Source organism: Bradyrhizobium sp. UFLA05-108, assembly GCF_059803455.1.
Map to the genome: position 1 here is coordinate 1 of NZ_JBANAZ010000050.1, position 57,671 is coordinate 57,671.

Annotated in this window: 50 protein-coding genes; 12 read left to right on the forward strand and 38 right to left on the reverse strand. The window is 63.8% G+C overall.

Annotation, left to right across the window (positions count from 1 at the left end; all coding sequences use genetic code 11):
- Positions 1 to 228: 228 nt before the first annotated feature.
- The 6 genes from SO140_RS30405 to SO140_RS30430 form a co-directional block, all read right to left on the reverse strand.
- Positions 229 to 657: a hypothetical protein gene (locus tag SO140_RS30405; protein ID WP_449384141.1), complete on the reverse strand. Its 429-nt coding sequence runs from the start codon at positions 655 to 657 to the stop codon at positions 229 to 231.
- A 119-nt stretch (positions 658 to 776) separates the two neighbouring features.
- Entirely contained in the window at positions 777 to 1,016 is a 240-nt protein-coding gene (locus SO140_RS30410) for a hypothetical protein (RefSeq protein WP_449384142.1), read from the reverse strand.
- A gap of 280 nt (positions 1,017 to 1,296) precedes the next feature.
- Positions 1,297 to 2,784 carry an apiosidase-like domain-containing protein gene (locus SO140_RS30415; protein ID WP_474800761.1) on the reverse strand — a complete coding sequence of 496 codons (1,488 nt, stop codon included), beginning with the start codon at positions 2,782 to 2,784 and terminating at the stop codon, positions 1,297 to 1,299.
- A 269-nt stretch (positions 2,785 to 3,053) separates the two neighbouring features.
- Positions 3,054 to 3,851, reverse strand: a complete 798-nt coding sequence (locus tag SO140_RS30420; protein ID WP_474800759.1) for an adenylate/guanylate cyclase domain-containing protein — start codon at positions 3,849 to 3,851, stop codon at positions 3,054 to 3,056.
- Between the two features lie 211 nt (positions 3,852 to 4,062).
- A complete protein-coding gene (locus SO140_RS30425) occupies positions 4,063 to 7,002 on the reverse strand; it encodes an AAA family ATPase (RefSeq protein WP_474800757.1) in 2,940 nt (979 codons plus the stop codon).
- Entirely contained in the window at positions 6,999 to 8,606 is a 1,608-nt protein-coding gene (locus SO140_RS30430) for a hypothetical protein (protein ID WP_474800755.1), read from the reverse strand. Before SO140_RS30430 ends, SO140_RS30425 begins: the two co-directional genes overlap by 4 nt.
- A gap of 737 nt (positions 8,607 to 9,343) precedes the next feature.
- Here SO140_RS30430 and SO140_RS30435 point away from each other — a divergent pair.
- The 3 genes from SO140_RS30435 (at position 9,344) to SO140_RS30445 (ending at position 13,163) form a co-directional block, all read left to right on the forward strand.
- Positions 9,344 to 10,066, forward strand: coding sequence for a winged helix-turn-helix domain-containing protein (locus SO140_RS30435; protein ID WP_449384147.1), 723 nt, complete (start codon positions 9,344 to 9,346; stop codon positions 10,064 to 10,066).
- Between the two features lie 342 nt (positions 10,067 to 10,408).
- Positions 10,409 to 11,755 (forward strand): FAD-dependent monooxygenase family protein, encoded by a 1,347-nt coding sequence (locus tag SO140_RS30440; RefSeq protein ID WP_474800753.1) that lies wholly within the window; start codon positions 10,409 to 10,411, stop codon positions 11,753 to 11,755.
- Between the two features lie 31 nt (positions 11,756 to 11,786).
- Complete coding sequence (locus tag SO140_RS30445) at positions 11,787 to 13,163, forward strand: FAD-binding oxidoreductase (RefSeq protein WP_498543526.1); 1,377 nt, start codon at positions 11,787 to 11,789, stop codon at positions 13,161 to 13,163.
- Between the two features lie 117 nt (positions 13,164 to 13,280).
- Here SO140_RS30445 and SO140_RS30450 read toward each other — a convergent pair whose 3' ends face one another.
- The 6 genes from SO140_RS30450 to SO140_RS30475 all read right to left on the reverse strand — a co-directional run bounded on the left by SO140_RS30450 (position 13,281) and on the right by SO140_RS30475 (position 19,764).
- Complete coding sequence (locus tag SO140_RS30450) at positions 13,281 to 13,520, reverse strand: DUF3551 domain-containing protein (RefSeq protein WP_449384150.1); 240 nt, start codon at positions 13,518 to 13,520, stop codon at positions 13,281 to 13,283.
- A 206-nt stretch (positions 13,521 to 13,726) separates the two neighbouring features.
- Positions 13,727 to 14,434 carry a fumarylacetoacetate hydrolase family protein gene (locus tag SO140_RS30455; protein WP_449384151.1) on the reverse strand — a complete coding sequence of 236 codons (708 nt, stop codon included), beginning with the start codon at positions 14,432 to 14,434 and terminating at the stop codon, positions 13,727 to 13,729.
- The gene (gene gtdA / locus SO140_RS30460) at positions 14,427 to 15,485 is read right to left on the reverse strand and encodes a gentisate 1,2-dioxygenase (protein WP_449384153.1); all 1,059 of its coding nucleotides are present in this window, start codon (positions 15,483 to 15,485) and stop codon (positions 14,427 to 14,429) included. Before gtdA ends, SO140_RS30455 begins: the two co-directional genes overlap by 8 nt.
- Before the next feature lie 33 nt (positions 15,486 to 15,518).
- The gene (locus tag SO140_RS30465; RefSeq protein WP_474800748.1) at positions 15,519 to 16,874 is read right to left on the reverse strand and encodes an MFS transporter; all 1,356 of its coding nucleotides are present in this window, start codon (positions 16,872 to 16,874) and stop codon (positions 15,519 to 15,521) included.
- Between the two features lie 79 nt (positions 16,875 to 16,953).
- Complete coding sequence (locus SO140_RS30470) at positions 16,954 to 18,594, reverse strand: benzoate-CoA ligase family protein (protein ID WP_449383137.1); 1,641 nt, start codon at positions 18,592 to 18,594, stop codon at positions 16,954 to 16,956.
- Between the two features lie 21 nt (positions 18,595 to 18,615).
- On the reverse strand, positions 18,616 to 19,764 hold the full coding sequence (locus SO140_RS30475) for an FAD-dependent monooxygenase (protein ID WP_474800746.1): 1,149 nt from the start codon (positions 19,762 to 19,764) through the stop codon (positions 18,616 to 18,618).
- 157 nt (positions 19,765 to 19,921) lie between these two features.
- On the opposite strand from SO140_RS30475, the gene SO140_RS30480 reads away from it, so the two are divergent.
- Both SO140_RS30480 and SO140_RS30485 read left to right on the forward strand, forming a co-directional pair.
- On the forward strand, positions 19,922 to 20,320 hold the full coding sequence (locus SO140_RS30480) for an acyl-CoA thioesterase (RefSeq protein WP_449383139.1): 399 nt from the start codon (positions 19,922 to 19,924) through the stop codon (positions 20,318 to 20,320).
- Positions 20,317 to 21,147, forward strand: a complete 831-nt coding sequence (locus SO140_RS30485) for an IclR family transcriptional regulator (protein ID WP_449383140.1) — start codon at positions 20,317 to 20,319, stop codon at positions 21,145 to 21,147. Before SO140_RS30480 ends, SO140_RS30485 begins: the two co-directional genes overlap by 4 nt.
- Here SO140_RS30485 and SO140_RS30490 read toward each other — a convergent pair.
- From SO140_RS30490 to SO140_RS30550, 13 genes are all read right to left on the reverse strand, one after another.
- Positions 21,139 to 22,041 (reverse strand): N-acetylmuramic acid 6-phosphate etherase, encoded by a 903-nt coding sequence (locus tag SO140_RS30490; protein ID WP_449383141.1) that lies wholly within the window; start codon positions 22,039 to 22,041, stop codon positions 21,139 to 21,141. The genes SO140_RS30485 and SO140_RS30490 overlap by 9 nt on opposite strands.
- 356 nt (positions 22,042 to 22,397) lie before the next feature.
- Entirely contained in the window at positions 22,398 to 23,381 is a 984-nt protein-coding gene (gene dhaK / locus SO140_RS30495) for a dihydroxyacetone kinase subunit DhaK (protein WP_449383142.1), read from the reverse strand.
- 37 nt (positions 23,382 to 23,418) lie between these two features.
- The gene (locus SO140_RS30500) at positions 23,419 to 23,844 is read right to left on the reverse strand and encodes a hypothetical protein (protein WP_254097481.1); all 426 of its coding nucleotides are present in this window, start codon (positions 23,842 to 23,844) and stop codon (positions 23,419 to 23,421) included.
- Complete coding sequence (gene ptsP / locus SO140_RS30505) at positions 23,841 to 25,454, reverse strand: phosphoenolpyruvate--protein phosphotransferase (RefSeq protein ID WP_498543527.1); 1,614 nt, start codon at positions 25,452 to 25,454, stop codon at positions 23,841 to 23,843. Before ptsP ends, SO140_RS30500 begins: the two co-directional genes overlap by 4 nt.
- 1 nt (position 25,455) lies before the next feature.
- The gene (locus SO140_RS30510; protein WP_449383144.1) at positions 25,456 to 25,764 is read right to left on the reverse strand and encodes an HPr family phosphocarrier protein; all 309 of its coding nucleotides are present in this window, start codon (positions 25,762 to 25,764) and stop codon (positions 25,456 to 25,458) included.
- Positions 25,765 to 25,795: 31 nt separating this feature from the next.
- Positions 25,796 to 26,188, reverse strand: coding sequence for a dihydroxyacetone kinase phosphoryl donor subunit DhaM (gene dhaM / locus SO140_RS30515; RefSeq protein WP_474800740.1), 393 nt, complete (start codon positions 26,186 to 26,188; stop codon positions 25,796 to 25,798).
- The gene (gene dhaL / locus SO140_RS30520) at positions 26,185 to 26,808 is read right to left on the reverse strand and encodes a dihydroxyacetone kinase subunit DhaL (RefSeq protein ID WP_449383146.1); all 624 of its coding nucleotides are present in this window, start codon (positions 26,806 to 26,808) and stop codon (positions 26,185 to 26,187) included. The genes dhaM and dhaL overlap by 4 nt, the downstream gene beginning before the upstream one ends.
- Positions 26,809 to 26,818: 10 nt before the next feature.
- Positions 26,819 to 27,844 carry an ABC transporter ATP-binding protein gene (locus SO140_RS30525; RefSeq protein WP_449383147.1) on the reverse strand — a complete coding sequence of 342 codons (1,026 nt, stop codon included), beginning with the start codon at positions 27,842 to 27,844 and terminating at the stop codon, positions 26,819 to 26,821.
- Positions 27,837 to 28,934, reverse strand: coding sequence for an ABC transporter ATP-binding protein (locus tag SO140_RS30530; protein ID WP_449383148.1), 1,098 nt, complete (start codon positions 28,932 to 28,934; stop codon positions 27,837 to 27,839). Before SO140_RS30530 ends, SO140_RS30525 begins: the two co-directional genes overlap by 8 nt.
- Positions 28,935 to 28,944: 10 nt before the next feature.
- Positions 28,945 to 29,145, reverse strand: coding sequence for a hypothetical protein (locus tag SO140_RS30535; protein ID WP_449383149.1), 201 nt, complete (start codon positions 29,143 to 29,145; stop codon positions 28,945 to 28,947).
- Positions 29,142 to 30,104, reverse strand: a complete 963-nt coding sequence (locus SO140_RS30540; protein ID WP_474800737.1) for a carbohydrate ABC transporter permease — start codon at positions 30,102 to 30,104, stop codon at positions 29,142 to 29,144. Before SO140_RS30540 ends, SO140_RS30535 begins: the two co-directional genes overlap by 4 nt.
- Positions 30,101 to 31,075 (reverse strand): carbohydrate ABC transporter permease, encoded by a 975-nt coding sequence (locus tag SO140_RS30545; RefSeq protein ID WP_254108216.1) that lies wholly within the window; start codon positions 31,073 to 31,075, stop codon positions 30,101 to 30,103. The genes SO140_RS30540 and SO140_RS30545 overlap by 4 nt, the downstream gene beginning before the upstream one ends.
- Before the next feature lie 71 nt (positions 31,076 to 31,146).
- On the reverse strand, positions 31,147 to 32,505 hold the full coding sequence (locus tag SO140_RS30550) for an ABC transporter substrate-binding protein (RefSeq protein WP_449383151.1): 1,359 nt from the start codon (positions 32,503 to 32,505) through the stop codon (positions 31,147 to 31,149).
- A gap of 531 nt (positions 32,506 to 33,036) precedes the next feature.
- On the opposite strand from SO140_RS30550, the gene SO140_RS30555 reads away from it, so the two are divergent.
- A complete protein-coding gene (locus tag SO140_RS30555) occupies positions 33,037 to 34,710 on the forward strand; it encodes a Na/Pi cotransporter family protein (protein ID WP_474800734.1) in 1,674 nt (557 codons plus the stop codon).
- A 148-nt stretch (positions 34,711 to 34,858) separates the two neighbouring features.
- On the opposite strand, the gene SO140_RS30560 is transcribed toward SO140_RS30555, so the two are convergent.
- Positions 34,859 to 36,295 (reverse strand): lipopolysaccharide biosynthesis protein, encoded by a 1,437-nt coding sequence (locus SO140_RS30560; RefSeq protein WP_474800732.1) that lies wholly within the window; start codon positions 36,293 to 36,295, stop codon positions 34,859 to 34,861.
- A gap of 334 nt (positions 36,296 to 36,629) precedes the next feature.
- Here SO140_RS30560 and SO140_RS30565 point away from each other — a divergent pair, with 334 nt between their 5' ends.
- Both SO140_RS30565 and SO140_RS30570 read left to right on the forward strand, forming a co-directional pair.
- A complete protein-coding gene (locus SO140_RS30565; protein WP_449383164.1) occupies positions 36,630 to 37,667 on the forward strand; it encodes a glycosyltransferase family protein in 1,038 nt (345 codons plus the stop codon).
- 12 nt (positions 37,668 to 37,679) lie between these two features.
- On the forward strand, positions 37,680 to 38,744 hold the full coding sequence (locus SO140_RS30570; RefSeq protein ID WP_474800730.1) for an endo-1,4-beta-xylanase: 1,065 nt from the start codon (positions 37,680 to 37,682) through the stop codon (positions 38,742 to 38,744).
- A gap of 13 nt (positions 38,745 to 38,757) precedes the next feature.
- Here SO140_RS30570 and SO140_RS30575 read toward each other — a convergent pair whose 3' ends face one another.
- The 8 genes from SO140_RS30575 to SO140_RS30610 form a co-directional block, all read right to left on the reverse strand.
- On the reverse strand, positions 38,758 to 39,702 hold the full coding sequence (locus tag SO140_RS30575) for a DUF6492 family protein (protein ID WP_449383155.1): 945 nt from the start codon (positions 39,700 to 39,702) through the stop codon (positions 38,758 to 38,760).
- A gap of 312 nt (positions 39,703 to 40,014) precedes the next feature.
- Positions 40,015 to 41,169 (reverse strand): ABC transporter substrate-binding protein, encoded by a 1,155-nt coding sequence (locus SO140_RS30580; protein WP_449383156.1) that lies wholly within the window; start codon positions 41,167 to 41,169, stop codon positions 40,015 to 40,017.
- A 12-nt stretch (positions 41,170 to 41,181) separates the two neighbouring features.
- Positions 41,182 to 42,033 (reverse strand): amidohydrolase family protein, encoded by an 852-nt coding sequence (locus SO140_RS30585; RefSeq protein WP_474800727.1) that lies wholly within the window; start codon positions 42,031 to 42,033, stop codon positions 41,182 to 41,184.
- Between the two features lie 12 nt (positions 42,034 to 42,045).
- Positions 42,046 to 42,885, reverse strand: coding sequence for a shikimate dehydrogenase (locus tag SO140_RS30590; protein ID WP_474800725.1), 840 nt, complete (start codon positions 42,883 to 42,885; stop codon positions 42,046 to 42,048).
- Between the two features lie 251 nt (positions 42,886 to 43,136).
- Positions 43,137 to 46,604, reverse strand: coding sequence for an ATP-binding protein (locus tag SO140_RS30595; RefSeq protein ID WP_449383159.1), 3,468 nt, complete (start codon positions 46,602 to 46,604; stop codon positions 43,137 to 43,139).
- 170 nt (positions 46,605 to 46,774) lie between these two features.
- Positions 46,775 to 47,608: an ABC transporter ATP-binding protein gene (locus SO140_RS30600; RefSeq protein WP_474800722.1), complete on the reverse strand. Its 834-nt coding sequence runs from the start codon at positions 47,606 to 47,608 to the stop codon at positions 46,775 to 46,777.
- Entirely contained in the window at positions 47,605 to 48,408 is an 804-nt protein-coding gene (locus SO140_RS30605) for an ABC transporter permease (RefSeq protein WP_449383161.1), read from the reverse strand. The genes SO140_RS30600 and SO140_RS30605 overlap by 4 nt, the downstream gene beginning before the upstream one ends.
- A gap of 3 nt (positions 48,409 to 48,411) precedes the next feature.
- Positions 48,412 to 49,782 carry an ABC transporter substrate-binding protein gene (locus SO140_RS30610; RefSeq protein WP_474800770.1) on the reverse strand — a complete coding sequence of 457 codons (1,371 nt, stop codon included), beginning with the start codon at positions 49,780 to 49,782 and terminating at the stop codon, positions 48,412 to 48,414.
- 511 nt (positions 49,783 to 50,293) lie between these two features.
- Between SO140_RS30610 and SO140_RS30615 the strand changes: the two genes are divergently transcribed.
- A complete protein-coding gene (locus SO140_RS30615; protein WP_449383166.1) occupies positions 50,294 to 50,986 on the forward strand; it encodes a Crp/Fnr family transcriptional regulator in 693 nt (230 codons plus the stop codon).
- Positions 50,987 to 51,023: 37 nt separating this feature from the next.
- On the opposite strand, the gene SO140_RS30620 is transcribed toward SO140_RS30615, so the two are convergent.
- The 3 genes from SO140_RS30620 to SO140_RS30630 form a co-directional block, all read right to left on the reverse strand.
- Entirely contained in the window at positions 51,024 to 52,049 is a 1,026-nt protein-coding gene (locus SO140_RS30620) for a histone deacetylase family protein (protein WP_474800720.1), read from the reverse strand.
- A 117-nt stretch (positions 52,050 to 52,166) separates the two neighbouring features.
- Positions 52,167 to 53,108, reverse strand: a complete 942-nt coding sequence (locus SO140_RS30625; protein WP_449383163.1) for an SMP-30/gluconolactonase/LRE family protein — start codon at positions 53,106 to 53,108, stop codon at positions 52,167 to 52,169.
- Positions 53,065 to 55,083 carry a PQQ-dependent sugar dehydrogenase gene (locus tag SO140_RS30630; RefSeq protein ID WP_474800767.1) on the reverse strand — a complete coding sequence of 673 codons (2,019 nt, stop codon included), beginning with the start codon at positions 55,081 to 55,083 and terminating at the stop codon, positions 53,065 to 53,067. The genes SO140_RS30625 and SO140_RS30630 overlap by 44 nt, the downstream gene beginning before the upstream one ends.
- A 259-nt stretch (positions 55,084 to 55,342) precedes the next feature.
- Between SO140_RS30630 and SO140_RS30635 the strand changes: the two genes are divergently transcribed.
- From SO140_RS30635 to SO140_RS30645, 3 genes are all read left to right on the forward strand, one after another.
- Positions 55,343 to 55,576: a DUF6894 family protein gene (locus tag SO140_RS30635; protein ID WP_449384122.1), complete on the forward strand. Its 234-nt coding sequence runs from the start codon at positions 55,343 to 55,345 to the stop codon at positions 55,574 to 55,576.
- A 10-nt stretch (positions 55,577 to 55,586) separates the two neighbouring features.
- Positions 55,587 to 55,763 carry a hypothetical protein gene (locus SO140_RS30640; protein WP_449384123.1) on the forward strand — a complete coding sequence of 59 codons (177 nt, stop codon included), beginning with the start codon at positions 55,587 to 55,589 and terminating at the stop codon, positions 55,761 to 55,763.
- Between the two features lie 120 nt (positions 55,764 to 55,883).
- Positions 55,884 to 56,699 (forward strand): arylamine N-acetyltransferase family protein, encoded by an 816-nt coding sequence (locus tag SO140_RS30645; protein WP_449384124.1) that lies wholly within the window; start codon positions 55,884 to 55,886, stop codon positions 56,697 to 56,699.
- A 219-nt stretch (positions 56,700 to 56,918) separates the two neighbouring features.
- Here SO140_RS30645 and SO140_RS30650 read toward each other — a convergent pair whose 3' ends face one another.
- Positions 56,919 to 57,194: a hypothetical protein gene (locus SO140_RS30650; RefSeq protein ID WP_449384125.1), complete on the reverse strand. Its 276-nt coding sequence runs from the start codon at positions 57,192 to 57,194 to the stop codon at positions 56,919 to 56,921.
- Positions 57,195 to 57,671 lie beyond the last annotated feature (477 nt).

A 57,671-nucleotide genomic window follows, 5' to 3' on the forward strand; every position in this document is an offset into this window, starting at 1 on the left:
GAACTCGCTTTCCACGGCATCCACACCTCCCGCAGAACAAAAGCGGAAAGTGTAACCCATGTGTCCGGTACGTACCGTCACCTATGTCTCAGGCTGCTCACAAGGATTTGGGGCGGCTTCTCGCGCTTCGCCTTTTCCTCCACCAACGAAACAACCAACCCTAGGTTCTTGCCCGGTGCCGAATGCGTTCCGCCGCTTCGAACGCGCGGCATTGGCGGGCCGCCCCTTTCAAAACAGTCTCTGCGCTGGTTTGCACTCGCCATTGAATTTCTTGAGACCATCGCGTTCAATGAACTGAGCAATCAACGCACCGGTTACGCGGTTGAGCGTGACGCCGCCTTTGTCCGGATCCGTTGAAGCGACCGTTACCCCCGACAAATCTCCGGACATCGTCCATTTCACGTCATTTATCATCAAAGTCTGTTTGCCAATATCAACAGCGACCGCAATGGAAGACCTCTCGCCTACTCGGTTGACCTGTTTGCCTTGATGGATCACTTCAACTGTTCCCCAGCATGACAACAGCTGTTCGTCAGCCTTTGCGTTGGCGGAAGCGATGAGTGCAAAAACGGATACCAAGACCAATAGCGCCGCGCGCTTGGTAGGTGAGGCGTCAATATCCAGGGACGCGACAGATGCGGCAGTCAGATCGTCCATGAGAACCTCCCGAAAAGCACCGACCTAGGTCAGTGAGCGCCTTGGTCATGGTCAGGCAGGCAATTGCTCGCGCACTCGACGACCATCTCGCGTTCAAGGGAGAACCGAGATGGCCCTACTCATTGCTCACCGCGGGGGCCCTTATCCTCAGTCTCCTCGATCAGCATGTCGAGTTGACTCGCTAGATCGCTCAAGCTCTCAAAGTCACCTTGGCGCAAGGCGGCATCCTTGGCCAACTTCAGCCATTCGCTGGCGAGTTGCAGCCAAGCTTCCTTATCGATCGGATCGTCTGCCTGCCTCGCAGATTTGCAGCATTCCTCGGCCTTCCAGCGGAACCGATTTGCGGTACTCTCGGACATGACGGGCACCCCCGCGTGTCCCCACCCGAGCGGTGCACGCTAGGCCGACACCGACGAGGGTTATTGAGCCAAATCAAGGAGCATCGGGATATCGCCTATCGGCCCGCTTCGCACGCTTTGGCCCCCTGTCGGCTGATTGACGTAAACCGGACTCGTTGCGCTCAAAGCGAGTTATTCCGAGTCTGCCCCCAAAGGCGACGTTGCCCTTGAGCGGCCAGTAGTAAGCCCAAAGGCCGCAAGTCGTGGCCGCGGCAGAAGAAGAAGACTTGGCAATTGCCCCTCAGGGCGGAGGCGACGCTTCGAGCACCAAGACCCAGTCGCCTTCACCAGATTTGTTGACTCCCGAAGGAGTGAACCGCCTGCTCCCCTCATTGGCGAAAGGAGATCCCGTCACGTCCGTGTACTCTCCACTCGTGGGATCGTACCAGCGAGCCGTCGCCGTGCCCGCGAGCCTGGACATGTCGACCGTGATGGTCCGAATTGATGGCATGTAAACGATCACCAGCGAGCCATTGGGTGTTCGGGCAGCCGTCGCGCAAGTGTTGCTTGTGATGTATCCAATGCCCCAATACTTTCGGAAACGACCGAGCGCCCTTGACATCAGCGAGTCTTGGTCATGGCCAGCGTACGCCATGAATTTTCCGACAGCACACGAAAAGTAGTCATAGCCAGCAGTCACGACTGCGTGGGTTTGATCGGGCACCAGATCATACCATCTTCGCGAGGCGAAAAGCTTTTCCATGTGGCTTAGCTGGATTACGCCCGACGTATCCAGCTTGGCTTCCCATCCCTTCCGAAGCTGCCAGGAGTGGGCGCTGCCATAAAGCTGTCCCGCGGCGCCGCTGAGCATCGACCAATACTCTTGTTGTCGCAAGTTTCGCGTAGAACTGTCACCAGTGAGTTGCCCCTCGAACTCGTAGTTGGCTTCCACCATGAAGACGGGCTTGAAGTTCGCGCGATTGTATTCAGTTAGAACCTGCGCATAGGTGGGAAAGTAGGTGTATGCCGCATCGAGCTCGATGAGGGGCGCCCATGAATCGTCGTCCAGAGAACCGCTGGTCGTATAGTTGAGCTCGACCGTATGGATGTGGTTTTTATCGATGCTTCTGATCCCGCGTGCGACGGCCTTCACTAAATCGTCGTCGGCAGCATTTTGCCATGACTGCAGGTCGTTACCATGCATCCAGACAAGGTTGGGAAAATCCTTGTAGCGACTTCCCAAATATTGCCCGTACGCGAATGCTTTGGACTTGCCGTTCTTTCGGAGGAAATCCAGCCAGCTGATCGTCTCGATGGGGTCCAGGAGTACGACCATGCCGTGATCCGCCGCAATGCGGAGCATATCGTCGACCCGCTGAAAGTACGCCGGATTTGGTGTTGCAAGGTCGCCCGGAACCAGAAAAGGTGCAATTCCATCAAACGTCTTTGCCTCTATGTTGCAACTCGCTTCAGTGAAAATGCAAAGCAGGTTGATCCAAAGCGTGTTGATGCCATAGCTCCGACGATTGACCATAAAAGCCGCCGCCTCGCTCTGCGACAAACTGGTGATCAATTGTTGTGGGGAGTCTCCGACCATCAGGAACGGAGTGTTTTTCTGGTCGACGAGATAGCGGTTGTTGCGGCTTGCTTTGAGTGGATAAACAGGACCGCCAGGAGATCCAGATCCGGAGATTGGAGGGTACATCGGAGCTTCTTGCGCAAGAAGGCAAGGCATCGGCCCGATAAATAGGGCTCCTCCCAACAGCGCTCTGGCTACAGAACGAAGCATTTGTCACTGATCCAATCATGCATCGCAGCATCAACGATCAAACTATGTTCTTCGGATGATCATATCACGCTGGAAGCGCGTGGGCGGCGACTGTCCGCTTATCGCTCGCGCATGCGGTCTGGACATCCATCATCGACACGCTCCTCAACTTTTGAAGAGTTCGGTAAGGAGCACGGTGACAATGCACTCAATAACCCCGCCGCTTTCGCAGGTTCGAAGGCGCACGAATTAAGTGCACCGTAATTCCCAGCGCCCCTCCCGAAGGCCCCTTAATCTTCGACCCGGAACAGCCGCCATCGCTCGGGCACGCCTTTGAGCTGGTGAACGCCGTGATCCCTGAAGCGGATTTGCGCGTGCGACGCGAGCAGGTCCTTGACCGCGCTCGAGACCAGGACTTCACCGGCGCGCGCTTTCGCGGCGATGCGCGTGCCGATGTGAAAGGCAAGACCGACCATTTCGCCCCCGCTCACCGTGTACTCGCCCGCATGCAGCCCTACCCTGATCTCGAGCCCGAGCGTGCGCACGGCCTTTTGGATCGCTGTCGCGCAATTGACCCCGGCAGCCGGCGCCTTGAACGTCGCCAGCACTCCGTCCCCCGTCGTCACGACCTCCTTTCCGCGCGACGTCTTCAGCTCTTTGCGCACGGCCGCGTAATAGTGGCCCATCACCTTTGTCCAACGCGCATCGCCGAGCTTTGCAGCCTTTTCGGTGGAGCGGACGATATCGACGATCAGGATCGTGGCGAGCGCCTGTTTGAGCTCGGTGCCGCGCTCGACGGATCTGCGCCGGAGCGCAATCGGCCCGGCCAGCGGTTCGTAACGATGGTTGCGGCGCCGCGCGATCGCGGCTTTTGCATAGTCCTGGGCACGCTGCGCCGTGCCGCAACGAACTGTTTTCTCTCTCGGCGCAAGCGTCCAGTAAACCTTCCGCCCGTCTCCGGCGCCATGGACTTCCACGGCGCCCCACTTCAGGAAAACCGCCGAGCCAACGCGCCGAACACACCACGCCTTCGACGTGTATCCGGAAACGTTCGACTGATGGACTCCGATGCGAAGGAATTTTGGCATGAACGTACGGCCATTCGCAGGAACGTTTGGGAAAGCCTGCTTCAAAACGTAATCGTACACCCCTGCGTTGGCAACCGCGCCGCCTGACCGACGATCTCCGACAAAGGCGACGAAAGGGCGTTGCGCGCCGCTGTGGCGATCATGCCTCAAGCGCGCTTGGCGCCGTCTGCCGGGCCGGGCGACGGAGGCATTGGCAATACGCCCCAGCCATTCACGCCGACGACGGCACGGCCTCCGCCAAATACTGCGCAAACAGGCGCTCGCCGTTTTGCGCGGCGCGACGCTCCTGTTCGGCGACCTCAGCGCGGGCTTCGTCGTGGCGACCGAGCTCGATCAGCGCCTGCGCGCGGAGCGCACCGAACCAGGTCTGCCAGGTCTCGAAGCCAGTGGCCTTCCAGGCGGCGATGCCCTCGTCGAGGCGCGCAAGGCCGCTCTCCACCGCGCCGTCCTGAATGTCGGCCCAGCCGAGCGCGACGTCGGCGAAGGCGACGAATTCCGGAAAGCCCATCTCGACGCAGAACGGGCGGCAGCGCGTCGCCCAGTCGCGGGCGGTCGCGACGTCGTCGCGCAGCATCGCGACGATGAAATTGGCGAGCATGGAAAAGCCGCGTGAATGCGGTTGGCCGAGCGCCTCTGCAAGCGGCACCGCGTCCCGCGCATGAGCCGCGCCGGCCTCGCCCGCGCCCGTCATCGCGCAGGCGATGCCGAGATAGAAGCGGCCGAATACGCCGAAATCCATCATGTAGTGCGGATAGAGCGGCGCGTGGCGCTCCGGCCGGTAAAGCCCGACCGTCTCGCTCAGGCGTTTGCGCGCTTCCATCGCGTCGCCGAGATGCAGGCGGATCATGCCGTTCATGTTGCCGGCCGCGAGCGTGTGCTCTTCGCTGGGGTCTCGGGCCTTCATCGCATCGAGCGCTTCGGCGAGCGGCAGCGCGGTTGCAAATTCGGCCTTGCCCCAGTGATACAGCGCAAGGCCATAGGTGATGCGAAACAAGGACGGCGTGTCGGGCAGCGCGCGGCAGGTGTCATAGGCGCGCCGCTGCACGGCGCCGAAATCGGGACTGCCGGGGCCCTTCATCACCATCTGGGCCGGGCCGAGCACGGCGAGCAGGCCGAGCTCCTCGCGCCTGCGCGCCTCGTCATCGGGCTGGTCGGCGAGCGCATCGAGACCGGCCTGCAACAACGCCGCCGCCTCCTGCGCGCTGCCGCGCCCGATCGCGGCGCCCCCCGCGCGCAGCCACCATCCGGCGGCCGCATGCGGCTTGCCGCCGAGGGTGAAATGACGGGCGACAATCTCCGGCTCGCGCTCGGCGATCTCAGTGAAGTCCGAGATCAGTCGCTGCGCGACACGTTCGTGCAGCTCGCGCCGCGGCCGCGCGAGCAGCGAGGCGTAGGCGGCATCCTGGATCAGCGCATGCTTGAAACTGAGGTTCTCGCCCGGCCCCTGGCCGACCAGGCCGGAGGCGAGGATTGCCTGCAGGGGCCCGTCGAGTTCGTCAAGGGACTGCTCCGTCACCGCGGCGAGCAACGCGGGCGCGAACTCGCGCCCGATCACGGCGCAGACCTGGATCACGCGCCGGGCCGGGCCGAGTCGATCAAGCCGCTCGGTCAACAGGTCGGAAAGGGTTTCGGGCAGATCGCCGCGGCGGATACGATCCGGCGACTCCAGCATCATGCGCGTCATCTCTTCGACGAACAGCGGCACGCCGTCGGTCTTCGCGACGATGCGCGACACGTCGGTGGGCGACAGCCCGATGTCGCGCCCGATCGCTTCGGCAAAACGGGAAGAATCGTCCGCCGTCAACCGGTCGACCGCGAGGGTGGTCACGCTCTCGCGCGCGGCCCATTCGAGCCGTGATCCGGGTCGCGTGGTCGCGATCATCATCAGGGGTGCGGCGGGGTTTGCCTCGACGAAGCCGGAGAGGAAATCGAGCGAGGTGGGATCGGCCCAGTGCAGATCCTCATAGACGACGACCAGCGGCTTCTCACGCGCTTGCGCGACCATGAGCTCCTGCAGGATCGCGAGCGTGCGCGCGCGCTGCTCGGGCGGGCTCATGCGGACGGGGGGCACGTCCTCGCCGGCGATGCCGAGCAGGCTCGCGAGCAGCGCCGGCGCTTCGGGATCGGCCACCGGCCGGCCGTCGAGAAACACGCGCAGCTTGTGGAGCCGCACGCCGTCTTCGTCATGGGCCGCGATGCCGCACTGACGCTGCAGCAGATCGATGTGGGGATGCAGCACGGTGTTGGCGAGCGCGGCATTGCATTGCAAATTGACGGTCTGGAACGCGGCGTCCGGCGCGGTCTCGTCCAGCACGTGCGCAAGGCGCGACTTGCCGATGCCGGCTTCGCCGACGAGATTGATGAACTGCGCCGATCCCCCGCAGGCCGCGTCGAACAGGCGCCGAAGCGCATCGCGCTCGACATGGCGATTGATGAGCGGAGCGCGGGCGATATCGAGCCGCCGCTCGAAGCGGCTGCGGCCGGCGCGAATCCCGGTGGGCACGAACGCCGCGATCGGCTCGGCGAACCCCTTCAGCGTTTGCGGCCCGAGCGCGCGAGCCTCGAACACACCCTCGACCAGGCGCGCGGTCGACTGCGCCATGATGACCTCGCCCGGCGCAGCCAGCGACTGCAACCGTCCGGCAATGTTGAGCGCCGCGCCGGTGAAATTGTCCTCGATGCGTGCGGTGGCCGCATTGCCCTGCCCGACGATCACACCGGTGGCGATGCCGACGCGGACCTGAAGCGGCGTGCCGGCGACCGCAGGCGCAAGCCGCGCGACCTTGTCGACGATGGCAAGACCGGCGCGAACCGCACGCTCGGCGGCGTCCTCATTGGCGATCGGGTAGCCGAAGCAGACCACCACGCCGTCGCCGAGATGATGCAGGATGAAACCGCCGAAGCCGTCGACGGTCTCGCGGATGGCCATGCGATAGGCGGCGAGGCCGTCGAGCAGCTCTTCGGGATCGCGCCCGTCGATCATCTGGGTCGAGCCGACGAGATCGGCGAACAGCACGGTCATGCTGCGGCGTTCGCCAAGCGCAAGCCGGACCGTCACCGGCTTCGCCTCGGCAATCCGCGCGCCGCAGGCGCCGCAGAACTTGACGCCCTCGCCGAGCGGCGTGCCGCACTGGGTGCAGAAGGCGGTCAATGGACCGGTGTCCGCTTCGGCAGCAGGGTAAAACCCTGGCTGCTCGCCTGCGCGGTGCCGATGGCGAACATCAGGAGCATGTCATAGTCGAGCCCCCGTGGCATCTGCGTGAGGGCGCGGTGAACCGCCTGCGGATCGACCGGCTTTGCGGGATTGGGCGCGAAACGCACGAACGGCAGCGCCGTCATGCTCGCAGTAGAGACGGCCGCGGGAAGCAGCAGCGCGGGCAACAGATTCTGCGGCTGGTTGCCCGGACGGTTCTGATACCACTGCGCCCATTGCGGGCCGCCCGGTGTGTAGAGGCAGAACGGCTTTCCGTCCGGCGGCAGCGACGCAATGATCGGCGAGGGATACATCCGCGCCGGGACCAGGCTTTGGGCGGTGCCATGGCAGCTCAGGCAGGCGGACGCATGGAAGCCGCCGGAGACATCGGTATGCTTGACGTCCGGCGAGTCGCAATCGGCGTCGGTCTTGAGCTGGCCGCGCTGCACGCCCTCCACCAGGATCACGCCGTGGCGCTGGGCGATGTCGATCGGGCCCGACATGCGCCCGCCCCATCCGAGGGTGGCCTCGGTGTAGGCAGGCGCCTTCGGATTGCGCCAGAACTGCGTGAGCGCCGTGCCGGGCGGATGACCTTCCGGATAATGATCGAATTGCGGATCATTGCCCCAGGTGGCGCCGAGCGGCACCAGCTGGTCCCAGGCGCCCGTGCCCTTGGGCACATCCTTGTCGTAAACGAAGGTCGCAAACACCCAGCCCGTCTCCGGCGCCGCGTCGGTGTCCTTGACGATGATGTCGAACTGCATCACGCGCAGGTCCGTCACTTGCAACGTGTAGGGCGCGTTCGAGCCGTGCAGGCGATGGTCGAGGATCTCCTTGAGCGGCGGCCGATACACGCGCCAGATCGCGGCGCCATCGACCACCGGCCAGTCGGCCGGCGTCGCCGCCACGCCGCCCGCCTTCACTACGAGCCCGCCCTCGGGGAAGCTCGCGGCAGTGATATCGGGGACGCCCACGTCCTTCCAGATCTTACTCAGCATCGTCGCCGCCATGCGGTCGTAGTAGACGATGGTGTGGTTTTCGGTGTCGCTCTTGAGCCCGCTGTTGGTCTCGCTCGCGCCAAGGATGATCTGCCCGGTGAATGCACCAAGGATCGGATCGCGTCCGCTGTCATAGTCGCCGGGCGCGTCCGCCGGCCCCATCCAGGGCATGTCGTACCAGCCGCTCGAAGCCGGATCCCATTGCGCGGGCGCCTCGATCATCTTGCGCAGCGACGGCGCGACATAGTCCTTCAGCCGCGCCATGTAGTCGGCGGCGTTGGCAACGGTGATGGGGCCCTTCGGCTTGACGTCGCGCCACGACCGCTCGGGCGGCTGCGCGGGATAGTCGTGGCTCAGCTTGCGGAACTTGTAGGGTCCCTCGAACGGCGGCGGGTTGGAGTCCGCCGGCGGGTAGACGCCGAAATTGGACGCGAACGGATCAGGCGCGTCGGCCGCGAATGCCGCCGCGGGCATGAGCGCAGGTATCAGTGCAAGTTTCAGCGTCAGCGTCGTGGCGGCCTTGGCGACGACCGCCCAGCTCGACCGGGATTCAGACCGCGGCATGTGCACCCCCTCGTGCCCATGGGACTGCTGCTCAAGCGCGCATGCCTGCAGGACACGGCTTCCGGCGTTCAATCTGAACCCGAGACCCCGTTTGCGCAAGCGCGCCGGCGAACGCCCCCATTAAATTTGCAGAGCTTTGGAATTTGCAGAAATTTGAAGCCTTGCCGAAACGACCCTGCCGGGACGATTGACACGTTCAGAAACAAATACGCCGCCCCCAGCGGACGAGGCCTAGCATGGGATTACCCGAAGACTTGTGACATCCTTCACAATTCGGCGAGGGTTTGGCGGCTGACGTCGGAGACGCCTGGCATCGACCTCCGGCGCGGCGCCATGATCCTCGACGACCGCGTGACCCCAAAGTTGATGGTCGGTGGGCTGCTCGCGATCTCCGGCGTCGCCATCACACCAGTGAGATCGAGCGCTCGACCAATTTGAAAACCCGGAAGTCGCGCCGTGCCCAGCGTCGGCGTGGTGACGCGAGAAAATGCCGACGCTGCGAAATGTCAGGCCAGGCGCTTCAACATCCGTATCAAACCGGAACTTGAAGCCGGAACTTGAAAGCCGGAACTTGGCGCCAAGCGGGAACCCGCCATCGACTGCGATCAACGCTTTCGTGAAATATGAAGCAGCTCACAGTCCTAAATCGACGTCCGGGTTACCCGGGCGAAGAATTCCGGCCGTCGATTTGGGGGCGATGAGATCGGAAGTGCGCCTGATGACTGACGGGAAAAGACATGAACCAGGAGATCGGAGCGACAGGCTATGTCCTGATCGTCAACAATGATCCATTGATGCGGCAGGCGGTGAGCAGCTACTTTTCCGACCACAATTTCCGCACCAGCTGCTCGTCCGACTGGAGCGAGCTGAACTGCACCCGAACGCTTCCCAGCTTGATCATCATGGACCAGCCAAACGGCCTGCATGACGGGCTGGATCGACTGCGATCCATCCGGTCGAAATCAGATGTTCCAGTCATCGTCACCGGCAACCGCGCCGACGAGGTTGATTCTGTCGTCAGCCTCGAACTTGGCGCCGACGACTACATCGTAAGGCCCAGTCCCGGAGAATTGCTCGCACGTGCCCGCGCGATACTGCGACGCCGGGAAATGTCGCGTTCAGCGCAAAGTCGTGTACGGGAAGGCGGCGGCTACAGGTTCAATGGCTGGCGGCTTGAGCGCTATGGCCGACGTCTCGTAGACCCCCTCGAAACACCGGTCTCGCTAACCAAAGGCGAGTATGCCCTGTTGCTGGCGTTCCTCGAAGCACCTGAACGCCCCCTTTCGCGTGAGCATCTCCTGAATGCGACGCGGGTTCGTGAAGATATCTTCGATCGGAGTGTCGATGTTCAGGTCCTGCGGCTACGGCGCAAGTTGGAGATTGATCCGAATGCACCGCCCATGATCCGGACCGAACGTGGCGTCGGCTATGTTTTTGCCCTGCCGGTCGAGCGCTTTTGACCAATTCTTCCCGCCGGCCATGTGAGGCCCCGCCTCGATGGCGACGCCGGCAGAAAGACGCGTGCTGCGTTGGGAGCAATGGCGTTGCTCAAATCTCCTTTCGCAAACGGACCCGATGTGATTTTGCCGGGCGCACGTTGTTGCGCCTTGTAGCCGAGCCTGTGAGTCATCTTGCAGACGGTGCGTTCGTTGCCATGAACCACCTCGCTACGGCTGTAACGCAATGCGCAGTCCCTGAAATTCTTCCGTAGCGCGTCTCGCTCATCCTGCGGGCGGCTCGCTCAGCTTCGCCTCGGCCGAAGCTTGTGGCGACCGACATCGTAACCATCGGGAGCCCTACGCATGTCAAATCCGATACTCAAGCAAGCTGTCGTCATCGGTGCGGGGATGGGAGGTCTTGCTGCGGCAAAGGCTGTCGCGCCGTACTTCGAAAAGGTCACGGTGTTCGATCGTGACGCGCTGCCGGACGTGCCAGCGCCTCGCTTCGGCACGCCGCAGGCATGGCACACGCATGGGCTGCTCGCGGGCGGACACCGGGCACTCGAATTTCTGTTTCCTGGCATCGAGCACGATCTCATCGAGGCTGGCGCCATTCGGATACGCGTTCGGCGCGACATGCGCCTTGAAGCGCCGGGCTTCGATCCTTTCCCGCAGCGCGACCTCGGCTTCGATCAATTCGGCATGTCGCGTGCCGCGCTCGAGCACGTCTGTCGTCGGCGGGTCGAACGTATCGGGCATATCGAGTTCAGGCCGCGCACGCGTGTAACAGAAGTCATTGCCTCGCACGACAATCGTGCGGTGACGGGAGTGCGCTTTGACGACATGCGCGGGAGGGAGGGAGGCCTCGCTGCGGATCTGGTCGTCGACGCCTCGGGGCGGGCTTCGCCAACGCTTCGCTTGCTCGAAGCGATCGGCTCGGCGAAACCGGCAGCGATCGAGATCGGCATCGATCAGGCCTACGCGACGGCCATCTTCGAAAAGCCCGACGACGCTCCGACGGATTGGCTCGGCATGGTGCACGTGCCGATGCCGCCGGCCAGCAGCCGCCTCGCGATCATCATGCCCATAGAGGGGCAACGATGGAGCGTCTCGCTTTGCGTAAATCACGGCGAGGCGGCGCCCGGCGACATTGACGGGTTCATGGCTTTCGCCAAGTCGCTCCGCCGTCCCACCGTCTACGATGCGATCCGCGGCGCGAAGCAGATCGGCAACATCGAGCGGTTCGGAATGCCGTGCAGCGTGCGGCGCGCTTTCGACAAGCTCGACCGTTTCCCTCGCGGGTTGATCCCGCTCGGGGATTCGATCTGCCGCTTCCCTCCGGTCCAGGGCCAGGGGATGTCCGTCGCCGCGCAGGAGGGCTGCGTTCTGGCGACCCTGCTCGAGTCGCGCTGCCGACTCACCGATCCGCTCGATGGCCTCGCGGAAGCCTACGTCCGCGACATCCAGCCGCTTCTCGAAACCCCATGGACCGTCGCGATGGACGATCTCGTTTATCCGCAGACGCGCGGTGTGCGGCCGCCGGACCTCGAAGCGAGGATGCAATACGCGCGCGCGCTCATGCGGCTCGCAGCCGAGGATTACGAGACGGACAGGATCGTCTGCGAAGTACGGGGGCTCCGCAGGCCGCAAAGCGCGCTGCGCGCACCCGAGCTGGCAAGCCGCGTCAAGTCCATGATGGCGGTTGCGTAGGCCTTTTTCGAAATCGCAAGTGGAGGAATTAATGAACGTCATGAACAAATCGACCGCTTCCGACCCAGCCGCGGAACTGGGTGCGAAGATGCAGGGACGAATCGTGGCACGGGGCGACGGCGACTATGCCCGCACGCGGCGGGTATGGAACGGCGCCGTCGAGAACCAGCCAGCGTTATTTGCAGTGTGTGAGACGTCCGCGGACGTGCAAGCGGCGGTGCGGAGTGCGCGTCGGCACGGAGTTCCTCTGTCGGTACGCGGCGGAGGTCATGACTGGGCGGGCCGCGCCTTATGCCCGAACGGACTCGTCGTCGACCTCGGCAAGATGAGGCAAGTCATCGTGGATCCGCACGCTCGAACAGCGACCGTCTCCGGCGGCGCAAGGATCAAAGACGTGGCTGCCGCCGCGGGTTTCTACGGTCTGGTTGCGGCATTGGGCAACTGCGGTGAGGTCGGCGTCACCGGCCTCACCCTGGGCGGCGGCTACGGCCCTCTGAACGGTCGGTACGGCCTGGCGGCGGATAATTTGCTGGGTGCCGAGGTGGTGCTCGCGGACGGGCGGCGCATAACGACCGGACCGGATGCGGAGCCCGAGCTGTACTGGGCGCTACGCGGCGGCGGCGGCAACTTCGGCGTTGTCACCTCCATGCGGATCCGGTTGCATGAAGCGCGCCGCATGCTCGCGGGATCGATCGTTTATCCCTGGACCGAAGCCGAGTCAGTGCTGCGCCGCTACGCGGCGTTCGCGGAAACCATGCCTGACGAACTCGGTGTGTCAGCGATCATGACATCCGGTCCGGATGGCCAGCCCGCGCTCATGCTGTCGCCGCTGTGGAACGGCGACCAACATCGAGGGGAACGCATCATCGGTGACCTCCAGGCCCTTGGAGCGCCGCAATTCGCACAGCTTGGGCCGATGACCTATACTGACATGCTCGCCCCGTTTGATGCCTGGGTGGCCGAAGCGGCTGGCTGCCACTGGGAGATCCGGACGCGCTCGCTGCCCACGCTCATGCCCGGCGCTATCGATACGATCATTAGCGCAGTCGCCCGCAAGACGTCGCCCCGCACTGCCATCGCTTTTCACCACTTCCACGGCGCGGCCACGCGCATTCCGGCGGATGCGATCGCCTTCGGCTTGCGCCAGGAACATTTCATGGTGGAGATCATCGCCGGTTGGGAGCCCGATGGAAGCAACGGCGCGGAGCACAGGCAATGGGCGCAGAACCTTTGCAGGAGCCTCGCCCCGTTCGCCTTGCCGGGTGGCTACGCCAACCTGTTGGGGCCGGATGACCGCGAACAGGCGGCGACGGCTTATGGCGACAATGGCGCCCGGCTCTGCGCCCTCAAGCGTCGCTTCGATCCCGATCGGGTCTTCGCGTCTGCGATCCCGCTGCCGGAGAGATAGATCCGTTCGATCGGGAACCCATGTTGCAGCCGTAACCACCGGCGGCTTGCCGTGGCCCCTTACTCCTTAGAGTGCCCTACTCAGCGCCATTGAACCGTTACGCGTCCCACGGCTTCCTCAATATTGGTGGACTTTCTTGGGATGCGATGCGCGCTGCTTGAAGAGATGGTGCCTGTTCATATCGCAGTACGTGTTCCACCGGCCGGAAGCTGAAGCCAGGCACTGCTCTCTTGTCTGGTAAGAACAGTCACCTGAGGCGCCAAGCCCTCCGCCAAAGACGCACCAGGGATAATCGTGTGCCGCATGAGCGGTGGTGACGGCTGCCAATAACGTCAGTGCGACCAGGATCGTGCGCATCGTTGCTCCAATGGAAAGCAGGGCGAATATGATGGCGGTGAGCGGGCACCGAAACGACAAAGCGACTGTTGAGCTAGATCAAACGTTTCCGGGCACGTAGCCGTTCCCGCAACGCGCCGTTCTGTTGCGCCCTACCGAACATCGCCTCCCAAGCAGCAACGTACGACCTCGTTTCGGAAATGCCCGCCCTGCCGACTTCAGAAGGCCTATTTTACAGGTATCCTGATTTCGCCCAGGCCCTCGATTCCTCCCGTCACCACCTGGCCGCGCTGCACGGGGCCGACGCCTTCCGGCGTGCCCGTCATGATGATATCGCCGGGCTTGAGCGCCATCGACTGCGAGCAGATCGAGATGATGTCCGGCACGGGCCAGATCAGCTTTGAGATGTCGGAATCCTGCTTGAGCGCGCCGTCGACGGCGAGCCAGATGCGCCCGGCGTAGGGATGGCCGACCTCCGAGACCGGTCGCAACGGGGCGATCGGCGCCGACAGATCAAAACCCTTGCCCCAGTCCCACGGACGGCCCTGCTCACGGGCCTGAAGCTGCAGATCGCGGCGCGTCAGATCGATGCCGACGCCGTAGCCCCAGACATGATCGAGCGCGCGCGCGACGGGAATGTCCGCGCCGCCCTGCCCGATCGCGACGATCAGCTCGATCTCGTAGTGGAAGTTGCTGGTCAGAGGCGGATAGGGAACCGTCGTACCATCGTCCACGACCGTGTCGGCAGGCTTCATGAAGAAGAACGGCGGCTCGCGATCGGGATCGCGCCCCATCTCGCGCGCGTGCGCCGCGTAGTTGCGGCCGACGCAGATGATCCGGCGCAGCGGAAAGCGCGCTGTGGCATTGTGGACCGCGACCGAGGCATGAAGCGGCGGCGGCAGGACGAAATCGGAGTGGGTGCTGGTGTTAGGCATTGCCGCGGTCCTCTCGGAAAAGATGCAGGGCTTCCTGAATGGGTCGATCGGAATAGGAGAAAATCACGGCGTCGCCGTCGATCGCCTCGTGACGCACGCGATGCCAGGACGGGACGACGAAGATGTCGCGCTTGCCCCATTCGACCACGATGTCCTCGCCGGATCGCGACGAGATGATGCTGCGTCCCTTGCCCTCGATCGGCACGAACACGGTCGCGTCCGTCGAGCGGTAGACCGCGGTCGCAAAACCCTTCGGCAGGAGCTGGATGAAGGTCGCCATGGTGGCCATGGCGTGATTGCCTGTGATCGGGTTGGTGTAGCGCATCTTGAGACCGTGGCATGCGTCCCAGGCGGCGGCGCGTCGCAAGCGCTCGAGCGACTCGCGCGTTCGCGCATAGGGATAGTTGAACACCGGCGAGGTGCCGCCGCCTCCCCTGTGATCAACGGGAAGCAGGTTATGGCCATAGCGGGCGTCGCTGTCGCCGACCGGGCGGGTGATCGGCTGCTCGTCAACGTCGAGATGTTCGGCGAAGGATGCATCCAGCATCTGAATGACGGGAATATCGAGACCGTCGAGCCAGAACACCGGATCGGAACTGGGGTTGCCATGATCGTGCCAGGCCCAGGGCGGCGTGATGATGAAATCGCCTTCGTGCATGATGGTACGTTCGCCGTTCACCGCCGTGTAGGCGCCCTCGCCTTCGAGGATGAACCGCAGCGCGGATTGCGTATGGCGGTGGGCCGGCGCAACCTCACCCGGCATGACGAGTTGCACGCCGGCATAGAGATCCGTCGTGATTTTCGACTGGCCACGAAGACCGGGATTTTCGAGGACCAGGACCCTCCGCTCCGCCTCCTTGGCGGTGATGAGGCTCCCGGCCTCGAGCATGTATGCGCGGATCTCGTCAAAGCGCCAGGATGCCGGGCGACACGCGCTTCGCGGTTCGGGTGTTACGAGATCGGCCAGTGAGAGCCACAGGGCCGTCAGGTTGCTCTTGTCGATCTTGTCATAGAAGGCGCGCCGCTCTGCCGTGTCGGCCGTTGGCGCCATGATGGCTTGTTGCGACATTTGCCTGTCTCGCTGTTAGTGATGAAGCGTCGCGGCCGACGGCGTGAGCTTGAGCGCCGGCTCGCGTCGGCGAAGCGCGATCACGGCAAGGCCCGCCAACAGGGCCGGTGCTGCCGCCGCCAGAACGACGGACTGCGCATTCCACCCGAAGCCGAGCAGAACACCACCTGCGACCGGACCGATGATCGAGCCGATGCGGCCCACGCCCAACGCCCAACCCACGCCAGTGGCCCGGATCTCAGTCGGATAGAGGCTGGCCGCGAGCGCGTTCATGCCGATCTGCGCGCCGACCACGCCAAAACCGGCGAGGAAGGTCGAGATCATCAGCGTCCACACGCTGGCGGATCCGAAGGCGATACCCGCAATGAAGAGCGCCGAGGCGGAATAGGCGCCGCCGAGCACCAGATACGGATCGAGCCGGTCGACGAAGCGCCCGAGAACGATCGCGCCGACGACGCCTCCGGCGTTCAACACGGCCGTCGAGAGGATCGCGATGTTGAGGGGCAGGCCGCTCGCCTTGAGCAGCGAGGGCATCCAGTTCACGAGGAAGTACATGACGAGCAGGTTCATGAAGAACGCGATCCAGAGCAGCACCGTCATGGATGCGCGGCCTTCTCCGAAAAGCTTCGTCACCGGAAAGCCGGATGTTTGCGAGCCATGCATGACATAGCGGCTCGACGACGAAGGCAAGATGGTCGGATCGAGCCTGACGAGCAAGCCTGCGATCCGGTCGTCGGCAACGTTGCGCGTCATCAGATAGCGGATCGACTCGGGCAGCCAGATGATCAACACGATCAGGGTGACAAGGGGAAGCACGCCGCCCACGACGAAGACCGCTTGCCAGCCGAGCGCACCGATCAGAGGCGCACTGATCACGCCGCCGATCGTCGAGCCCAGCGGAAAGCCGCAGAACATGATGGCGATGAGCAGCGCGCGCATCCGCTTCGGCGCGTATTCGCTGGTCAACGCAATGATGTTGGGCATCGCGCCGCCGAGTCCAAGGCCCGTCAGGAAGCGGTAGACAAGGAGCTCGTTCAGCGTGCTCGCGCGCGCCGTGACGAGCGCGAAGATGCCGAACAGCAGCACAGAGAGCAGGATCACGGATTTCCGACCGAAGCGATCGGCAGCCGGGCTCAGGACGAAAGCACCGACCGTGAGGCCAGCGAGGCCCGCGCCGAAGATCGGACCGAAGCCGGCCATCGCGATCCCCCATTGCTCGGCGATCACCGGCGCGACATAGGCGATCGCCTGCGTGTCGAAACCGTCGAGCAGCGCGATCCACGCGCAAAGAACGAGGACCAGAAGCTGGAGGCGTCCGAACCGCGCCTCTTCGATGACCTCGGTAACGTCTACAATATTCGCAGCGGACATCACGAACTCCAGTGCGCCTGTGTTTCTAAGCTGGTGACAATTCAATAAGCTTTTAAAGAGGACGGAGCTGGCTGCTCGTTCAGGCTACCAACGGAGCGCTGCGCAGCTTCTGTCGATCGATCTTGCCCGTTCCCGTCTTCGGCAAATCGGACCAGTATTCGATCAGGCGTGGATATTTGTAGGGAAGCAGTTTCGACTTGACGTGATCCTGCAGCTCACGCGTCAACGACTCGCTCGCCACATGACCGTCCCGAAGAATCACGAATGCTTTCGTGGTCATGCGGCGATCGGGCAGCTCGAGGCCAAGGACCGCGCATTCGCGGACCGCAGGATGTTCCGACAGGCAGAGCTCGATCTCGACCGGGTAGATCCACTGGCCACTCACCTTGATGAGATCGTCGACGCGACCGACGAAGGTGAAGTAGCCGTCCGCGTCCTCGACGAGCCTGTCGCCGGTCCAGATCCACCCCTCCTCGCGCATGGTCTGTTCGGTCTTGTCGGGCCTGTTCCAGTAGCACGGCGCGTTGGAGTGGCCGCGGACCCACATCACGCCTTCTTCGCCTTGCGCGACTGGCTCCCCTTCGGGCGTGGTCAGCCGGATCTCGTATCCCGGAACGCGCTTGCCGGCTGTCCCGGTCTTCCTCTGTTCGCGCGTGTTCGACAGATAGATGTGCAGAACCTCGGTCGATCCGAGTCCTTCGACGATCTCGAGCCCGAAGCGTCGCCGCCAGTCGCTGAAGATATCCTGCGACAGCACTTCAGCGGCCGACAGGCAGAGGCGCACGCTCGACAGGTCGGCAGACCCGATGCGAGGATGATTCAGCAACGCGTTGTAGAGCGTCGGCAGGCCGAAGAAGAGGGTCGGCTTGAACCGCTCGATCAGGTCCAGAACGGCAGCTGGCTCGGGCCGCCCGGCGAGCAGGACAGTGCTGGCGCCGACCGAGAACGGGAACGTGATCGAATTGCCGAAGCCGTAGGCGAAGAAGATCTTCGGCACGGAGAAGCAGATGTCGTTCTCCTCGATTCCCAGAATGTGGCGGCCGAAACTATCCGCCGTGTAGGCCATGTCGTGCTGGAGGTGCACGATGCCCTTCGGCCGGCCGGTGCTGCCCGAGCTGTACATCCAGAACGCCATGTCGTCGCGGCGCGTGGGTGCAGCTTCCAGCTTCGCAGGAAACTGGGCGAACCATTGGTCGCCATTCAGGACCTTGATCGAGGACGGTTCGCATGCGGCATCGCCGTTCACGATGACCAGCGCGCGCAGCGACGTCCCCGCGATCGTCTCCGGGTCGAACAAGGCCGCATATTCGGCGTCGACGACGGCAGCCGGCGCGGCCGAGTCCTGGAGATAGAAGCCGATGAGGTCCTTCGGCGACAGCGTGTTGATCAGCATCGGAACGAAGCCCGCACGGATCGCGCCAAAGAACACCGCAGGATAGGCCGCCGTGTCGTTCAGCAGGAGGAGCACGCGGTCACCGGCGACAAGTCCGAGCGACCTGAGTGCATTGCCGCATTTGGCGGCCTCGATACACAGTTCGCCATAGCTGGTGTTGCCAGTCGCGGCAAAGATCGCGACCTTGTCGGCACGACCCGCTTTGAGATTGTCGAAGAGGATCTCGCTGGCGTTGTAACGCTCGGCGATTTCGAAGCCGATCTCCTGCGCGCCGGGCGAATTGTCGGGCACATGGTCCACGATCGCGTAGCTGATTCCGTCCGTCATGGGAGCGCTCCTCATCATCGCTTACGTGCTCGAGACCAACGAACTGGCGTCGTAACGCGCCATGAAGCCAGGCGACATCGCGCGGAGCTGATTGTCGTCGATGCGGCCGGAGCGGGTGATATAGCTGTAGCCGAAGTCCAGCGGAGCCAGCTTCATGTGCTCGGCAAAGCGCTCGTACCAGGCCGCGCTGGTCCTTGCGGCCTTGACCAATTTCTCCACCACCGGCCGGCGCGCGGTCTCGTAGTCTTCCAGTGCACGGCGGAGGCTGTGCGGCTCGCCGTCCAGCGCGTTGACGAGAGCGATGACGTCCTCGAGCGCGAGGCGCGTGCCTGATCCGATCGAGAAGTGCGCTGTGTGAAGCGCATCGCCGACGAGCACCATGTTGCGGTGCGACCAGCGATCATTCCACAGCCACGGAAAATTCCGCCAGATCGACTTGTTGTTGACGAGCTTGTGTCCTTCGAGGGTGTCGGCGAACACTTTTTCGCAGATCGCCCTGCCCTCTTCCTCGGTCTTCTCCGCAAAGTCGGCGCGCAGCCATGTGGCGCGATCGCACTCGACGATGAACGTGCTCATCGTCGGCGAATAGCGGTAGTGATGGGCGTTGAAGCTGCCGTGCTCGGTTTCGACGAAGGTCTGGGTCAGTGTCTCGAAGCGCTTGGTGGTGCCGTACCAGGCGAACTTGTTGTCGTCGTACGAAAGGGACGTCTTGAAGTCTCCTTCAAAGGTCCTTCGGATCAGCGAATTCACGCCGTCGGCGGCAACGACCAGATCGTATCCCGCGAGTTCATCGACGGAGCGCACGACGGTGCCGAACTGCAGATTTGCGCCTGCGGACCGTGCGCGCTCGGTCAATTGCGTGATGAAATCGAGCCGTCCGACCGCGGAGAAGCCGACACCGTCGAGCGCGACGCGTTCGCCGCGGTGAACGAGAGTGATGTCGCGCCATGTCTCCATGCGCGCGGAAACGGCCTCGGCGGTTTCCGGATCATCGGCGCGAAGGAAGTCGAGCGCCTTGTCGGAGAAGACGACGCCAAATCCCCAGGTCGCGCCTTCCTGGTTCTGCTCGAAGACGTCGACTTGGTCGTTGGGATGCCGACGCTTCCACAAGTAGGCGAAGTACAGCCCCGCAGGACCACCCCCCAGCACAGCAATGCGACTGAGCCGCATGACTTTCCCTTCCCCTGTTGCTTTGCTTACCGCTTCTTATTGCGTATTATGCAATTGATTTCTTAATATGCAATATATTTTTGCGTCTTGAGGAATCATTTTTCTTATAGGGAACGAAGTCCACCGAGCTAAGCTCGTCCGGCAGAAGGATTTTCGGATGTTTGAGACAGCTTTCACGATCGAATGGGGCGATTGCGACGAAGCCGGAATCGTCTTTTATCCCAACTACTTCTATTGGTTTGACTGCACCTATCAGCGCTGGCTGAGGCGATGCGGATTGAGCCAGCGCGAGCTCAAGCGCCGCTTCGGGAGCGTCACGCCGCTGGTCAATGTGGGCGCCCAGTTTGCCGGCCCTGCCCGCTACGACGATGAGCTGCTGGTCCGCGCGGAAATCGCCGAGTGGCAAGAGCGGCGATTTCGAATCGACTACAAGCTGTCGGTCGGAAACGTGCAGATCGCGAGCGGCTTCGAACAGCGCGCCTGGGCTTCTGTCACGGACACAGGCGAACTCCGCGGCGCGAGCATGCCGCAAGAGTTCAAGGACATGTTGCGATGAAACGGACGCGCCCGAAAGATCCTGATGAAGAGAGCGGCGGGACGGCCCCCGGTGGCATCCAGGCTCTCGACGCCGCGCTTTCGGTCCTGCGAGTCCTGCGATCCTTCGACGGGCCGGCGACGCTGTCAGATATCGCGCGCGAAGCCGGCATGCCACCGAGCAAGGTGCATCGCTACCTGGCAAGCTTCATTCATGCGGGCCTTGCCGTGCAGAAGGAGCGCTCCGGCAGGTACGACCTCGGCCGCGAAGCTGCGGAGCTGGGCGTTGCGGCCATCAGCCGGAACAACTTCGTCGTCCGCGCCTCCGATGAGCTTGAGGAACTGGCCGCGACGACGGGGCAAGCGGCACTGCTGGCTGTCTGGAGCCACAATGGCCCGACCGTGGTCCGAATGGAGAGAGGTCCCCATCTGACGACCACGTCGATCGGTCTTGGCAGCACGTTTCCCTTGCTCGACTCCGCGACCGGACGCGTCTTCCTGTCTTATCTGCCGTCCCCACAACTGGCCGCGCGGCTGCAAAACGAACTCGAGCGCGCCGCTTCTGTCGGCGTGAGCTGGCCGGATCTCGATCCCAACCCGGAAAGCGTCGAGGCATTGACGACGAAAATCCGGCGCGAGCGCGTCGCCTATGTCGACGGACGTTACATTCCGGGCCTGATTGCGATCTCGTCCGCGATCACGAACTGGCAAGGCGAGATCGAAGTCGCCGTGACCTTGTTCGGCACGCACAGGGACTTGCTGCAGCCGGACAGTCCCGCGCGGGCAGTTTTGATCGATTTTGCCGCCCGTCATTCGATCGCCCCGCCGACCCCCGCTCCGTCACCCTAGATCGTCAAGGACGCGACGGAGATTGCCCTTGTGGCTGGCGAGAAGATTCGCCGCTTCCGTCTTGTCGTATCCGAGCACGACGAGTGCGGCCAACTTGATGTCGCCGCCGGTCTCTTCCAAGGCAGAGGCGGCTTGCGTTTCGCTGCTGCCGGCAATGCGGGCAACCATCGCTTCGGCGCGGCGCTTCAGCTTCGCGTTCGTGGGCAGCATGTTGACCATCATGCCGCGGTAGACGCGACCAAGACGCAGCATGATGCCGGTCGACATCAGGTTGAGGACGATCTTCTGGGCGGTGCCGGCCTTCATCCGCGTTGAACCGGCGATGAGCTCCGGCCCGGTCTCGACGAGGACCGGATATTTCGCGGCTGCAAGCAGCGGGGCCTGGCGGTTATTGGCAATGCCGACGGTCACAGCCTGGTGCTGGCCGGCCCGGCGTAATGCGGCGACGGTGAACGGGGTCGTGCCGCTCGCCGCAACCGCGATGACGACGTCGTGCGACGACAGCCGTGCGGCATCGATCTGGGCGATTGCGTCGTCGATGTCGTCTTCCGCGCCTTCGACGCTGGTGACGAACGCGCTCTGCCCGCCGGCGATGATGAAGTGGACCCGCTGCTGTGGCCACGCGAAGGTGGGCGTCAGTTCGGCGCCGTCCTGGATCGCCACCCTGCCCGAAGTCCCTGCGCCGACATAGACCAGGCGCCCGTCATCTCCGAGAGCTTCTGCAGCGGCATCCGTCGCCGCGGCGAGCGCAGGAAGACATTGGCCGACGGCCGCGACCGCTGCGAGCTGACCTTCCCACATCGCTTCCAATGCGGCCGTTCCTGACCACGCGTCCAAATCCGTGAAGCGGGGATCGACGGCTTCAGTTGCATTGGCGCGATCCGTTCGTTTCATGGGCTCATACCACCGTGGCGCGACGAATCTGAGTTGCCAGTGGCCGGCTCGGCCAAAGGCATGTCGCCGTTCATCGCATGCTTGAAACTGCCAGCGCGACCGGCGAACCAACTTGGATCCTGGTACATGGGTTCCAGTTCGGTAGGCGCAACTGGCCGCGCAGACGATCCGATCCTTCTCCCAACAAAAATCTCAAAAACACGGAAAATTGAGTCGCGAGCGTTTCCAAAAAAATGCCGTGCCTGATGGCACGGCCAGTTTCAGGGAGCAAACCGGCGCGCGGACCGCCCACTAGCGGGGCCGGCATCCCATCGCGGCGGAGTTCGGATCGCTCAGTGGTCCATATCAGGCGAGACTCACCATTTGAGGGCTGCGGTGCGGACCGGATGGTCCCATAGCGCCGTCGCCTCGGCATCGAGCAGGCTCAACGTGAGCGAGCAGCCGGCCATGTCGAGTGAGGTGACGTAGCTGCCGACCAGCGAGCGGGTGATGCGCAGGCCGCGCTTCTCGAGCAGCTTTCGCGCGGCGTGGTACATCAGGTAGAGCTCGATCGTGGGCGTCCCGCCGAAGCCGTTGACCAGCAGGAGCGCCTCGGACCCCTCGCGCGCGTCAAGATCCTCCGCAATCGCCGTCGTCATCTCGAAGGCGATGGCGTCGGCCCGCTCCAGCTTGACGCGGCGGCGTCCGGGCTCGCCGTGAATGCCGACGCCCATCTCCATCTCGTCCTCGGCGAGCGCGAAGGTCGGTCCGCCCGCCGCCGGGACGGTGCAGCTCGTCAGCGCCACGCCCATCGAGCGCGTCTGCGCATTGACGCGCTCGCCGAGCGAAACGCAGCCGGCGAGATCGAGGCCCTTCTCGGCGGCCGCGCCGACGATCTTCTCGACGATCAGCGTCCCGGCGACGCCACGGCGGCCGATGCTATGGGTGGAGTTCTCGACCGCGACGTCGTCATCCGTCACGATGGTCGCAATGCGGCCTTCGGCGACCTCCGCCGCCATCTCGAAATTCATGCGGTCGCCCGCATAGTTCTTCACGATGAACAGCACGCCGGCCTCACTTGCGACGGCTTGGGCGGCCTCGACGATCTGGTCCGGCGTCGGTGACGTAAAGACCTGCCCCGGACAGGCGGCGTCGAGCATGCCGTAGCCGACGAAGCCGGCATGCAGCGGCTCGTGCCCGCTGCCACCGCCAGACACCAGCGCCACTTTTTTCGGGTTGAGCTCACGGCGGCGCACGAATTTGCGTTCCGATCCCAACGTGACGAGATCGGCATGCGCCGCGGCAAATCCGTCCAGACTCTCGGCCAGGACGTCGTCGACGGAATTGATGAACTTCTTCATGCGACCCTCCCCATCACTCAATGCCTCAGTTTCGGTCTCACTCTTTTTCCTGCATGATGGCAATCAGCCGCCGCGCGAACTCCTGGAGCAGCGCATCGAGCTGAGCATTCCGCTTGCCGCTGCCGAGATCGGGCAGATGCAGCGTCAAGGTCCGCTCGTGCGGTCCCTCGGTCAGCCGGCTGATCCTGCGCGGATGCGCGCGCGCATAGGCACGCAGAAAGGCCGCCTTCGCCTGCGGAGGAAAGTGGCAGACGTCGAAGATCGTGTTGAGATGCTGCACCGGGATTGGCACCGGATAGGCCGGATTGGAAATCTGGCTGACGAAGCTCCGGTTCTTTCCCATAGCATGGGCAAGCCGCAGCCGCATTCCCGAGGGGCGCTTGTCGAGCACCTCCTTGAAAATGCGCTTGTAGACTGCAACGGCGCCGGCTTCCGCCGGTTCATCGGCAACGGCGTCAGTCAAGTCCCACCCCCGCTGCCCAGACGATCGATCGTTTGCTTGATTTGCGCAAGCGCCAAGACGTTCACGGAGAGCTCGCGCAGCCCGCAATCGAGCAGCGCGGGGATGCAGCGCGGCTCGCTCGCCATGTCCCCGCAGAGGCTCACCGGGATTCCATTGCGCCGGCCGTGCTCCGCGGTCCGCGTGATCAACTCGAGAACAGCGGGGTGCAAGGGATCCATCAGGGATGCGAGAGCGCCATTCGAGCGGTCGCAGGCAAGGACGTATTGCGCAAGATCGTTCGAACCGATCGAGAAGAAGGCGCTCCTGAAGCTGGCGATCGAAAGCGCCGCTGCGGGCACCTCGACCATGATCCCGAGGTCGGGAAGCATCGCGGGAGTGCCTTGCGCCCGCAAGTCCTGCACGACGTCGGCGAACAGCTTTCGTGCCGCCTCGACCTCGCTCGCCGACGTGACCATCGGGAACATGACCTTGAGATTTCCACGCACCGCCGCACGCGCCAGTGCGCGGAGCTGAACCGCAAAGATCTCGGGCCGTGCGAGACAAAGACGAAGACCGCGAACCCCAAGGAAGGGGTTTGCCTCGCCGTCCGGCGTGAAGCCCGGCACCGGCTTGTCACCGCCCGCGTCAAAGGTGCGGATCGTCACCGGACGCCGGTCGGCCCAGCGCAAGACCTGGTCGTAGACCTGAAACTGCGTCTCCTCGTCAGGCAAGACGTGCTCCGACAGCAGAAACTCGGTGCGCATCAGGCCGACGCCATCGGCATATTGCGCATCCGGATAGTCGAGATCCTCGACGCGCTGGATGTTGATGAGAAGCTTGATCCGTTCACCGCGCCAGGACGATGCCGGCCGCCGCAGGATGGCTCGCGCGGAGGCCCTGCTCTTGCGGTGAAGCTCCCGCCGCTTCTCGAACAGGCCGATCTGCTCGCTGCTGGGATCGAGCTCGAGCGTTGCGCCCTCGCCATCGAGCAGTGCCGAGGTCCCTGCCGCCGGCACCGCGCCGAGCTGCACCACCATCGGAATGCCGCGGGCACGCGCCAGCATCGCGACATGGCTCGTCGGACTGCCGCGCAGCAGCGCCAGGCCGCCGCCATCGGACCAGTCGATCTCGAGGAAGCGCGAAGGCGGCAGATCGTCGGCGCAGACGACCGCACCGCTCGGAATTCTCAGCGCATGGCCTTCGCCGCCGCGCAAGATGTTCAATACGCGATCGCGCAGGTCAGCAAGATCCGAGCTGCGCGCCTTCAGATACTCGTCCGGCGCCGAATTATAGTCCGCGATCTGCTCGTCGAATGCCGCGCGCCAGGCAGCGTCCGCGGGTTCGCCTTCGCCGATCGCTGCCAGGATCGCGCTGACCAGATCTTCGTCCTCCAGCAGCGCGACCTGGAATTCCAGGATTTGCGCGGCTTCACCGCCGGCGGTTGCAGCGAGCTCGGCGATCTGCCGGCTCGCGCTGTCAATCGCGCTCCGCAGCGCAAGCGCTTCATCGACCAGGGTTCCGGCGACCCGCTCGCCGTTCGCGCCCGCATCGACCCGGATGAACGGCCCCTGGGCAAAACCGATCGAGGCGGTTCTGCCACGGTAGGCCGGTCCTGAAGCGCTGTCTCGCATGTTACGCGATCCCGTCTGGGAAATCGGATGCAATCAGATCGATCAGTGCGGCGACGGCCGCTTCCGCATCACCGCCCAACGCCTTGATCTCGATCATGCTGCCATGGGCCGCGCGCATGGCCATGATCTTGGCCACGCTCTTGGCATTGATCCACTCGGCCGCGCCGGCGACGCGGACGGAAATCTGCGCCTCGAACTTCTTGGCGAGCTTGGTCAGCTTGACCGCCGGGCGCGCATGCATGCCTACCGCGTGCACCAGTTGTACGGTGCCCGTGAAGATCTGTCCGTTCACGTTTGAAGTTTCCAACATCGTCATATTCCATCCTCGCGTCGCCGACATTTCAGTCGGCAGAGAGTTCCTCGGCCACGGCCCGCACCTCGGCCAGCGAGCTGCCGCCCGCCGCTTCAGTTGCCGCCATCACGGCACCTTCGACGATCGGTGCGTTGCAGACGACAACGAGATCCCGTCGCCCAGGGTCCAGCATTTCAACCGCCATTTCGCTGTTGGTCTCGGCGCCGCCGAGATCGACGAGGATCGCGACACCCTTCGGCGACCACGCGTCATTGATGGCATCGACGATCAGAGCCACGCTGGTTCCCAATCCGCCGTCGGGATTGCCGCCGCAGAAGGCGACCTTGACCTCGCTGCCGACCATCTGCCGCACCATGTCGGCGGTGCCTTTGGCAATGTCCTTTGAATGCGAGACGATCACGATGCCCACGGTGTCGTTCATGGCCGCCCCTCAAGACTCGCGCACACCGCTTGCAGAAGGACGCAGCTCGACCGTGCACCGGGATCGACATGTCCGACACTGCGAGGTCCGAGGAACGAGGCCCGTCCTTTTGTCGCCTGCATCGGCGCAGTCCGCTCGGCGGCCTCGGCAGCCGTGGAGCGAATGCGCTCGACGATGTCGGGCCGCCCGGCATCCGTCCTCAACGCCTCCAGGACAGGAACGAGCACGTCGAGCATCGTCTTCTCTCCAGCCTGCGAGCGGCCGCGCTTGCTTACCGCATCGACTCCGCTTGCGAAAACTTCTGCAAGATCATCCGGCAGGTGCTTGTCATGCGACAGCGCTTCACCGGCGGCGAGGAAGAAGCTGCCGTAGAGCGGTCCAGACGCGCCGCCGACGGTCATCACAAGGGTCTTGCCTATCGTCTTCAGCGCCTCGTCGAACGGCTGCGCGGAGATCGCATCGAGCTTGCCGAGCACGGCTTCGAAGCCGCGCTTCATGTTCGTGCCATGATCTCCGTCGCCGATCGCCTGATCCAGGCTCGTGAGCTCCGGCGCGCTCGCGATGACCTGCTCCGCGGCCACCTTGACCAACGATTTGAATGTCTCGGGTTGCAGCGACATTGAATGATCCTCAGTGAACCATGGCGTTGATGCGTTGCCCCACGCCGTCGAAATAAAGTGGATGCTTCAGGTGCAATTCAACCTCCTGACCAACCTGGAGCGGCTGGCGCGGGTCCGCAAGCGTCACCAGCGTCTGGCCCTTGTAGTCCAGGTGAACGTGATTCTGCTCACCCAGATGCTCGACCCGATGCACGCGGCCGATCAACCGCCCCCCATTTCGCGCAGCGATCTGCACATGCTCGGTGCGGATGCCAATGGTCTCGGTACCGGGTGGAAGGACTATCTCCGAAGCAAGACGTGCCGGAAGAAGGTTGATCTGGGGCGTGCCTAGCCGTGATGCGACGTACGTACTGGACGGGCTCTCGTAGATTTCCCGAGGTGTGCCGAGCTGGAGAAGCTGGCCGTCCTTGATCACGCCGATGCGCGTGGCCATGGTCATGGCTTCCACCTGATCGTGCGTCACATAGAGTATGGTTGCACCGAGCTCGACCTGGATCCGCTTGAGCTCGAGGCGAAGCTCGGCGCGCAGCTTCGCATCCAGCGACGACAGCGGCTCGTCCATCAGGTAGATCGACGGATCCCGCACCAGCGCGCGGCCGATGGCGACGCGCTGCATTTCACCGCCGGACAGGCGGGTGGCGCGGTTGTTGAGCTTGCTGGCGATATGCAGGAGCTCCGCGGTCTGCTCGACGCGCTTGCGGATGACCGGCTCCGGAACGCGCCGCGCAGGCGAGCGCAGCGGAAACGCCAGATTGTCGTAAACCGACAGGTGCGGATAGAGCGAATATTGCTGGAAGACGAACGCGATGTCGCGCGACCCCGGAGGATCGAGCGTGACGTCGCGCCCGTTGATCATGACCGAGCCCGAATCGGGTTGCTCGAGCCCGGTGATGAGCCGCAAGGTCGTGGTCTTGCCGGCGCCGCTCGGGCCGAGCAGCACGAGAAATTCGCCGTCGTCGATCGCAAGCGACAGCTCGCGCACCGCCTCGATCGCGCCAAAACGCTTGTTGATGTTGCGCAGAATGACGTCAGCCATGGCGAGCGCCTCCCCCGTTCGCGGTGCGGATCGCAAGGCCGCTGCCGGCATCGAACAGCGCCAGCCGTTCGGAGTGAAATTCGAGACCGACCATCTCGCCGATCCGCACCGGTGTGGCGGACGGCAGCCGGGCTGCAACCCGCCCATGCGCGGTGTCGACGGTGACGATCTGGTTGGTGCCGAGATATTCCGCGCCGAACACCTCGCCACGAACCGGCGCCGCATCGGTGAAACGGATATGCTCCGGACGGACGCCGAGGACCAGCGGCGCGCTGGCACGGTCCTCGCGGATCTCTGGCACGGCGATGACGGTGTCATGGAAACTGACGGCGCGATCGCCGCAATGCAGGCCGCCCTCAAAGCTCAGGAAGTTCATCGACGGCGAGCCGATGAAGTCGGCGACGAACATGCTCGCCGGCCGGTCATAAATCTCCTGCGGCGAGCTGATCTGTTCGACGCGCCCCTTGTTCATGACGGCGATCTGGTCCGCCATCGACATCGCCTCGAGCTGGTCGTGCGTCACGTAGATCGTGGTCGCGCCGATGCGATCGTGGAGATCGCGGAGCTCGCCGCACATCAGATGGCGGAATTCCGCATCGAGTGCTCCGAGCGGCTCGTCCATCAGGAAGGCCTTTGGCCGCCGCACCATCGCCCGGCCGAGCGCCACCCGCTGGCGATCACCGCCCGACAGCTTTGACGTCTTGCTCGACAACAGATGCTCGATGCGCAGCAGCCGGGCGGTCTCCTCGACGCGCTGGCGGATTTCGCGGCGGCCCATGCCCTGGCACTTCAGGGGAAAGCCGATATTCCCGGCGACGTTCATGTGCGGATAGAGCGCGAACAGCTGGAACACGAACGCGATGTCGCGGGCGGATGCACGGTCGAAGGTCACGTCCTCGCCATCGAGCAGGATCTTGCCCTCGGTCGGCAGCTCGAGGCCGGCGATCATGCGCAACGTCGTCGTCTTGCCGCAGCCCGAGGGACCGAGCATCGCAAAGAAGGTGCCGTCGTCGATCGTGAAATTCGAGCCTTCGACGGCCGTGAACTGATCGAACGATTTTCGCAGGTTTTCGACGCGGATCTGTGCCATATCTGCGGCCCTATTCCGGAAAATGGCTCACAACGACGTAGCCGAGCGTGCCCGCCAGGATCGTCACGAACGAATAGCTGTAGAGATCGAGCGAGAACGGCTGCACCAGCATCACGATGCCGACGCCGATCAGGATCGTCGCTCCGGTCTCCCAGGGCCCGCGCCGGAACCAGCGCATCACGCCGCCATTGGCAATCGCAGAACCGGTCATTTGCGTACAGCTCCGAAGGTGATGCCGCGCAACAGATGCTTGCGCAACAGAACGGTGAAGAGGACGATCGGAACGACGAACAGCGTGGTCGCGGCGGCCACGGCCGGCCAGTCCTGTCCGCCTTCGCCGATGATGAAGGGGATGAAGGGCGGCATGGTCTGGGCTTCGCCGCTGGTGAGCAGAACCGCGAACGCATACTCGTTCCAGGAAAAGATCAGGCAGAAGATCGCCGTTGCCGCGATGCCCGTCACTGCCTGCGGCAGCACCACCTTGCGCAGCGCCTGCAATCGCGTGTAGCCGTCGACGAGGGCAGCCTCCTCATACTCGCGCGGAATTTCGTCGATGAACCCCTTGAGCAGCCAGACCGCGAGCGAGACGTTGACCGCCGTGTACAGCAGGATCATCCCGAGCCTGGTGTCGGTCAGGTTGAGCTGGCGGTACATCAGATAGATCGGAATCGCGACGGCCACGGGCGGCATCATCCGCGTCGACAGGATGAAGAACAGGAGATCGTCGGCAAGCGGAATGCGAAATCGCGAGAACGCATAGGCCGCGAGCGTGCCGAGAAACACGGCGAGGAAGGTCGAGCCGAAGCCGATGATGAGCGAATTGACGAAGCGCGGCACGACCTTCGAGGGGCCGGCGATCACCATGTCGTGCTGGCGCACGAGCTTGTCGTACCAGGTCTGCGGCGGCGGAAGCTTTGCGATGAAGTCCGGCGTCTGCCGCGTGCGTACCGTAAACAGGTTTACATAGCCCTCCAGCGTCGGCTGGAACAAAACCTTGGGCGGATAGGCAATCGCATCGCTCTGCGACTTGAATGCCGTGGCGACGATCCAGACCAGCGGCAGGATCGTGATCACCGCATAGAGGATGACCAGGCTGCCGGCCACCGCCTTTGTGCGCGGCGAGGATTCGACGATGGAGTGAGCAGTGGATTTGGCGATAGCGGCGGTCATCGTTGCTTCACCTTGTTGAGCACCTTGACGTAGATGTTGGCTGCACCAAACACGGTTACGAACAGGATGATGGCGAGCGCGGAAGAATAGCCGGTGCGCCATTTCTCGAATGCCGCGCGCTTCAGCGTGATCGAGACCAGCTCGGTGGTCGATCCCGGCCCTCCCGAGGTCAGGAGGTTGACCATGTCGAACATCTTGAAGTTCTCGATGGCGCGGAACAGGACTGCGAGCATCAGGAACGGCACCGTCATCGGCAGCGTGATCGACCAGAACTGGCGCCAGGCCGAGGCACGATCGACTTCCGCAGCCTCATAGATGTAGTCGGGAATGGAGCGCAGCCCGGCGAGGCAGATCAGCATGACGTAAGGCGCCCACATCCAGGTATCGACGAGGACGATCGTCCACGGTGCCAGCGCCACTTCGCCGGTCATGCTGAACGAGCTCGGCGGCACGCCGGTGAAGAGGCTGATCAGGTAATTGAACGGTCCGATCTGCGGCTGGAACAGCAGGGTCCAGAAGTTGCCGACCACCGCAGGCGACAGCATCATCGGCAGCAGGATCATCGTGGTCCAGAAGCTGTGACCGCGAAACTGGCGGTTGATGAGCAGTGCGAGCCCAAATCCGATCACCACCTGCAACGCCACTGACGAGATCACGAATTGCGCCGTGGTCTGGAGCCTGATCCAGACGTCCTCGTCGGTGAGAATGTCGGTGAAATTGTCGAGCCCGACGAACCGCAGCGGCAGATACGACATGCTGAGGTTGAGGCTCGTGAAGGAGAGCCTGATCATCCAGACCAGCGGAAAGATGTTGATCGCGAGCAGGAGCGCAATCGTTGGGGCGACGAACAGCCAGGCGATGGCCCGGTCCGACAGGCCGCGGACGCGTCGCGTGGCACGAGATTTGGCGGGCTCGCTCACGCCGGGGATCGTAACATGATCGGGTTGCAGAATCGTGGTCATCTTGTCCATCGGCTGGCTGGTTCGGCTTCCCCGGGGCGCTTCCCCGGGGAAACCAGTTGGAGCGATGCGAACGGTCTCGTTTATTGCGAGGCGACCTGCTTGCCCTGCTCCTTGAAGACCTTGGACCAGTCCTTAACCAGGAGATCGAGCGCCTGCTGCGCCGTTCCCTTGTCGGCAACGACGTAGTCATGCACGCGCTTCTGCATGTCGAGCAGGAGCTGGGCGTAGGACGGCTCGGCCCAGAAGTCCTTCACGATCGCCATCGACTCCAGGAACTGCGGAGCGAACGGCGCGCTCGCGGGGAAGTCCGGCGCGTTGACGACGGCCTTCAGCGCCGAGTAGCCGCCGAGCTGCCACCACTTCTGCTGAACGGTCGGCTGCGCGAACCACTTGATGTAGGCGAGTGCATCGTCCTTGTGGTCCGACGTCGCGACGACCGAGATGCCCTGCCCGCCGAGCTGGGTGAAGTGGCCGTTCGGACCGGCCGGATTGACGAAGAAGCCGATCTTGTCGCCGCCGACGTTCGGGTCCTTGTAGAGCCCGGGGAAGAAGGCGAACCAGTTCATCTGCATCGCCACCTGCCCGGACTTGAAGGCGTCGAGACCTTCCTGCATGTAGGCGTTGGTCAGGCCCGGAGCCGTGCAGCACTTGTAGAGCTCCTTGTAGAACTCCAGCCCCTTGGCAGCATCTGCCGAATTGACGAAGCCCTGCATCTGGTAGGGCTTCTTCGGGTTCTCGTAGTTGAAGCCGTAATTGTAGAGCACGTTGGTCACGCCCATCGTGATGCCTTCCGAGCCGCGCTCGGTGAAGATGTAGGCGCCGTACACCTTCTTGCCGTCGATCTCGCGGCCCTGGAAGAACGCGGCGATCTCCTTCAGCTCGTCAAAGGTCTTGGGTGGCGCGAGATCGCGGCCGTACTTGGCCTTGAACGCCGACTGAATGTCGGGCCGTGAGAACCAGTCCTTGCGATAGGTCCAGCCGACCGCATCGGCCATCGCCGGCAGCGCCCAGTAGTTCGGCGAGTTCTTCGGCCACTGCGAATAGCCGACGACGGTCGCCTGGACGAAATCGTCCATCGAGATCTTCTCCTTGTCGAAGAAGTCGTTGAGCTTGACGTACCACTTGTTCTCGGCAGCGCCGCCGATCCACTGGCTGTCGCCGATGATCAGGTCGCAGAGCTTGCCGTGTGAGTTGAGTTCGTTGAGGAAGCGATCCGCATAGCTCGTCCAGGGGACGAACTCGTATTTCATCTCGATGCCGGATTGCTTGGTGAAGTCCTTGCCGAGCTCGACCAGGGCGTTGGCCGGATCCCAGGCCGCCCAGCACAACGTGAGCTGCTTCCCCTGGGCCGCGGCCTCGCCGCCGCCCGTCACCACTAGCGCGGCGGCCCCAAGGACCGCAGACGTCACTGCACCACCTAGCCATTTGAGTCTTCGCATGTCCGTTTCCTCTCTATCGTTGAACCACCGAACCCGCTCGGCGCGTGCCTTTATCGGAACGACGCCAAGACCCTGAAACCGAGTTGATGAGCGATGAGATGATGGAGAACGAGACTGACCGCGCCCGGAAACGGATCCGGACGGGCTGGGCTCCTCCCACACATCAGCTCGATGCGCGATGTTTATTTTTTTGTAATACTAAACCTATTACTAAATTTCAGAGCTCGTCAAGCCGGTTTTTGGCGAGCTCGCCGACAAGCTCGCCGCGATAGCATTCAACCGCGAGCTTGCTGCAACGCAGCGAAATGGCCTTGATTTAAGAAGATCCGCTTTGCGCCCTGAACGTAAGGCTGCACCGATGCAGCCCCGCGTCGCGCAGTCGAAGCGCAGGGATCGTGTTTAGCAAATCATTTTACTGAACGTTCAATGCAGCGCAGTTCCCAGGCGGTCTCGTCGTCTGCCTTCACTCCAGCAACTGCGCTACAGTCAAAAAGGGGGCTGGCCTGATCGTCGTTCACTTCAGGAGACCGCATGTCCACGGCAATCTCGGTACTCGGCGGCGTCGGTCTTTTCCTGCTTGGCATGACCGTGATGACGGAGGGCCTGAAGGCGCTGGCCGGCTCCGCCCTGCGCACGGTGCTCAGCAGGGCGGCCGCGACACCGCTGCACGGCTCCTTCTGGGGCGCTGTCGTCACACTCCTGGTGCAGTCATCGAGTGCAACGACGATGACGACGATCGGTCTCGTCAGCGCCGGCCTGTTGACGTTCCAGCAAGGATTGGGGCTTGTGTTCGGCGCCAATATCGGCACCACGGGCACCGGCTGGCTGGTCGCGCTCATCGGCGTCCGTGTCTCGCTCACCGCCGCGGCACTGCCGATGATCTTCGTCGGCGCGTTGACCAAGCTTTTGGCCCGCGGACGAATCTCCGGCGCCGGCGCCGCGCTCGCCGGATTTGGGCTCGTGCTTTTCGGGCTGACGACCTTGCAGCAGGGCATGGGCGGGCTCGCCGAACGACTGCACCCGGCGGACCTTCCTGCCGTTCTCGCGGGTCCCGACGGGCGGTGGTGGTCGAGCCTGTTCGGCGTGCTGGTGCTCGTCGTGATCGGCTTGGTGATGACTGCGCTGATGCAGTCGTCAACCGCCGCCGTGGCGGTGACCCTGTCCGGCCACTTTGCCGGTGCAATCGGGCTGGACCAGGCCTGCGCGCTGATCATCGGCCAGAATATCGGAACGGCAACAAGCTCCGCCCTCGCCGCGATTGGCGCGAGCACCACCGCCAAGCGGCTGGCCATCGCCTATGTGCTTTTCAAGCTCATCGCCGCCCTGATCGCGCTCGTGCTTTTTCCCGTCACCATCCCCCTGCTCGTGCGTGCCTCGGACAGCATCGATGGCGTCACGCTGCTGGCCGGATATCACACCGCGTACAATGTCGTCGGTGTGGTGGTCCTGCTGCCGCTGATCAACCAGTTCACGCGCCTGGTCGAGCGTATCCTGCCCGAGCGCGGCTCACCGCTCACGCGATGCCTCGATCCATCGGCACTCGTGACTCCAATCGTGGCCGTGGAGGCGGTGCGCCGAACGGTCGCGCGCGCGCTCGTAACGGTATGCGCCTGGGTTGAGGCAGCACTGGCCGGTCGCGCTGCACCAGTTCGCCTCGGGAGAGATGCCGTATCGCTGCAGGACGCTGCCGACGCCCTGCGCCAGGCACAGATATTTTTGTCGGAGGTGACCGGACCGCCTGACACCGAGGACGAGCAACGGCGTCTGACCAGCACACTGCATGCACTCGACCACGCGTCTCGGCTGACGGACGTGTCGAATGGCGGAATTAATTTCGCTTCAGTGAAGGATGGACCGGAGGACATCCGCGCAGCAGAACTATGCGCCGAAGTGATGCGGAGCGCGGCCGCGATTGCGCGCGGCGTGGCGGCTCCATCGCAGCCGGTCGCGCCAGTCCCGCATGGCACCGACGCCATGGCCGGTCCGCGCGCGATCCAGACTGACGAGGCAATCGCCGAGCTCGAACGTTGCATGACAGAACTTGGTCAAGTGCTGCGCCGCCACCGCAGCGCAACGCTCAGCGCGGTCGCCAATGGAGCCCTCACCGCCGACGCCGCACTCGATCGCGTCGAAACGGTCCGCAGCCTCCAGGCGATGTCGCATCATGCCTGGCGCTCGGCGGCGCACCTTGTCGATCGTGGCTAGTCGTATCCGCTAAAGCGCGATGAACCGTCATCGCGCATCAGGTTATTTGTTTGAGCATGATCTCCGCGCAAACGCGTTCCGCGCTTGTCGCGAGGGAAAACCGTCTCACGCTTTGCGCTAACGCGGCGCTTCGGGTCCGGATCATGCTCTAAACGCCGAGGGCTTTCCGGTTGAAATTCTGCAACAGGCGCAGCGTCAGCGTTCTGGCGTTCGCGACATTGAGCAGCCAGGCCGCGCCGGCATAGGCGATGCCGCCGGCCAGGCTCACCGCAATCAGCGACAACAGCCCGGTGCCGTTGACCTCTGAGCGAACCGCGAGGATCGCCATCGCCATGACCGCGGCCGAGGCGCCCACGCCCGCGAGCCGGCCCGGATCGAACGGCAGCACATAGGCGCGGCGCATCAGGACGACCGCAGCCACGAAGCCGATGGCTTCGGTCGCGAACGTTGCCAGCGCTGCGCCATACAGCCCAAAGCCCGAAATCAGGGCGAACATCAGCGCGATGCTCAGCACCAGCGTGAGGAATGACTGGGCGGCAAGGATGAAGGGCCGCTCGGCGAGCTGGAAGCTGATCTGGACGTAGAACTGATTGGCGATCCCCAGCATCCGCGCGGCAACCAGCATCGGCAGCAGCGCCGAAACGCCGGCGCGGAAATCGACGCCGACGAGAGTTCCCGCGACCTGGTCCGCAGCGAGCGCGAGCCAGACCGCGACTGGCATGATCACGACGAGCAGGAGCTCGAGGCTTTCGTTGAGCCGTTCGCGGGTCGCGGCGTGACCCTCCTGGCTCAACGTCCGGAACACGATGGGCACGGTGGCCGCAGCGACGCTCGAGGCCAGCATCACGAGGAACTGCCGCGGCAGATCGGCGGCGACGCCGAAAATGCCGGCGGCATCCTTGCCGAGAAGATAGGCGACGATCAGCCGGTCGCTGGTCGAGTAGAGCGCGACCGAAAGACCGCCGATTGTCAGCGGCAAGCCGTAACGGGCGAGCTGGGTGAGCTGGCTCTTCTGCCAGCGCGCGATCTTCGTCGAGTCACCAGCGAGATTGAGGATGATGCCCGTGAGTGAACCGAGGCCGAACGCCGCGAGCAGGCCCAGCCCGCCCCAGCCCAGCCAGATCGCGAGCAGCCCGAAGCCGACGCTGGACAGGCTGCGCACGATCGCAATGGCCGCGAACCTGTAGGGGCGCAACTTGGCGCGCTCGAATTCCTGACCGACATCGACCGCATTCGCGGTGATGGCGACGAACACGCTGGCAAGCAGCAGCTCATAGCTGACATCGCGATGGAACAGGAAGGTCAGCGGCGCCGTGGCACAGAGGGCAGAGACGGTCAGCACGAAGGCAACCATCGCCGTGCCGCGAAAATCCACCTCCGGCGACATCGCCTGGTAGCGCGAGACCGACAGCTTGATCCAGGCAAAGAAGATCGCGCCCAGGATGCTGGCGATGCTCAGGCCCACGACGTAGACGCCATATTCGGCCGGGCTCAACAGCCGCGTGTAGGTCGTGATCGCGAAAAAGCCGACGGCGGCCGGCAGGATGTAGGCCGCGAGATAGATCGAGAAATGGCGGTTCAGCATGCGAGCACGAGACGGTGATTATCCCAGCCAATTAACGCTTCGTTAATCAGTTGGACCTTGGTTTGGCAATTTTGACGATGGCGCTGCAGCATGCCGGAGAATAGGCGCATAAAGCGACAATCCGGACCGTTGAATGCGCCGTTAGGCTCTATTTCGTACGTTAGCGTTAAATTTGCGGTTGTCTTGAACTCGCAAGTGCGATCACCCATTAGAAATAGTGGTTTCGAGCACCACCGACCGTCTCCAACGTGGACCTATCGACATGGAAGTTGCCGAACATGCTCGGACGGAGTTGCGCCTGCCCGATGCGGGCCGCAGCGACGCCGACAGGGGCATGAGCGCGACGTTGCATCCGTCACGGCCGGAGACTGCGCGCGGCGAACGGACGGTGCTCAATCTCTTCTTCGAGGAGAAGGACGACCGCTGGTTCCGCGGCGACCGGCATCTGCGCACCTGGGCTCGGCGCCTGCTGCTTGGCAAGCCGTGGATCAACGGCCAGCAGCGCGTATTCCTCAATCTGTGCGCCGGCCTCGACCGGCTCGGTATCCGCTACCGCGTCAACGATTACAGCTACATCCGCAAGCATCCCGACGAACTCGCCTGCGTCATCGGCCGCCCCTTCGTGCTGGACTGGATCGACTGGAAAAACCCGATTCTGCTCGGCGTCGCCTCGTACAATCATCCGATCGACGATCCGGGCCTGCTGACGCGGTATCCGGTGAAACACATTGTGGTCCCCTGCCAGTGGTACGCCGATATGTGCCGACCCGGTTGGCCCAATATCGACGCGTGGCCGGTGGGCATCGATACCGACGCGTGGACGCCGTCCGTCGCGGAGCACAAGAGCGTCGACGTCCTGCTCTATGACAAGGTCATGTGGGACCGCGAGCGCCTTGAACCGGATCTGATCGAGCCGATCCGCACGCGGCTCCGGGCCGAGGGCCGCACGTTCGAGGAAATCCGGTACGGCAGCTATAATGAGCAGGACTATCGCGCTGCGCTGGCACGCTGCCGTACCATGATCTTCCTCAGCCAGAACGAAAGTCAGGGGATCGCCTGTCTACAAGCACTCGCGAGCGGCGTGCCCGTGTTTGCCTGGGATCGCGGCGGGCCGTGGCGCGATCCGAATTATTTTCCGCACCGTGTCAGGTTCGACGGTGTCTCCTCGGTACCGTACTGGGACGATCGCTGCGGCATGAAATTCGTCGATGCCGAGGGCTTTGGCTCCCGCTGGAGCAAGTTCTGGACGCAGGCCGGCACCGGGGATTTTCGGCCGCGCCAATATGTGCTCGACAACCTCACGCTCGCGAAAGGCGCGCAGCATTACTACGAGATCGCCCAAGCCGTGATGCAGCGTCTTTCGGCGCGTTAGGGAGTGTGCAACATGCCGAGCCTCGACAGACGCGAATTTCTTCTTGGCTCAGCTGCTGCGCTCGCGGCCGGCGCCCCGGCAGCAGCCCAGACCTCGAAGCAGCTCAGCCGCCGTCCCGGTTATGGCGCTGCGGCCACGTTGTGGGATTTGCAGGCCGACCCGCGGCTCGGCGAAGCAATCAGCACATATTGCACGCAGGTCGTTCCGGTCCTCGAGCTGAAATGGCCGATGCTGCGGCCGGACCCGCACACCTTTGCGTTCGAGCGCGCCGATGCGATCCTGGATTTCGCCCGGCAAAATGACCTGACGATGCGCGGCCACACCCTCGCCTGGTATCACGACATCCCTGACTGGACCAAGCAGATCAAGGAAACGAAGGCGGCCGAGCGGGCCTTCGTCGATCACATCTCGACCGTCGTTGCCTACTACAAGGACAAGCTGACCTCGTGGGACGTGGTCAACGAGCCGATTCCCGACAATCCGCGCAAGATCACCGATCGGCGCGACTGCTACTGGTCGAGCATGCTGGGCGAGCGCTGGATTCCGCTGGCCTTCCGCACGGCGGCGGCCGCCGATCCCTTCGTCAAGCTCGCGATCAACGAGTACGACATCGAATCCGCCAAGGACAGTTTCATCGCCAAGCGCGCAGCCTACCGCAACCTGATCCAGGACCTGCTCGATCAGGGCGTTCCGCTGCACGCGGTCGGATTACAGTCGCATCTGCATGCCGAGCTCGAGATCGACAAGGACGGGCTTGCCGCCTTCGTCGCCGAGCTGCGCTCATGGGGGCTCGAGGTCCTCGTCACCGAGCTCGACGTCGACGACCAGAAGCTGCCCGGCGATCCGGCGCAGCGCGACGCCATCGTCGCAAAGCGCGTGGACGACCTCTTGACGGCAATCACCGCGAGCGGCCCGCTCAATTCGATCCTGAGCTGGGGCATCTCGGATCGCTACAGCTGGATCAACGGGATGTTCAAGCGGCCCGACAAGCAGCCGAACCGGCCGCTGCCGCTCGACGGCAACTTTCAGCCGAAGCCGCTGATGGATGTGATCACCAAATTCATGAAGGCCGCCTGAGCCGCGTGCCCCACTATTGCACTGTTTTCGGCGTTGCGATCCCGGCGCCATCCCCGACGTGATCGCCGGGCGCAAGGCTCGGCGCGATTGAGCGCAGGCGGAACACGTCGCGGATGTCCTCGATCGAGGTCGACGAGTAGGACTGGATGCAGAGCGCGACCTGCCGGGGCGAAGCGGCGCGCATCATCGCTTCGATCGCCGCGCGGTCGAGCCGGGTGTCGTCCCAGTGCGACACCGCAATGCTGTCCTCGGTGATCTCGTGCGCCGCCAGATGTTTTTGCGAATTGGCGACGAAGTGGCCGTAGAGCAGGTATTCGGAGAATTTCTTGCGGCGGCACAGCGCCAGGATCCAGCTCGTTCCCGTCACCGACTTGATCGCGTCGGTCATCGCCCGCACCGAATCCTTGTCCCAGACCAGCGCGTTGCCGACATAGTCATCCGCGGGGAGGCGCGTCTGCGGCACGCCGAGCAATTGATCGACGGTGCGCAGCCACAGGCAGTGCAGCGGTGTTTCCGCGCCGATCGCACCGCGCGCGACGAACAGCGGCGCCTTCGCCGAGCCTGCATATTGGCCGACGTCGAACTCGCGGAAGAACAGATTGTCCGAATCCAGGATGCAGACGCGCTGCTCGGGCGCGCCAAGCACGCCCGCGATCTTGACGATTTGCTGGATGTGCCAGCCATGCACCGGAGAGGATAGCAGCGACAGCCAGACCTTGCGGTTGCCCCGCCGCAGGAACGAGGGCGCCGCGAACAGCCATCGCGGCAGATAGCGCGACACCGGCACGATGACGCGCTTCTCGGAGGCAAAACGCGCGAACAGCGCAGCGTCCTCGTCGTTAACGACGACGTAGTGCCTGGTGTATCCCGTTAACCACGTGTCGATGCTCTCGGCGAGCAGCGAGAAGCGCTCGAGATCCTTGGCGTAGCTGGCTGTCAGCAGTGCAACGGAATGCATGAACGCGCTCGGGCCGGGTTGTCAGGGGGGCATTGCGGGCCAACTTACCGGGGCCACCTAAAGCGGGGAACTCACTTTCCAAATCAAGGTAAAGCTCCGCTGTACGGATCCCGATGCGGCTTCGCCACGCATAGCAATGACGACGCTGTCGATCCCGTCATCCTGAGGTGCGAGCCATGGGGCGCGACGCGCCACATGGGGAGCCTCGAAGGATGAACGGCCCCGCGGTAGCAGCCGGGCCGTCGCCCTTGGAGGGCCGCTTTGCGGCCACCTCAGGGTGACGGTGATAGGCGCCGCCGTAGCGCGCCGCCCTCACTCCCCCTTCCCGCCCTTCAGCTTCGGCAGCGTCTCGACGATCTTCTGCTTGCCTTCGACGATCTCGGCGAGGAAGCTTGCACGGTCGATGTCCCCGTTCTGGTCCCAGCTCGCTTCCATCAGCATGCCCGGCGCCTTGTCCGGCGTCAGCGTCAAGCCTTTCATGGCTGCAGCGAAGGCCTTGCTGTCGAACTTGCCGATCTTCTCGGTGAGGTATTTGACGAGATAGACCGCGGTGTAGCCCTTGATGCCGTTGTGGTCGGGCCAGTATTTGTATCGCGCGCTGAATTTCTTGGCGAAGTCCTGGATCGCGGGCACCGGCGCGTCGGCGGAAAGGCCGACATGGCCACGCACACCGTTGGCGGCGGGGCCGGCGAGCTCGACGACCTTCTGGCTGAGCAACGTGGTCTCGCCGAACAGCGGCGTCGACAGGCCCTGCCGACGCGCCTCGATCAGGAAGCGGGCGCTCTCCTCCTCGTTGGTGTAGACGAAGACGGCATCGGCCTTGGCGGTCTTCAGCTTGATGACGTCGGAACCGAAATCGACCTGGCCCTGCTCGGTCGAGATGTCGGCCGTGATGTCGATATTGCGCGCCTTCATCTCCTTTAGAAAATTGTCGTGGCCGCCCTTGCCGAAGTCATTATTGACCCAGACCAGCGCCACCGTCTTCACCTTCAGCTTGTCGTGCAGATAGTTGGCGATCTTGGGCATGGAGAATTGCTGGCCGAAGGCAGTGCGGAAGACGAACGGGTTGCCCTGCGTGGTGATGTCGGCGGCTTCCGCGCCGACGATCTGCGGAATCTCGGCCGCCTGCGTCAGCGCCATGTTGACCTTGACTGAGCCGGAATAGATCGGCCCGAGCACGACGTACGGGTCCTTGTCCAAGACCTTCTGCACCTGGGCACGAGAGACGCCGGGATTGCTCTGGGTGTCGAGATGCTCGGTCTCGATCTTGCGGCCCAGAATGCCGCCGGAGGCGTTGATCTCGTCGATCGCGAGCGCGACGCCGTCGCGCCAGTTGGTGCCGGAGACCGCGCCGGGGCCGGACAGCTCGACGACATCAGGGATGTAAACCGTCGTCTGCGCCTGCGCGAGGCCAGCGTACAGCCACGCAGCGGCAACGATGCCGCTCCATTGTCCCAAAGCCTTCATGACGTTCTCCCTCTATTCTTTGTTATCTTGATGATCTGGGTCGAAGCCGAGCAGCCGTGCCGGCGTTCGCCACAACAGGCGATGCTGATCGGCCGGATCGGGAAAGAGCCGGCTCAGCACCGCGAGCAGTGGCCCATAATCCAGCCGCTCCGGGGCCCGCAGGAACGGATAGTCCGAGCCCCAGACGCAGCGATCGAGTGTGAAGGCCTCGACCAGCGCCGCGATGAAGGGCCAAGTGTCTTCGTAAGGGTGCGTCAGCCTCGAGAACTTGTAGTAGCCCGACAGCTTGACGTGCGCATCGCGCGTGCGGCCGATTGCCAGCAGCGCCTGGAAGGCTTTGCCGTTCAGGCCCTGCTCGACCGGCGGCCGACCGCAATGATCGATCACAAGCTTGACGTTCGACTTTTCGATCAGCGGCAGCAAAGCCAGCAATTGATCGTGCTCGACCTGGATCTGGAGGAAGAGGCCAAGATCGCTCAGCTTCGCCAACAGCGGCGCGGTGTTGAGATAGTAACCGGTGCCGTGGAACGGGACGTTGAAGGCGACGCCGATCACGCCGGCCGCTTTGAGTCGCTCCAGCTCCTTCACCTCGACATCGTTCTCGACCACCGCGACGCCCCTGAAGCGGCCCTTCCCTTGTGCGAGCGCGTCGAGCAGGATGCGGCTGTCACTGCCATAGCCGGTGTTGGTGGCGGCGACGAGCGCGTGCCTGACGTCGAAGACGTCGAACACGCGGAGAAACTGCGCGGCTGGTGCGATCTCCTGCCCGCTCGGCCGATAGGGTGTTGTAGGCGTGTATGGAAACCGCGCGGGATCGATGGCGTGGATGTGGCAATCGATCTTGGGACACGCCGGGATGGTCATGGCGAAGTGCTTCTAGAAGGTCGCTTCGATGGCCTTGATGAGATCGGGCGTCACGTAGGGCATGACGCCGAACCAGGCCTTGAAAGCGAGCCGCGCCTGGTTGAGCAGCAGGCCGAGCCCGTTCACGGTCTTGCATCCGCGCGTGCGGGCCTCAGCCAGGAACGGCGTCTCGAGCGGCGTGTAGATGAGATCGGCAACCAGCGTCGAAGGCTTCAGCCGCGACAGGTCGATCTCGAGCGCGTCCTTGCCGACCATGCCGCGATCGGTGCAGTTGACGACCAGCGCCTTGTCGGCAACGGTGGCGCTGCGGTCCGCCCAGGCGACCGCGCGGACGTTTGCGCCGAACTCCTTGGCCAAAGCCTCCGCCTTGTCCGCCGTGCGGTTGGTGATCAGGATCTCACGCGCGCCGTTTTCGAGCAGCGCCACGACAACCGCGCGTGAGGCGCCGCCAGCGCCCAGCAGCAAAATCGGTCCCTCGTCGGCGCGCCAGTCCGCACGCGCATCGCGCAGGCTCTGCACAAAACCGTTGCCGTCATTGTTGAAGCCGGACAGCGTGCCGTCCTCCTCGACGACGATGGTGTTGACGGCGCCGATGCGGCGCGCGGTGTCGTTGACGCGGGTGAGCAGCGCCATCGCCGTCTGCTTGTGAGGCATGGTGACGTTGCAGCCGCGGAATCCAAGCGCGACGAGGCCAGCCAGCGCGTCCTTCAACCGCTCGGGCTGAACTGCGAGCGGCACATAGACGCCACGGATGCCGTGGGCATTCAGCCAATAATTGTGAATCACCGGCGAGCGCGAATGCGCGACCGGCATTCCGATGACGCCGGCGAGTCCAAAGCCGTTTGCGGACATGCTTTCGATCCATCCTCCGTTGGCGCGACACCCGCTACGGCAGGCGTCGGCCGGCCCTTGCCGGCACCAAGGACGGCCGACGGACCTCTGCTTTTGTTCAACTGTACAAGATTATTAGGCGGAACGCCAATCGCAGGCAATCGGAATCTCGGGACGAGAAAATCGCGGCGGCAAATGCCGTGCAAAGAGAGGTGAGCGCCGGCCCTGCCCGGTTCCTGCGCGTGGCCGTGAACGCGCAGCGGTGCGACGCTCTATCGCTCCACGTCGACCTGTTGACGGCCAGCAGCTTCGGAGCCCAGTTCCTTGAGCAATTGCACCGCCTGCATCAGGTCCGGTGTCAGGAAGCCTTCGCTGAACTTGCCGACGATGGGGCCGAGCAGCCGTTCGGCCTGCCCGACCTTGCCGGCGTCCCGCCAGAGGCGCGCCAGGCTGATTGCGGTCCTCAGCTCCCAGGATAGTGCACCCTGCTTGCGGGCGACGTCGAGCGAGCACTCATAGAGACCTTCGGCCTCATGGGCCGAGGTCGGCCCGCCCTCGGTGAGCGTGATCTCGCCCTGCAACCGATAGACTTCGGCGAGGTAGAAGTGATCGCCAGTGCGCCGTGCGGTTGCAAGCGCGCCGTCGAGCGCGCGCAGAGCCGCCTCGCGGAAGCCGGCCTTCGCATAGGCCTCGGCCAACAAGCACCTGAACCAGCAGCCGGCGAGCCAGGAATCCATCGCCTCGTATTCGTCGAGGCCGACGCGCATCTGGCTCAATCCATCGTCGACGTCGCCAAGCTGCGTCAGCGCCCAGCCTCGTAGGATCGCAGCCTGCTGCTTCCAGTGCAGGAAATTGTGCTCGGTGGCGATGATCATGGCGCGGTTGGCGTGATCGCGCGTGCCTTCGACGTCGCATAGGTGCTGGCAGAGATAGGCGCCGAACACCAGCGCGAAGGCGAGCGTGAAGGGATGACGGATCTTCTCGGCGTTGGCGATCGCCTGTTCGCTGTGCTGGCGCGCTACATCGGGCTGGCCGAGGAACCATAGGAGATAGCCGAGATAGGACAGCGACACGACGCCGGGATCGGTGCCGTGCCGCACCACCAGGTCGGCGTGCAGATCCGCATTGTAGAGATTGACGCAGCGGCGCAGATGATGCTGAGCCGCCGCAAAACGCCCGCGATAGAGCATGGTCATCGCGATTGCGCGATGGGCCTCCATGAGATAGCCGGTCTGCTGCGCGGGCTGCGCCCGCTCGTTCAGCCGCTGGCGCTTGGCAAACTTCAACAGCTCGACGCTGAGATCGTGCGCGCGCGTCAGATCCGCGCGGATGAAATGGCAGACCCAGAGCCCGCGCGTCGCCGCAAACGTCTTCTGCTCGTCATCGAGCTGCTGGCCGAGCTCGAGGGCGCGGATGTAGTTTTCCTCGACCTCCTGCACCGCATAGCCCTTGGCCGCGATCAGCGCGTTGCCGAGCGCGATGCGCAGCTCGAGCTCGATCTCGCCCGCACCCTGCATGCGCGCATTGGCCTGGACGACGCTCAAGCCGCGGCGCAGATGCCCGATTGCCTCCAGATTGCCGCCGGTCTTCGCGGCCTGCTCGCCCGCCTTGAGCCAGAAGCTCGCGGCGCCTTCGCTCTGGCCGGATTCGGTCAGATGGTGGGCGAGAAGCTCGGGCTCGCGCGCGGTCTTCTCCGGGTACATCTCGGCGAGCACCTGGGCGATCCGCGAATGCAGCTTGCGCCGCTCGCTGTGCAACAGGCTGGCATGCGCCGCGTTCTGGATCATCACGTGCCTGAATGCGTAGAGCGCATCCGGCGGGTGACCGCGACGCACGATCAGGCCGGCCTCCTCCAGATGATCGAGCGCCGCCTCGATCTGGTCGGCGGGCGTGTTGGCGACGGCGTGAAGCGTCTCGTAGGAGAACTCGCGGCCGATGGTGGCGCCGATCTGCGCGATCTTCTTGAACGGGCCCATGCGGTCGAGGCGCGCCATCAGCGAGTCCGTCAGCGTCGCCGGGATCGCGAGCTGCCGCCACTCGCCGGACAGCACGTAGCGGCCGTGTCGTTCGGTCAGCAGGTTGGATTCGAGGACGGTCTTGGTCAATTCCTCCAGGAACAGCGGCACGCCGTCGGTCTTGACGATGATCTCCTCGACGACCTCCTTGGGAAGCTCCCGCCCTGCAACGCGCTCGACCAGGGTCGTGCGCAATTGCCGGCTCAGCCGGTTCAACACCAGCGTCGTGATGTGCGAATGCGCATTCCAGCTCGGCTGAAACTCCGACCGCGCGGTGATGACGACGAGGATCGGCTGGCCATGCACCTTGTCGACCAGGAGATCGATGACCTCGCGCGAGGTCGGATCGATCCAGTGCAGGTCCTCGAAGGCGATGACGAGCGGCTGCTCGCGCGCAAGCCCAAGCAGATGGTTGACGATGGCGGACACCGTCGCGTCCTTCTGCTGCTGCGGCGACAGGTCGAGCGGCGGGTAGCGGTCGCCCGTCGGGATCGACAGCAGCGCAGCGAGCAGCGGGGTCACCTGCGCGACCTCGCTTCCAGCGACGGCCACGGCGGCTTCGAGATTCGAGAGCGACATCGCAGTCGCGTCCTCGCGGTCGAGCCCGAGCACGAATTTGAGCTGCGCGCTGAACGGATGGAACGCGGTCGAGGTATAGTACGGAGAGCACTGCAACGAGATCTGCCTGTGCCGCTCACCCGCGATGGTTCCGAATATCTCCTGGACGATGCGGGACTTGCCGATCCCGGGCTCGCCGAACAGCACCACGACCTGTCCGTCGCCCTGCCTCGCCTGCTGCCAGCGCCCCGTCAGCAGCGAGACCTCCTCCTCGCGATTGACGCGCGGCGTCAGTCGCGTGCCCATGGAGGCGGCGAAGCGCGTCTCCACCCGCGAGGGCCGCACCACGTGCCAGGCCTGGACCTTCTCGGAAAGACCCTTGAGGGCCTGGATGCCGAGATTGCGGTAGTCGAACTTGCCCTTCAGCAGCGACTGAGTGGAAGCAGAGATGACCACTCCGTTCGGCGGCGCCAGCCCCTGGAGCCGCGCGGCGAGATTGACGGTTTCGCCGACTGCGGAATCGCGCTCCTCGGTGCCCTGACCGACGAGATCGCCGACCACGACGAGACCGGTGGCGATGCCGATGCGCACCGCCGGCGCGTGGCTCAGCGCACCGCGCGGCTCGACCGCGCGGGCCGTCGATAGCACCCGCACGATCTCGAGCCCGGCGCGCACCGCGCGCTCGGCGTCGTCCTCATGCGCGGTCGGATAGCCGAAATAGACCAGGATGCCGTCGCCGACGAAGCGGGCAGCAAAACCCTCATAATGCTTGACCACGCGGACGCAGGTCTCGCGGAAGCTCGCGATCATGTCGCGTACGTCTTCGGGGTCGAACCGGGCCGAGAGCGGGGTCGAATCCACCATGTCGCAAAACATGGTGGTGAGCTGCCGCCGCTCGGCGCCGACCTCGGCGCGCGCCGTTGCTTGCGGAGCTGGCGAGGGCCCGGCCGGTTCGGGCGAAAGCAGCGTCGCCATCGCACGGCGCAGCCGCTTGCGATCGCCGAGCGGCAGGCCGAGCTCCGCGAGATCGGCCTCCGTCAGGTCGGGCATGACGTCGAGGTCGAGCCGATGCTGTGCAAAAAGTTCGGTGTATTGGCCGAGCCCCGCGCCCTCAAGCCAGCCTTTCAAATCCGTTTCCGTCGCCGCGCCCGGCTCCGTCTCCAGCATGCTGCTTCCGTTCGACTGCCCACTCCGTCGAAGAGAATATGCCCTCAACCACAAACTTTGAGAGCCAAAACTCCACCTCGGACTGGACGCGTTTCACAGTTTTTTGAAGAATAGCTCAACTGGATCGAAAAGGCACGGCACCCCCGCCGGCGAGCGGGGTATTTTGAGAGCTACACACCGAGCGGACTGAGGCGCGCCAGCGGCTCGGTACCCTCAGGGCGCCGCAGAAGCTGCATGACGTGGCGTTTCAGGCGCACGAAATCGGGCTCGGTCACGAGATCGTGGCTGCGCGGCCGCGCGAATGGCAGGACGAAATCCTCGATCACCCGCCCGGGCCTCGCGCTCATCACCACGATCCGGTCCGCCAGGAACAGCGCCTCGTCGATGTCATGGGTCACGAACACCGTCGTGGTCGGGATCTTGCTCCAGATGTCGAGCAGGACCTCCTGCATCAGGCTGCGCGTCTGCGCATCGAGTGCGCTGAAGGGCTCGTCCATCAACAGCACGCGCGGCTGGTTGATCAGGACACGTGCAATCTCGACCCGCTGCTGCATGCCGCCGGACAGTTGCGAGGGATAGAACCGCTCGAACCCCGACAATCCGACCAGCTTCAGGATCTCGTCGGCGGCGCGCCGCCGCTCCACCTTGCCGACCCCGCGCATCTTCGGGCCGAAAGCAACGTTGTCCTGCACCCGTTTCCACGGAAACAGCGTGTGCTGCTGGAACACCATGCCGCGGTCCGGGCTCGGGCCGCGGATCGGCTGCCCGTCCAGGGCAAGCTCGCCCGCCGTGATCTTCAGGTGTCCGGCCAACGCACCGAGCAGGGTTGACTTGCCGCAGCCGGAAGGACCGAGCACACAGACCAATTCGCCCGGCGCGATGGTAAAGTTCAGGCGGTCCACCGCCTCGAAAGCGTCAGCACCTTCGCCGAGCGAGATCGAGACACCGGCAATGTCGATGCGGCCGACGCCGCGCACCGGAATATCGGAGACGCGGATGTTCATCGCGCGACCGACGGGTTGCGCCAGGGCATCAGCAGCCGGCCGGCTGTCGTGAGCAGCCAGCTGCTGCCCATGCCGAGCAGGCCAATGATCAGCATGCCGACGATGATGTCGGCATAGTTTTGCAGCGTATAGGCCTCCCAGGTGTAATAGCCGATGCCGAACTGGCCGGAGATCATTTCCGCCGTGACCAGACAGAACCATGAGGTCCCCATGCCTATGGCAAGCCCCGTCACGATGCTGGGCGCGGCGTCCGGCAGCACCACCTCGCGCAGGATGGAGACGCCTGAAGCGCCGAGGCTGCGTGCGGAGGCAACCAGCCGGCGATCGACATTGCCGACGCCATGGACCGTATTGAGCACGATCGGAAACAAGGCGCCGATGAAGGTGATGAAGATCATCGACAATTCCGAGGACGGGAAGATCAGGATCGAGAGCGGGATCCAGGCCACGGCCGGAATCGGCCGCAGCAATTCGAGCGGCGGCAGCAGCAAATCACTCGCGGCACGCGACCGGCCGATCGCAAAGCCGAACACCACGCCGACAACGGCCGCCGCGCCATATCCGGCGAGCACGCGCCACAGGCTGCTCGAGATATGCGCGGCCAGCTTCGGCGACTTCAACAGCACGACGGCGGACTGGACGACCTCGGTCGGCGGCGGCACGTTGCGGAACGTGACGACTCCCAGATTGACATGCAGCGTCGCGGCGAGCTGCCAGAGGGCGATGCAGGCCAGGATGGAGAAGCCGCGGATCAACCATCGGGCACGCGCCAAGCCACCGGTTGCTGAGACGGTTGGCATCGTTCACCGGCTCGCAACGAGGGGCTCGCGCGCGGCGTTGAAGTCGACGACCTCGCCACCATGCTGCTTCGACCAACGCTCGGCGGCGTCCTTCAGCAGGAAGGCGCTCAACTCGCCATTCGCCGACCGGACGAACCAGGCCTGGTTCGCGAACAGCTTGATGCCGCTTTCACGATCCTGCGCATAGACGACGCGGATGGCCTTGCCGTCCTTCTCGAGGCCCGCGAGCGCCTTCAGTGCGCTCTCGGGCGAGGCATAGTGGCGGACATGCGGCTCGCCCTTGACCCAGATCTGCGCGACGCGGCTGAAGTCGGCGATCTCCGCGCCGGTCGTCGCATCCTTCGCCTTCAACGGAAGCTGCGCATAGTTCTTCAGCTCGGCATCATAGTCACGACCGACTTGCGCGAGCGCGGCACGGATGAACCTGTCGGTGACAAACTGGTTGATGTCGAGATCGCTGTCGGCGCGCTTGAGGAGCTTCAAGGTCTTGATCGAGGTCGCGACCGCCTGGCGATATTCGGGCTTCCAGGTGACGTCGCGGGTCTGGAGCCCGAGCGGGCCATGAAAGAGATAGTCGACCTCGGCCTCGATCCCGGTGACCTTGGCGATCAGCTCGCTGTATGTCTCCGGCTCCTCGGCGATCAGGCGATCCGCTTCAATCGCCGCGCGCAAGTAGGCGACCACGACTTCCGGATATTTTTCGGCATAGTCGGCGTCGACCAGCGCGCCATGAAACGTCGGGGCGTTGGCCTGCGCGCCGTCGAATATCTTGCGGGCAAAGCCGCGCCAGGGAAACAGCTCGGCAAACGGGACGAAATCCGCATGCGCCTCGACCTTGCCGGCCTGCAAGGCCGGTCCGGCGACTTCCGGCGCCTGTGTGATGATGTTGACGTCGGTCTCGGGATTCCAGCCCTTGGCCTCGATCGCACGCAACAGCATGCCGTGGGAGGTCGAGGCAAAGGGAACGGAGATCGTCTTGCCCTTGAGATCGTCGAGCGACTGCGCCGGCGAATTCGCCGGGACCACGATGCCGTTGCCGCTGCCCTTGGTGCTTCCCGACAGTACGCTGATGAAGAGGCTGCGGCGCCCGGCCTTCTGGAAGGCGACGCCGTTCAGCGATCCCGGAAAATCTGCCATCGCGCCGAAATCGAGCTTGCCTGCGACCATCTCGTTGGTCAGCGGCGCGCCGCTGGTAAAGTTCTTCCACTGAATGTCGTAAGTGACATCCTTGTACTTGCCGTCATGCGGCAAAAATTTCTCCAGGAGCTTGAGCTCGCGGATCAGCAAGCCACCGGTCGCGCAATTGATCGTGGTGTCCTGCGTCCCGACTGCAACCCTGATGGTCTCGGCACGCGACGACCCGACGAGAGCCATCGTGACGACGACGGCGGCGACGCTTCCCCTCACGGGGCCAAAAGAGATCATGCAACGGTCCTCGCTCGCAATGGCCGGGCTGCCCGCACCGGCACGAAATGACTCGCCGGCAACTATTGGATTTCGCTCGTTCGCGTTGAAGCAATTACTTGCGTCGCGCACTCGCGACAGCCCGTGTGGCAATTTCGTCGTCGTTTCGAACGCCTGACATCGAATGATTTTTCTCGGGAGCAAGCCGTCGACAGATGAAATCGTTTCAACGGCACGCGCCTGGCGCAAGAGCTTTGCTAAGTGCACGTGGACGCCTTCAAAGAGATGGACATTCCACCCGCATCGCACTTACCTAGTTGCGAATGCCGAGCGCAGACGGACAGCGATGACGACACTCAAAGAGGCGGCGACGACGTCGCGAGGCCGAAGGCTTCCGGCCCTCGGGCTCGACTGGCGCCATGCGGAGGACATCGGAACCGCGCGCGCCCTGCGGGCCACGACAAATGCTTCGGCATTGTTCATGAGCGAGACGGTCGACGGCCTGAACGTCGGCGCGCATTTTCTCGACCGCCTGTCGGCTACACAGAAGGCGCGGGTCCAGGCGGCCGGCCGCACTGTCGTCGTGCCGCAGGGCGCCATGGTCTTCGGCCAGGGCGAGGGGCATGACGGCATCTTCATTATCCGGCGCGGTCAGGTGCGCGTCTACTACACGGCGCCGTCGGGACGCGAGATCACGCTGGCCTACTGGACGCCGGGGCATTTCATCGGCGGCCCAGAGATCTCCGGCGGCGGCATCCATATGTGGTCCGGCATCGCCATCGAGACCTGCGAGATCACGGTCCTGTCGGGCGCGGCGCTGGCGAAGCTGCTCACGGATATGCCGACCTTCGCGTTGGCGCTGATCGACGGGCTGATCGCAAAGGGCAAGTGCTATTCCTCGATGGCGCAGATGCTGGGAACGCGATCGGTGATCGAGCGGCTGGCCCAGCTTCTGCTCAACCTGTCGGAGCTCCACGGCAATCCCGACGGCGATACGATCGTCATCGACCGCAAGATCACCCATGACCAGATCGCAGCCATGGTCGGCTCAACCCGGCAATGGGTGACCATGATGCTGAAACGCTTCCAGAACCGCCGCATCATCGCCATTGACGGCAGCGTGATTCGCATCAAGCGGATCGACCTGCTGGAGAAGATCCTGTTCAAGGACTAGATCAACCTCATCGCGCTTTAGCGCCGGCGGCGCCGGATCACCGCGCCTCTTCAAAGCCCGCGAGCACCGACGTCAGGTTGGCGCCGAGGATATCCGAGAGATAGCCGCCTTCCTGCACGAACACGGTCGGCAGTCCCATGCGCGCGATCGCCTGACCGATACGGCGGAAGCCCGGTGTGGTGACGCTGAGCCCCTTCAGCGGATCGTGCTCGGAGGCATCGAGGCCGAGCGCCACGACGAGCGCGCCGGGCGCGAATGCGTCGATTGCGGTCTTGGCGCGCGCGAGCGCCTGCATGTAGCCGTCATCGCCCGTGCCGATCGGCAGCGGGATGTTGAGATTGGTGCCGAGCCCCTCGCCCTCGCCGCGCTCATGGGCATAGCCCCACACGAACGGATAGTACGCGACCGGATCGGCGTGGATCGAGATGGTGTAGACGTCGGGCCGCGTATAGAAGATGCCCTGCGTGCCGTTGCCGTGATGCACGTCGACGTCGAGGATCACGACGCGCTCATGCCTGAGCCGAAGATGCGCGGCAGCGATCGCGCTGTTGTTGAGGAAGCAGAAGCCGCCGGCCATGTCGCGATAGGCGTGATGGCCGGGCGGACGGCAGAGCGCGTAGGCAGCAGTCTCACCGTCCATCACGAGCTGCGCTGCCGTGGTCGCAACATCCGTCGCCGCGCAGGCCGCAGCCCAGGTGCCGGGCCCGATCGGCGCGGCGGTATCGGCGGTGTGCCAGCCGAGCTTGCCGACGATGTGCGTCGGATAGGTCGCGGCATGGCGCACGGGATGGATGTTGCCGATCATCTCCGGGCCAGAATCGCCGAGCGCACTCCAGGCGTCCCAGGCCTCAGAGAGGAAGGTGAGATATTCCGGACTGTGAATCCGCGCGCGCGGTCCCTGCCCGAATGTGATCGGCTCGACCAGTTGATGCTTGCCGTCCCGCAAACCCTTGAGCAGCCGGTTCGCGCGCTCGGGTTGCTCGGTCGTGCGCTTGACGACCCCGCGCACCAGGAAGAATTGCGGATCGTGGCTGCGATGCAGTTCGGTATAGACGGCCTTCACGTGGGTGGCTCCATGACCTTGGGATCGGATGACGTCTTGATCCCGGCGGCGCGACGATGCAAGCGAGAACGGTGTCGCATCCTGCGTGCCGGTCCTGCGTGGAGCGCGGATCGCGGCTCAGCAACGGCCGCGTTGCAGGCAATGCTCGCGGCCCTGCTGATCGGTGCGGAAGGCCTCAATGAAGCCGCCCTGGCGCTGCGTGACGAAGACCGTCTTGCCGTCGTCACCGCCGAAAGCGAGGTTGGTCGGCTCCTTGCCCTTCAACGCGACCTCGCGCTGAACCGCCCCGTTGGGCTTCATGATCGAGATCGTGCCTTTGAGAATGCGCGCGACATAGAGTCGGCCGCTGACGTCGGTGCGCAGGCCGTCGATGGTGTCGGGCTGGAACGTCTTGATCAGCTTCGCGTCGGTGAGCTCTGCGCCGCGGATCGTGTAAGACCAGACCTCGCCGCTGTTGGATTCGCCGACATAAAGCATTTTGCCGTCCGGGCTGAGATCGATGCCGTTGGTGGTGCCCATCGCGCGCGGCGCCGTCATGAGCTGGCCCTGCACCGACCCGTCCCTCACCTTGGTGATGCGCCAGATATGGCCCTCACGCCCCTTCCAGTTCGGATCGCTCGCATAGATCGTGCCGTCGCGCGCGATCGTCATGTCGTTCGGCTGCTTCATCTCGTCGGAATGAAACCAGAGTCGCGGCTCCGTGGTGCCCTTGGGTAGCGCGAAGATGTTGTGGCCCTTGTAGTCGGCAACGAACATGGTGCCGTCGCGATCGAAGCGGATGGAGTTGCCGACGCTGCCTTGCGGAAGCTCCGCGAACGTCCCGGAGGCCGCTCCGCCCGCCGGCAACCTGCCGATCGTGCCGGGCTTGCCGAGATTGACCACGAACAGATTGCCGTCGAGATCGACGGCTGGCCCTTCGATGCCGAAGGTGTATTCGCCCGCGGGCGTCACCTGCGCGCTTTCGAACAGCTTCGTCTCGCCAAAGGCCGGCTGAGCGGCGATCGCCAGGAGCACGCTACTGCAAAGGCACCAGATCGTTCTGCTGGATGTAGTAGCCATCGTCGTCGGTGCATTCGCCGTTGAGATATTGATCGGCCGGCCGGTAGAACCGGCTGAAACCGGCTTTGTCTACAGCGGTCCTTTGTGTCACGACGACGACCTTGGTGGCCGGCATTTCGCCGCATTCCTTGCTGGTGCGCGAGACGAATTTGCGCGTCGGCGGGCCGGGCTTGATGCGCATACGTGTTCCCGGAACCATATTTGCAACCAGTAAGTCCGCAAAGTCGAGCAGGCGGGCGTAGCCGGGCTCGGTCTTCGCCAGCGCTTCGCCGCCCGGCGGCATCAGCTTCTCCGCGCCGAGCCCGCGCAGGCGCGTGCGCAGCTTCCCGGACCCGGGATCGCCAGGATAGATCCAGCCGTCCTGCGACAACATGAAGCGCAGCACGGTCTGGTCCTTCTCCGCGTCGGATTGGCCCTGCTTCAATCCAAAATCCGAATGGCAGCCGACGCAGTGTTTCTCCACGAGCCCCTTGCGCAGCGCCGAGAGCCGATCCCTGTTCTGCGCATCCTTCGCAACGAGGGCGGCGAGCTGCTCGATCTGCGCCGCGCTACGCATGTCGCAGGGGAGCGGCTCCGGCGCATTGCCATCAGTGCGGTCGATCCGGATCACGGTCTGGTTCTTGTCCTCGACCAGCCAGATCGCGCCATCCTCCGCAACGGTGATGCCGACGGGTGCGCCCTGCGGCCGCGCGCCGTTGACGCGGTGCCAGCCAGCGATCAATTCCTCGAAGGGTGCCGCCGCGACCTCGCCCGCGCCAGTCTGGAAGCTGCGCGTCGGCTGGGCGGCGCAGCTCACGTGGTAGCGGACCGGCGACGGACTCATCTTGGGGAAGCCGTGATCGTCGACGTCATAGGCCAGGAGACGGCTGCCGGTCGGACGATAGCCATGAAGGGCTATCAGCAACCTGCCTTCCAGCTCCGGAAATTTTTGGCCGTGGTAGTAGAGCATGCCGAGCGGCGCGCCATGCGGTGGCAGCAGCGAAAACGGCTGCTTGTAAAGGGCGCCGTTGGTGCAGAGGTTTTTGTAAGGACCCGATCGCAGCACCAGCCTGAATTCCGGGCTCACCGTCGAGAGGTCGTAGCAATAGGGCCAGCCGTAGTGCTTGCCCCGCTCGATCGCGTTGATTTCCTCGTTCGGCGTGAAGATGTCGGGCAGATCGCGGCCGTTTTCGCCTTGCAGGAACGCGTAGCCGGGATCGGGAAATTGCGGGTGCAGCGCCAGCGCCATCGAGTTTCGAAGGCCGCGCGCATAGACCTCGTGCGGCGGATTGGGATCGTTGGGCTTCAACGCGGAAAAGACGCCGCCTGAAGGCGGCGTGAACATCCAGATCGCGGCAAGCGCCGAGGCGCCTTCCGCCGGCGCGCATGGCCGCGTGATCGGCGGGTGGGTGATGCAGTCATCGCTATGCGAACCGACATTGACGAACAGCCGCCCGGTGCGGTCGAACGCGAACTGCTTGAGCGGATGCGCGCTCTCGTCGAGCTTGGTGCCGTCAGGCAGCGTCAGCCGGCGGCCCGGCAGGCGATGAAGGATGGTCTCGACCGTGCTGCGCGGATTGTCGGCAAGCGGATCGACGCGGAAAATCGTCTCGTCGGTGGAGGCATAGAGTTTCTTGTCGGGACCGATCGCCAGACCGAAGGGATATTCGATCCCCGTGATGAGCTCCTTGATCCGCTTGCCCTCGGCTGCGCGGGGATCGAGCAGCAGGAGCTGGCCATCAGTGTGGCCCCAGCCGCCCATGTCGGCGACCACGAACAGCTCATGACCGGGGATCTGGATGATCGACCGCGGGAATTTCAGATGATCCTCCTCGCTGGCGACGAGACCTGCACAAAACCCTTGGCGGAGGTCGATCTTGAGTCTCGGGAAGGCGAGATCGCCGCTGCCGCAGGTATCGGTGCCGATCGCGTAGCCGCTTCTCCGGATCGGCTCGGACGATGCCGGTGGCGCAAGGCCAAGCCCCGCAGCCAGCAGAGCGCATGCGAACACACACAGCCGGCCATAGGCTTTTCTCACGAATTGCAAGACTTCCCCCTCCCTCGACCCCGGCAAATCGAGAGTTCCATGCCTCCGCTGCGCCGTCCAGCCGAAGGTTAAGAATCCGTAACGCGCTCACCGTCCCGTGAATCAGAATATCCGTAATTTCCCTTACCGGGTTGAACCCGAATATTTCCGACAACGTCAGAGTGTTATGGGTTGATTGCGTCCGAATCGCTTCGTGGAGGAGGCGGCTATGGTCCAAGTTTTTTTTCACTGCTCGAATACTGACGGCATGTTGATCGACCGGCAGGGCACCGCGGTGTCGAACCTGACCGAGGCCCGCGACCGCGCCGCGCAAATCATGCGCTCGATGATCATGGTGCCCGGCGACGAAGACTGGCGCGACTGGATCCTGCACGTCAGCGACGACGACGGCGAGGAGATCTTCGACCTGCCGTTCAGCTCCATGCTCGGAAAGCCGCACTGAGAACATTGCCATGCTGATCGCTTCGCTCACGCTGCTTCGCCACCCCATCTCCGCGATCGCCTCGCGGTGGCAGGCGCTGGTGAAGCTCGCGGGCAATCCCTACCGCCCTGAGCTGCACTACATGCGTGGCCCGGGACCAAAATGGCGCGCCAAGCACGGCAACCGACGGCCCGACGGCAGGCTCTGAGCCTCGCCCACCGGATCGAGGGACGTCATCCGTCCCGCCCCCACGCGCCACGATTGGAGCTTTCCACCGGAAACGGCCTTGTCTACCCTGCCCGCCTTTTCAGGCAGCAGGGACCATTTCATGTCGCATGAATTCCATTTGGACAATTACCTGGCGCGCATCGGCCATCCGGGTGCGGTGAAGCCGGATCTGGCGACCCTCAGGGCACTCCATAGAGCTCACGTCAATGCGATCCCGTTCGAGGGGCTCAATCCGCTTCTGCGATGGCCCGTTCTTCTCGATCTGCCGACCGTGCAGGCCAAGCTCGTCGACTCCCGGCGCGGCGGCTATTGCTTCGAGCAGAACGCGCTGTTCAAGGCGGCGCTCGAGCACATCGGCTTCAGCGTCACTGGCCTTTGCGCCCGGGTGCGGTGGATGGCCGCACCCGACAGTCCGTTGGGCCCAAAGGTCCACATGCTGCTCAAGGTCGATCTGCCCGAGGGTCCCTACATCGCCGACGTCGGCTTCGGAGTCTGCGTGATGGATAGCCCCTTGCAGTTCCAGACGCAGATCGAGCAGCGCACCGCGATGGGCACTTACCGGATCGGCGAGATCAAGGGCCTGTTCTCGATCAGCGCGAAACAGCCGAGCGGTTGGCGGACCATGTACGTCTTCGACCTGGTCCCGCAGCTTCAATCCGACTACGAGCTCGGCAACTATTTTACCTCGACGAGCTCCATCCCGCCCTTCACCAGCACGCTGATCATGGAGCGCGTCGCAGCGGATGCGCGCTACAAGCTCGCCAACCGGCGGCTGACCATCGAAGGACGCGACGGCGAGGTGATGAGCGAGCGCACGATCGACAGCGCCGACGAGCTGCGACGGGTGCTACATGAGACGTTCAACGTCGAGCCGCCGGTGCCGGTGGAAGAGGTGTTTGCGCGGATTGGGGGATAGCGCGCTTGCCGTGCGCGCGATGCAGGATCGCGACGAAGCGCCCTGCGAGGATGACGACGCGGACGTGCCGCCATCGCCGCGCTGGAGGAGCTGAGGCTGACGAAAACTGCAGAGCAAACAAATCAACCGTACCAACCGGACGTCGGCAACAACAAACCGTACGAACGGAGGTCTGCAATCAACAACAAGTTCCAATGATGGGCAGTTGCGTACGGATTGCTAATATCCGCGCTGCGCTCGAATTATGCTCATAGTGTCGTTGTAACCTTGGTTCATACCACGCCGCACAGTTTCCGCCTGTCCTGCCAGATCAGGATTCGCTGCCGGGCAAACACGGATACCCGGCTGAGAGAGCAAATATCGCAGCTCTGCTTCCGGGTTTGGTATCTCCGGAAACCTGACGCAGTTTCTGTAGGGATCATATTGCTGGGCCTGCACTTGGATCGGCGCAATCAGCGTAGCGATTGCGAGACCTAGAAACGCAAGGTGTTTCATGGCAATGCTCCTTCGACCTGATCGTTACGAGGTTGCTCTGAAATCAAAACAACCATAAGTTTAATTCCGAGTGCAGGCAGGATTTGTGAGGTACGCCACACGGTGCGAGTCATTGGGCACTCACAGGTACGTGACGGCGCGATGGCGGAGGATGACAAATCGCGAATGCATGACCATCCGCCGGCGGATGTCGACTCATCGCCGCCCACGCCAAGCTGCCGGTTGCCCGCGAACGCACGCAAGGCGATCGCGCTTCGACTATGAGGAGGCGCAGGTGCAGTCCGTGCCGATGAAGTTCGCCTGCCCGAGCGCCGTGATGCGCGAGGGCGACACGAATTCCGGCGCAGTCGAGATCTTCCAACCCTGGGCCGACGCGGTCGCAGAGAGCTGAGCGTCACGACTCCTCCACATTTGCAAGCGAGCTAGCCGTCCGATGCCCGTCCATCGAACGGGACAGAAGCGTACGTCCAAGAGGAG

Coding starts and splice junctions, on each gene's coding strand:
- SO140_RS30440 (WP_474800753.1), top strand. CDS start 10,409: ATGTCAAATCCGATACTCAAGCAAGCTGTCGTCATCGGTGCGGGGATG.
- SO140_RS30565 (WP_449383164.1), top strand. CDS start 36,630: ATGAGCGCGACGTTGCATCCGTCACGGCCGGAGACTGCGCGCGGCGAA.
- SO140_RS30560 (WP_474800732.1), bottom strand. CDS start 36,295: ATGCTGAACCGCCATTTCTCGATCTATCTCGCGGCCTACATCCTGCCG.
- SO140_RS30535 (WP_449383149.1), bottom strand. CDS start 29,145: ATGACCGGTTCTGCGATTGCCAATGGCGGCGTGATGCGCTGGTTCCGG.
- SO140_RS30575 (WP_449383155.1), bottom strand. CDS start 39,702: ATGCATTCCGTTGCACTGCTGACAGCCAGCTACGCCAAGGATCTCGAG.
- SO140_RS30485 (WP_449383140.1), top strand. CDS start 20,317: ATGAAACGGACGCGCCCGAAAGATCCTGATGAAGAGAGCGGCGGGACG.
- SO140_RS30635 (WP_449384122.1), top strand. CDS start 55,343: ATGGTCCAAGTTTTTTTTCACTGCTCGAATACTGACGGCATGTTGATC.
- SO140_RS30455 (WP_449384151.1), bottom strand. CDS start 14,434: ATGCCTAACACCAGCACCCACTCCGATTTCGTCCTGCCGCCGCCGCTT.
- SO140_RS30435 (WP_449384147.1), top strand. CDS start 9,344: ATGAACCAGGAGATCGGAGCGACAGGCTATGTCCTGATCGTCAACAAT.
- SO140_RS30490 (WP_449383141.1), bottom strand. CDS start 22,041: ATGAAACGAACGGATCGCGCCAATGCAACTGAAGCCGTCGATCCCCGC.
- SO140_RS30405 (WP_449384141.1), bottom strand. CDS start 657: ATGGACGATCTGACTGCCGCATCTGTCGCGTCCCTGGATATTGACGCC.
- SO140_RS30465 (WP_474800748.1), bottom strand. CDS start 16,874: ATGTCCGCTGCGAATATTGTAGACGTTACCGAGGTCATCGAAGAGGCG.
- SO140_RS30640 (WP_449384123.1), top strand. CDS start 55,587: ATGCTGATCGCTTCGCTCACGCTGCTTCGCCACCCCATCTCCGCGATC.
- SO140_RS30475 (WP_474800746.1), bottom strand. CDS start 19,764: ATGCGGCTCAGTCGCATTGCTGTGCTGGGGGGTGGTCCTGCGGGGCTG.
- SO140_RS30420 (WP_474800759.1), bottom strand. CDS start 3,851: ATGCCAAAATTCCTTCGCATCGGAGTCCATCAGTCGAACGTTTCCGGA.
- SO140_RS30410 (WP_449384142.1), bottom strand. CDS start 1,016: ATGTCCGAGAGTACCGCAAATCGGTTCCGCTGGAAGGCCGAGGAATGC.
- SO140_RS30610 (WP_474800770.1), bottom strand. CDS start 49,782: ATGGCTCTCGTCGGGTCGTCGCGTGCCGAGACCATCAGGGTTGCAGTC.
- SO140_RS30590 (WP_474800725.1), bottom strand. CDS start 42,885: ATGTCCGCAAACGGCTTTGGACTCGCCGGCGTCATCGGAATGCCGGTC.
- SO140_RS30615 (WP_449383166.1), top strand. CDS start 50,294: ATGAGCGAGACGGTCGACGGCCTGAACGTCGGCGCGCATTTTCTCGAC.
- SO140_RS30550 (WP_449383151.1), bottom strand. CDS start 32,505: ATGCGAAGACTCAAATGGCTAGGTGGTGCAGTGACGTCTGCGGTCCTT.
- dhaL (WP_449383146.1), bottom strand. CDS start 26,808: ATGTCGCTGCAACCCGAGACATTCAAATCGTTGGTCAAGGTGGCCGCG.
- SO140_RS30555 (WP_474800734.1), top strand. CDS start 33,037: ATGTCCACGGCAATCTCGGTACTCGGCGGCGTCGGTCTTTTCCTGCTT.
- SO140_RS30450 (WP_449384150.1), bottom strand. CDS start 13,520: ATGCGCACGATCCTGGTCGCACTGACGTTATTGGCAGCCGTCACCACC.
- SO140_RS30480 (WP_449383139.1), top strand. CDS start 19,922: ATGTTTGAGACAGCTTTCACGATCGAATGGGGCGATTGCGACGAAGCC.
- SO140_RS30580 (WP_449383156.1), bottom strand. CDS start 41,169: ATGAAGGCTTTGGGACAATGGAGCGGCATCGTTGCCGCTGCGTGGCTG.
- SO140_RS30545 (WP_254108216.1), bottom strand. CDS start 31,075: ATGGACAAGATGACCACGATTCTGCAACCCGATCATGTTACGATCCCC.
- SO140_RS30430 (WP_474800755.1), bottom strand. CDS start 8,606: ATGCCGCGGTCTGAATCCCGGTCGAGCTGGGCGGTCGTCGCCAAGGCC.
- SO140_RS30540 (WP_474800737.1), bottom strand. CDS start 30,104: ATGACCGCCGCTATCGCCAAATCCACTGCTCACTCCATCGTCGAATCC.
- dhaK (WP_449383142.1), bottom strand. CDS start 23,381: ATGAAGAAGTTCATCAATTCCGTCGACGACGTCCTGGCCGAGAGTCTG.
- SO140_RS30650 (WP_449384125.1), bottom strand. CDS start 57,194: ATGAAACACCTTGCGTTTCTAGGTCTCGCAATCGCTACGCTGATTGCG.
- SO140_RS30625 (WP_449383163.1), bottom strand. CDS start 53,108: ATGGCTACTACATCCAGCAGAACGATCTGGTGCCTTTGCAGTAGCGTG.
- gtdA (WP_449384153.1), bottom strand. CDS start 15,485: ATGGCGCCAACGGCCGACACGGCAGAGCGGCGCGCCTTCTATGACAAG.
- SO140_RS30470 (WP_449383137.1), bottom strand. CDS start 18,594: ATGACGGACGGAATCAGCTACGCGATCGTGGACCATGTGCCCGACAAT.
- SO140_RS30570 (WP_474800730.1), top strand. CDS start 37,680: ATGCCGAGCCTCGACAGACGCGAATTTCTTCTTGGCTCAGCTGCTGCG.
- SO140_RS30600 (WP_474800722.1), bottom strand. CDS start 47,608: ATGAACATCCGCGTCTCCGATATTCCGGTGCGCGGCGTCGGCCGCATC.
- SO140_RS30510 (WP_449383144.1), bottom strand. CDS start 25,764: ATGTTGGAAACTTCAAACGTGAACGGACAGATCTTCACGGGCACCGTA.
- SO140_RS30445 (WP_498543526.1), top strand. CDS start 11,787: ATGAACGTCATGAACAAATCGACCGCTTCCGACCCAGCCGCGGAACTG.
- SO140_RS30645 (WP_449384124.1), top strand. CDS start 55,884: ATGTCGCATGAATTCCATTTGGACAATTACCTGGCGCGCATCGGCCAT.
- SO140_RS30415 (WP_474800761.1), bottom strand. CDS start 2,784: ATGCTTCGTTCTGTAGCCAGAGCGCTGTTGGGAGGAGCCCTATTTATC.
- SO140_RS30585 (WP_474800727.1), bottom strand. CDS start 42,033: ATGACCATCCCGGCGTGTCCCAAGATCGATTGCCACATCCACGCCATC.
- dhaM (WP_474800740.1), bottom strand. CDS start 26,188: ATGAACGACACCGTGGGCATCGTGATCGTCTCGCATTCAAAGGACATT.
- ptsP (WP_498543527.1), bottom strand. CDS start 25,454: ATGCGAGACAGCGCTTCAGGACCGGCCTACCGTGGCAGAACCGCCTCG.
- SO140_RS30595 (WP_449383159.1), bottom strand. CDS start 46,604: ATGCTGGAGACGGAGCCGGGCGCGGCGACGGAAACGGATTTGAAAGGC.
- SO140_RS30530 (WP_449383148.1), bottom strand. CDS start 28,934: ATGGCACAGATCCGCGTCGAAAACCTGCGAAAATCGTTCGATCAGTTC.
- SO140_RS30525 (WP_449383147.1), bottom strand. CDS start 27,844: ATGGCTGACGTCATTCTGCGCAACATCAACAAGCGTTTTGGCGCGATC.
- SO140_RS30605 (WP_449383161.1), bottom strand. CDS start 48,408: ATGCCAACCGTCTCAGCAACCGGTGGCTTGGCGCGTGCCCGATGGTTG.